Raw genomic sequence first — 56,625 nt, forward strand, 5'->3', positions numbered from 1 at the left:
CTGACCATCGGCGCCCGCACCGACAGCACGACCCTCTGGCTGGGGCCGGCCAAGCCCAGCGTGGAGAGCGCGCCGCGCGGCACCAACGCCCTGGGCGACAGCGACGACGCCGTGAGCAGCTTCCCGCCGCTGACCAGTGCCAACACCTACTACAACCTGAACCTCACCTGCAGCAACCTGACCGGAGTCACGGCCACCATCGCCGCCTGGTTCGACTTCAACGCCAACGGCACCTTCGAGTCCGGCGAGCGCGCCAGCTCCAGCTGCCCGGTGGGCGGCGGCACCTTCACCCTGTCCTGGCCGAGTGTGGGGAGCGTGCCGCTGGGCACCACCTACGCCCGCATCCGCATCTCCACCGACGTGCCCAGCACCAACTCCGCCACCGGCCCCGCGCCCGACGGCGAGGTCGAGGACTACGCCATCACGGTGACCGTGGGCGCCGACCTGCGCGCGGTGAAGGTCGGGCCGGCCTACGCCAGGCCGGGCGATACCCTGACCTACACCATCACGGTCACCAACCTCAGCGGCGCCACGCCGGCCACCACGACCGTGACCGATACCCTGCCCGCCGGCCTGAGCTACGTGAGCAGCACCCCCGCCGCCAGCGTGAGCGGCCAGACCCTGAGCTGGAGCGTCGCCAGCCTGGCCAGCGGCGCCAGCCGGACGTACACGGTCGTGGCAACCGCGCCCACGGCGGCGGCGCTGAGCAGCACCCCGGCGCTCAGAACCCAGACCAACTCGGTCGGTGTGAGCAGCCCGCTCACCGACCCCTTCCCGGTCGACAACACGGGCACGGCGACCACCGCGATGGTCTACGGCAATCTGGTCAAACGGGTACGCAACGTCACCCAGGGCGGCGCCTTCGGCACGTCGGGCAGCGGCCTGCCCGGTGAGGTGCTGGAATACTGCATCGACTACTCGAACCTGGGGGGCGCCGCCCTGCCGAACTTCGCCATTTCCGATCAGGTGCCCGGCAACACCACGCCGCTGCCCCTGGCCTACGACGCCGACGAACCCTCGGCCACCACGGGATTCGGAGTGAAGCTGCTGCGTGGGGCCGTCACCTCCTACCTGTCGAGTGTCACGGACGCCGATGCGGGTGCCCTGAGCCTGACCGGCGGTAGCTTCGGCCGGGGCGCCATGACGGCGACGCTGGGTACCCTAGCGGTCGGCGAAGCGGGCAGCGCCTGCTTCCAGGCCACCATCCGCTGAGCGCCTACACCCGGAGGAGCGGGCGGTTCGCTCAGCGGGGGCCTGGGGGCGGGCCCCCGCTTAGAATGGCCCGCGTGTCCCTGCACCTGCGCGGCGTCCTCCTGCTCATCCTCGTGACCGCCATCTGGGGCAGCACCTTCGCGGTCGTCAAGACGCTGGGCGAAGGGTTGAGCGCCCCGACCCTGATCACCTGGCGCTTCCTGATCGCCACCCTGGCGCTGCTGCCGGTGGTGTGGTGGGCGGGTCGGCGAACCCCGGCCATCCCGCAGGCCGTGGCCGCCTCACCCCTGTGGCGCGACGGCCTGATCCTGGGCGCCTGGCTGATCGCCGGCTACGGCACCCAGACGATCGCCCTGCAGACCACCACCGCCAACCGCGCGGCCTTCTTCACCGCCCTGAGCGTGGTGCTGGTGCCGCTGTGGCTGGTCTTCGCCCAGCGCCGCCGGATGCCGCTGGCGCTGTGGTGGGGCGTGCCCCTGGCGGTCGCGGGCCTGGCCCTGCTGTCCTGGGAGGGCGGCACGCTGGTGGTGGGCGACCTCTGGGCGCTGGCCTGCGCCGTGACCTACGCGGGCTTCATCGTGGCGCTGGAGCGGCTGGCGCACCGGCACGCCGCTCTGGGGTTCACGCTGGCGCAGGTGCTGGCCGTCAGTGCGCTGGCCCTGCTGTGGCTCTTTGTCAGCGGCGCGCCGCTGCTGCCGCCCCAGGAGGCCTGGGGGCCGCTGCTGTACCTGGGCGTGGTCGCCACCGCCCTGACCACCCTGCTGCAGACGGTCGGGCAGCGCGCGGTCAGCGCCGCCGAGGCCAGCCTGATCTACGCCCTGGAACCCGTGACCGCCACCGCCTTCAGCTTCCTGCTGATCGGCGAGCGGGTGGGCCTGCGCGGCGCGCTGGGGGGGCTGCTGGTGGTGGTCGCCACGGTGCTCAGCCAGCGCAGCGGCCCCGAGCCGCATCCGGAGACCCCGGCGCCGCAGGCCGAGTAGGCGGGGGCTTTCCACCGCTATTCTGGACTGAATACAACTTCAGATGGGGGTTCACTATGACGGCAGGCAACACGGCGCGGAGCCGGGTGGGACGGAGATCGCTGGGGCCCCGGGTGGCCTGGGGGCTGGGCTGGACGCTGCTGGCCCTGCTCACGCTGGCCCTGGGCGCCGTGCTGTGGCTGCGCGCGACCTCAGGGGCCCAGGTCTCGGGCGCCCTGACGCTGCCGGGGCTGCGGGGGCCGGTCACGGTCACGCGCGACCGCTGGGGCGTGCCGCACATCCGCGCCCAGGCGTCCGACGAGGACGCCCTGTTCGCGCTGGGCTTCGTGCACTGGCAGGATCGGGCGTGGCAGATGGAGTTCCAGCGCCGGGTGGCGCAGGGCCGGCTCTCGGAGGTGCTGGGCGCGGCGGCGCTGGAGCAGGACCGGTTCCTGCGCACCTGGGGCTTCCAGCGCGCGGCGCTCTCGGCGCTGCCGGCCCTGGCCCCGCGCACGCGGCGGCTGGTCTCGGCCTACACCGCCGGCGTGAACGCCGCCATGGCCCGGGGCCAGGTCGCCCCGGAATTCCGTGTCCTGGGCTTCACGCCCGCGCGCTGGACGGACGTGGACAGCCTGTCGTGGAGCAAGCTGATGGCCTACGACCTGGGCGGCAACATGGACGAGGAGGTGCTGGGCAGCCGGATCGTGAAGCGCCTGGGGGCCGCTGGCCTCGGGGCGGTCATGACGCCCTACCCGGCGGGCGCCCCGACCATCCTCAGCGCCGACGAGCTGGGGCGGGAGCGGCCGCTGCCGGCGCCGACCTCCACGCCCACCACTGTCCGGCCCGCCCCCAGCCGGCCCACTGCTGCCCTGCCCGATTCCGCTCTGCGCGGCCTGCAGGCGCACCTGGACGCCGCCCGCAGCCTGGGCCTGGAGCGCGTGCCCGGCAAGGGCAGCAACGACTGGGTGATCGCCGGGAGCCGCACCGCCAGCGGCAGGCCGATCCTGGCCGACGACCCGCACCTGGCGCTGACCAGCCCGATGCTGTGGTACCTGGCCGACCTGCAGGGGCCGGGGCTGCGGGCCATCGGGGCCAGCATCCCGGGCCTGCCGGGCATCGTGATCGGCCGCAACGACCGCGTGGCCTGGGGAGTCACCAACGTCAACCCGGACGTGCAGGATCTGTACATTGAGCCGCCGGGGGCGCCGCTCGTGCAGCGCACCGAGACGATCCGCGTCAAGGGCGCCCCGGACGTGCAGCTGACCGTGCAGGAAAGCGCCCACGGCCCCATCGTGAGCGGGGCGGGGGCCGCCGACGTGGGCCCGCGCGTGGCCCTGAAATGGACGGCCCTGCAGGGCGGCGACACCACCATGGACGCCTTTCTGGACATCAATTACGCGCAGAACTGGGGACAGTTCACGCAGGCCCTCTCGCGCTATGTGGCGCCCAGCCAGAACTTCGTGTACGCCGACGTGGACGGCAACACCGGCTACTACGCGCCGGGCCGCGTGCCGATCCGCCGGGGCTGGGACGGCGCCCTGCCGGTGCCCGGCGACGGCAGCCGCGAGTGGGCGGGGTTCATCCCCTTCGCGCAGCTCCCCCACACCCTGAACCCGCCCGACGGGCTGGTGGTCACGGCGAACAACAAGGTGGTGCCCGACTCGTCCCCGTTGTCGCTGGGCAACGAGCGCAACTGGGCCGAGCCCTACCGCGCCCAGCGCATCACCGAGCTGCTGGAGGCCCGTCCCCGGGGCCTGAGCGTGGCCGACGTGCGCCGGGTGCAGCTGGACACCACCAGCCTGGTCTGGCGCGACTTCCGGGAGGTGATGCTCGCCACCCGCCCGGACGGTGAGGCCAGCAGGGCGGCCCTGGAACGGCTGCGCGGCTGGGACGGCAACCAGACCGTCGACAGCGTGCCGTCCACCCTCTTCGAGGCCTGGCTGATGACCCTGCAGACCCTGGCGCAGGACGAACTGGGCACGCCCTCCGCCATGAACAGCCTGAGCGTGCTGAATCAGCTGCGCGGCGAGGGAGCGCTGTGCCGGAACCGGGGCGCGGGCGTCACGTCCTGCGCCGACCAGCTGAGCAGCAGCCTGCGCCGCGCCGTGGACGACCTGGGCACCCGCCTGGGCAGCGATCCGGCGGGCTGGACGTACGGCCGGCTGCACCGGGTCGCCAGCACCCACCGCGCCTTCGGGAAGGTGCCCGCGCTGGCCTGGCTGTTCAACCACTCGGCCCCCACGCCCGGCGGCACCAACACCGTGAACGTGGCCCGCCCGGAGGTGGGCACCTTCCGCCAGACCCACGGCGCGAGCTACCGCCAGATCGTCGACCTGAGCGACCCCGACGCCAGCCTGTATGTGGGCAGCCTGGGGCAGGGCGGCAACCCGCTGGGGAGTCACGTGGCCGACCAGCAACGCCTCTGGGTGGCCGGCGACTACCTGCCCATGAGCACGAAGCCCGCCGACTGGGGCCGCAGCACCGTGCTCACGCTGCGGCCCGGACGCTAGACAACCGGACGCCAGACCATCTGTCTGAAGGCACGGGCAGGAGGCACCGGGAATCTCACCCCGGTGCCTCCTTGTTCGGTCTCACCGCTGTGCCTGGTGGAAGAAGTCTCCATCCTTGTGCCCCAGGCCTGCGCCCAGACAGGCCCGCGCTAGACTCCGGGCATGGCTGACCTTGACCGCGTGCGCGAGGCCCTTCGCGCCAGCATGACCGCCTGGGCCACCCTGGAAGTGCGGGGCGACCAGGCCCGCGTGACCCCGGCCCCCGATCCGGATGGACTGGCCCTTCACCTCGAACGTCTCGACCCCCAGTGGAGCCTGACCTGGGCCTGCGACTCCGTGCAGCCGCCCGTGGTGCGGGCCCGGCTGACCCTGCTGGGCACCGTCCGCGAGGGGCTGGCCAGCGCCCACACCCTGCAGGACGCCAAACTGGCCGCCCTGGCCGACGCCGCCCGCACCTACGGCGTCGCGCCGGCCGGCGAGCCCACCTGGGTCGAATACGATGCCGACGACGGCCCCAACACGGCCGATCTGGAGGCGGACGCCCCGCCGCCGGCCCCCGGCGCGCGGCCCCTCCCGCCGGAGCCCCCCCGCGACCCGCAGATGGACAAGGCCCGCCGCCACATCGAGGATCTGCTGGAGCAGCTGAAGGTGGCCGGCCGGGGCGGCGACGCGGCCCGCGTCCTGATGCGCGGCTACGGCGAAACCCTGGAGGAGAGCCGCGCCATCTACAAGGAACTGCAGGCCCTCCTGAAGAGCTGACCGGGCCTGGGTGGGCCCCCTCTGGGGTGGCCGGGTTCTCAAACGCGGGGTCGGCCGCTACACTGGCACCCGAATGCACAAATTTCTGGCATTTGGCGATGTGCATGCCGACTTCGATACGCTGTGGGCCGCCCTGCGCGCCGCCAGCTGTGTCGACCCGGCCTTCGGGCCCACTCCCCCGGTGGTCGCCGGGCTGTATCAGGTCATTCTGGTGGGTGATCTGGTGCATCCCAAGAACGAGCGCGAATACGCCCGGCTGAGCGGCCTGCCGCGCTTCGATCCCAAAGATCCCGACCACCTGTTTCTGGCGGCGCGCGAGCAGGTCAAGCACCTGGAACGCCTGAAGGCCTATCAGGAGGCGGCGCCCCACGCGGTGCACATCATCCTGGGCAACCACGACGACGCCGTGCTGAACACCAGTTACGTCCTGGGCACCAGCGGCGGCATGGTGCACAGCGAGTTCGACCCCGAGCACGGCGGCCTGATGCTCCCGGATCACCTGAAAACCTGGATGCAGTCCTTCCCGCGCGAGATCCGCGTGGGCGGCGTGCAGTTCGCGCACGTCTCGCCGCTACCGGCCCACAGCCACTACGACGACCTGTTCTACGCCGACCACAGCCCCAAGCGCTGGTTCCGCGAGACGCCCGAATACGTGGAGATGGCCGGGCTGGCCTTCGGGATCTACGGCCACACCCAGATCGACGATGGCATCCTGCTGGACGAGGAACACCGGCTGGCGATGATCGACGCCCTGCACGCCCGCGAGTACCTGGAACTGCTGCTCGATCCCCAGGCGGGCGATCCGGACGCCAGCCCGATCCGCAGTGTCCGGGCCGTTCCGTTCTGAGCCCGGTTCCCGCCGCGCCCCGCCGGTCAAGTTGACAAGCCCAGGGGGCGCGGCTATCCTTAACCCCGCTGCTTTTTCGAGGGCGGCAATCACCAGAATGGTCCGGTAGTGTAGCGGTTAGCATATCTGCCTGTCACGCAGAAGGTCGCGGGTTCAAATCCCGTCCGGACCGCCAAGGCCTTCCTCAGGGGGGGCGCGGCTAGGTAGCTCAGCTGGTAGAGCAAACGACTGAAAATCGTTGGGTCGCCGGTTCAAGTCCGGCCCTGGCCACCACGAACAAGAAACCTCCGACTAGATCGGGGGTTTCTTGCTTTGTTGTACCTGAGTCTACCCTCAAAAACAGAGTGCATAACAGGCCGTATAACGCCTCAATCGCACGCTCGTACACAGGGCAAACACGGGGAAAAACGGGCACGGTAGGTTCAACGATTCGGCTCCGACGAAGGAGATATGCATGGAACACCTTCGTCAGTCCGTCACCGACTTCATCCGCGATGGAGAACGTCGGCTTTCACCCGCCACCATCCTGTACTACCGCTCTGCACTGGCGGCCTTCCTCGATTACTGCGAGACGCAGGGCGTCCAGCTGGTCTCGGGGGTCACGCGTCCCCTTATCCGGGCCTACGCGGCGCAGCTTGACGGCACGATGGCCCCAGGCGGGGCACACGCCCGGCTGCGCGCCCTGCGGGTCTTCGTGAACTGGCTGGTGCGCGAAGAGCTGTTGAGCGGGAACCCGCTGCCACACCACCTCTTCCCGAAGGTGCCGCAGCCGGAACTGGCCGTCATCACTGAAGGGGACATGGCCGCGCTGCTGACCCAGGCGGCCACCACACGCCGGCCCCTGCGTGACCGGGCCATGCTGCTCACCCTCTTCGACACCGGCCTGCGCGCCTCGGAGCTGTGCGGCCTGCACCTCGACCACCTGTTGCCGGACAGCACCCTGTACGTCCGGCTGGGCAAGGGGGCCAAGGATCGCCGCGTCCCCATCAGCAAGCCCACCCGCCGCGCCCTGCAGGCGTACATCCAGAAGGAGCGTCCCGACTCGGAGAGCACCCAGCTCTTCCTGTCCCGTGGCGCGCAGCCCCTGACGGCCAGCGGCCTGCTGCAGCACCTCGTCGACCTGTGCGCGGCCGCTGGCCTGCCCCACAAGACCCCGCACGCCTTCCGGCGCGGTTTCGCCGTGTCGTTCATCAAGCACGGCGCTGATCTGGTGCGCCTGCGGGACGTGCTCGGCCATACCAGCATCGCCATGTCGGCCCGCTACGCCGTCATGTCGTCCGAAGACCTCAAAGAGCTTCACCAGACCGCCTCGCCCGTGCAGCACATGGCCGGGCGCAAGAAAGGAGGCCGCTGATGGCCCAGATAGACAGCCACTTCGAGGCGTTCCTGGCCGAGCGCCGGCAGCAGCAGCTCAGCCCAGCTGGGGAGCGGTTGTTCCGCGACGCCTGGACAGTCTTCCGCCGCCTCCCCGGCTCATACAGGGCCGACCCTGCGGCCATCCGCGCCGTCCTCCGTCCCGACCGCCGCTGGGGGCGTCACGACCTCTACAGGCTCGCCCGTGGCCTGTCCCAGATCCTGACCTGGCTGCGAGACCGGCGGGTCATCCCGGCGTCCCTCGACCTGACCTCGCCCTCCCCACGGAGCGTCATGGGGCCTCAACTGCTTACCGATCCAAGCATCGCGCGGCTGCTCCGGAGGGTGGACGACCTGGGGGTGCGGACGCTCGCCTATCTCGTCTACCACACCGGCCTGCGCGCCCAGACGCTGATCACTATGAAGCGGGAGCACGTCAACCTCGCCACCCGCACGCTGACCGTGCCCGGACGGGACGGCGGGCCGGACGTGCAGGTTGGCTTTAGCCAGGCGGCCGGGGATGCCCTGCGCCTGTGGTTCCTCCGGCGCCGGAAGAACGCGCTCTACCTCTTCCACGACGCCACTGCCATGCCTCTGACCCTGCGCTATGCGTCCAGGGTTCTCCGACAGGCCGGGGCCACCGTGGGGCTGCCGGCCATCGGCTTCGGCGAATTGCAGTACAGCCACCTCCGGCTGCTGGCGCTGCGCTTCCCCGAGGTCGACGAGACCCTGATCGAAGCCCGGCTCCACCAGCCGTTCCGATTGCACTCCCTGCGCCTTCCCTACTTGCTGTACCTCGCTGGCGAGCCCCGCGGCGCCCACGACGTTCTCAGCATGACCAAAGGAGTTCCCCGATGAAGATTCGCCAGCCCAGTCACGTTCAGCCCACTTACAGCAACTTCACCGTTCTCGATTCCCGGCGCGGGGAGGTGATCCTCAACCTGTGCTTCGCCGAGGGCGACGCTCAGAGTTCATCGGCGACCGTCGTGCACAAAGTGGTGCTACAGACCGCCAATTTCGCCCGGCTCGTTCAGCTCGGTCAGGAACTCATCGAGGCCGACGCCGTGCGGTACGGTGACCTGCCCTAATGGGGCGAGATGGGGCCAGGTGTTGACCCGAAATCGCCTTTCCTGCAGCGCGACCTCCTAGCCTCACCAGGGTACCCTTCTCAAAAAGAAATACCCCCCGGCCCTAGATTGTGGGGCGAGCCACCAGACAGCCCCCCCGGCCTTGATCCGGCCAGGCTTCGAGCCCGCACCCACGCTCGAAGGTCGACCATCCGGAAGGGCGTCGTGCGCCTGAACGACAATATGCCCAGAGTGCTCCGTAGGATGGAGATAGCCGAGGTTCCGGACGCGGAACTGAGGCTCCGAGGATCAGCACCACCTGCAGACTTGCTCCGGCGTGCCGGCGCTGCCGCGCCGTAGAGACGAGGACGGTCGCGCCACATCACGACAGCTGTGCATCCAGCACCTGGCACCACCGACTTCCTCAACCCGCACAGGATCTGAGGTGGCATGGGGCTGGGCCCGACGGCTGGCTGCTGCCGCAGCCCAGATGTGAAGGTGCATTCCCTGTCAGGCACAGTGCCGGGCCAGGGAGGAGTCGGCACTCGGCGGTGTGGTACTCCGGTAGATGATCGGCGCTGCCGCGCCGTAGGGGAGGGGGTGCTGGGGTTCGGCACTGTCCGCTGTCCTCGCCCGACAGGGCGTGGGGGAGGTTCCCGTCAGGGAGCCGACCCCTGTGTTGCATCCCTGAGAGGTCTCCACCTGTCCTCGTCCAGCCCTCCACTCCGTTGCAGGCTGAACTCGGAGCGCTTCGCGCACGCCGGGTCAGTCCTCTAGTCTTTTCGCCGTCATGCCGTTTCAGCCAGCTGGACGCGCAGATCACACCATGCCAGCTGGTCGTCGTCATCCATACCAACCCAGCCAGGTTCTCGCTTAGGAGCCCATGTTCACAGCCCTCTCAGTACAAGTCCCATTCACCGTCAGCACCATCCTCCCCGTCTCTACGGCGCGGCAGCGCCTACGTGTCTCTCTAGGAGTTATCCCTGAGGGGGCCACAAGATGACCTCACCAATGGGCACCCTCGATTTCGACCTGCCGACCACCTATGAAGTCCAGGTTCTCCGCGCTCCGACTGGTTCCAAGAAGAGCCGCCTGAGCCGGGAAAAGATCGCCCAGGCCTTCAAGAGTGGGGCGTTGAAGCGCGTCATCTGGGCTGTTCACTCCACCCTGAAGAACGATTCGCTCGCCTTCGAGGCGAGCCAGCATTTCAAGGAGGTGGGCGTCGACGCCGTGACCCTGGCCGCCTGGGACGACACGAAGCCCCGGAAGTACCATGCCCAGCTGGCCTGGCCGCAGACGCCGCAGGTCAAGATTGTCAGCTTCGCGCATCTGCCGTTCATCTACGGCCGCAGCCAGACCCTTCGTAAGCTTGATGCGGAACTGCTGGTGATCGACGAGCTGCCCATGACCGGCCTGGTGCATCCAGCCAGAATGTCGATCAAGGAGATGGGCCAAATCGCGTCGTGCGGGGGTGGCCCCCTGGCGCTCCGGTTGATCGGCCTGATGTCCAAGCGGCTCGATCAGCCAGACTCTGCGTTCACAGAAGATCTCGCCGCCGATCCCCGGGGCATCACCCGTCGCCGGTATTTCACCGGGAAGGACTTCCTGCAGAGCGTCGGGAACGGCCTCACCGATGCCGACTGGGATGCCTTCGGGCAGGCGCTGGACGGGTTCAAGCCCTTTACAGATCAAATGTGGTTCACCTCCGAGTGGTTGGCGGCCTTCCGGGCAGACGTTGAGGCTGGACAGGACAGTGGCCGCTTCGGCTTGACCTGGGCCGTACGAAACGGCGTCCTGACTGAGCCGCCCGTGTTCTATTCCTCGACGCTGACCCCACTCGCTGATCTCCCGCCCACACTGGTGCTGGACGCTTACGCTGATCCTGGGCTGTATCAGGCTCTCTTCCCCAACCAGCAGGTCAGGCTGATCGATAGGGGCCGCAATCCGCCTCTGCAGATCGAGCTGGCTCCGGAGCTGAAGCTCTACCGGCTGCACATGGGCCGGGAAAGCGCGAACTGCCACCGGCGGCACATCGCGGAGGAGATCCTTCTGCTTCACCGCGACTCCGGCCTGAAGGTCGTGCTGCTGGTCGATAAGGCTTTCAGAAAGTCTGGGAGCCCGTGGCAGCTGGCCCTGACTGAAGCGTCACGGCACCTGGGCATTCCCGTGCCGCCGGCCCTGCACCATTTTGCAGGTCGCGGCAAGAACGAGTTCGATGGCCATCTGGTGGTGGCGCTGTCCCTGGCGGCGCTGCCCAATAGCCACCACGTCATCGACCTCGCCGCGCTCTACCCCTACTCTCCGGCCCGGCGCAAGGCCATGCACCGGGCCCTAATGAGGGCTGAGCGACTGCAGATGTACAACCGTGGCCGGCAGCCCACCAGCGGCCAGCGCATCATCAGCGCCTTCGATCCAGAACTTCCCAAACACCAGTGCATCACCAGCCTCTACAAACCGGCTCTGCCGTTCACCAAGCAGAGCGATAACCCCCGCTGGGAACACGCCATGCAGGTGGTCACTCGGGAGCTGGTCACGGCGCTGGGTGGTGTCCCACGGGCGTTTTTGGGGGTTCTCGGGCTGATCCGGGTGAACTTTGGAAAGGGAGAAAAGGCAGCGGCCCACAGCCAAGCGCTGCGCGCTGCTGTGCGGGCGTCCACGCTGCAGCCTGACTCACAGCTGGCCCAGTGGCTGCATCTCGACTACCTGCCGAGCTTCCGGGACGTCAAGCCGTACCGCAAGAAGGATGGTCGCGTCACTGACGTTCTGAACGGATTCCACCTGGCCACGTCCGGATATCAGCATGACTTCCCCTACCAGCAAGAGCGGATCAAGACCCAGATCTGGGTTCCAGCGGACGGCGATGAACTAGCTGTATTGCGCCGTGCTTACCCTGGATAGAAGCAACATGGCCTGAATCCGGTCACCCCGCTGCCAAATCGTGCGGCGGGGTGGTGTTTTATCAACTCGTTTCCGAATAGGTGAGTGCGAGGGTGGTCTTCCGGCCCCGAATTCGCCCTCCACCCTCTGCCGCCGCAAAAGGAGCCTGTCGTGCCCTTCTATCAACGTATTCGCGCCACCTTCTCGATCCGGGCGGCGAACCACCTCTTCCGCCAGACGATGGCCGAAGCTCTGCACGCCGCTGGCCTGGATGACCACCAGATCGCTGACACCCTCTCCGTGACCGTCCGGAGCGTCCGGAACTACCGCCGGGCGGCCGACCTGCCGGTGAACCGCAAACGCCGGAGCGTCAGGTGAGCCGAGGGCTGTCTTTGAGCGACCAGCAGCGCCTGGTCAACCTGCACCGTCAGGGCCTGCTCAACGCCGACCTGGCGAAGGAGCTGAACCTGTCGCTGGCCACGGTCAAGCGCTGGAAGAAGCGCCTGCAGCTGGGCGTGAACTGCCCGGATAACCTGCTGGGTCGGCAGGGCGAGCGCTTCGTGCTGGCCGAGGCTGGCCGCCTGAGTCTGCCGGCCAGCCATTCCGGCCCGCATCACCACCCCTACGACCTGATGATCGCCGGGCAGCGTGTCGACGTCAAAACGGCGTCCTACAGCCCGGCCTACTCGGGCTGGCGATTCCGGCTTCCCAGAGAGCGTTCCAGCTTCTACAGCAGCGCCCGGCGCACCCCGAAGGCCTACGAGCGCGACTGCGACTGGCTGGCCCTGGTCGGGCTGAGCCGCGTGGAGCGCGTGCCGGCCTTCCTGCACTTCGTCCGCCCGGCCGCCACCCTCACCAACGTCACGCTGCACCCGGCCGACTTCCCCGGTGGCTTTACGGCCAACTGGGGAGACACCGACCTCACCACGTCCCTCCGCCCGGCCGCCTGAGGGCGTGCCACCTTTCATCTCTTCCCGTCATCATGGCGGGGAGAGATCTCCGTAGTCCCGAGGAGTCCCCCATGATCACCCCCACACAGCAGCGCGCCATCGAGCAGGCCCACGCTGCCGGCCTGAACAACCCGGAGATCGCCGCCCAGACCGGCCTGTCGGTCTCCACCGTCAAGCGCTACCGCGCAAAATCGAACCTCGGCGGTAACGGCCTGGTGCAGCAGCTGGCCCGCTTCGGCGTGCAGCACGTCACGGACACCGCCCGCCAGCTCGGCCTGACGGTGGAGATGCCCGCGTCCGGTGCCCGGCATGACCTGCTGATCCAGGGCCGCCGCGTCGACGTGAAGGCGGCTGGCATGGTCTTGTCGCCGGCGCAGACGCCCTCGCCGCGCTGGCAGTTCTGGTTCAAGTCGTCGCGCAGAGAGGAGATGGAGGAGTACGACTACGCCCTCGATCAGTGGCGGGACGCCGAGGTCGTGATCTGCGTGTGCTGTCCACAGGTGCCGTACCGGCCGGTGGCCTACCTCTACGAGGCCTACCAGCTCCCCAAGACGCTGACCTTCGGCCGCCACGGCGTTCACGACTACGCCCATGAACGCTGGGGGCTGCTTGGGAGCGTGCGCGCGTAACGGGGTGACGGTGCCAGCTGGCTGTCGTTCCCCCCACTTCCTTCAGGCCACATCAAGCCGCGCTGTGCCGTAGTTGAGCCCGCTGCCGTAGCGAGGCGTTGCTAGACTTCCGGAACCGGCAGAGCGAACGATTTAGGGCTGCCTCGGAGGGGCATGACACCGGAACAACGCGCCAGGATGGAAATCGACCGGCAGCTGGTCGCTGCTGGATGGGTCATACAGGACTACCGCAGCGCCAACCTCTTCGCTCAGGATGGCGTGGCCCTGCGGGAAGTGCCCACGGCCGCTGGCCCCTGCGACTACATGCTGTTCTTCCAGCGCAAGGCCGTGGGCATCATCGAGGCCAAGCCCGAGGGCACCTCGCTTATCGGGGTCAGCGAGCAGACGGACAAGTACGCCACCGGCCTACCGCCCCAGTTAAAGAGGGTGGGCGACCCGCTGCCCTTCGCCTATGAAGCCAACGGCGTCGAGGTGCAGTTCCGCGACCGGCGCGACCCCGACAGCCGCTCCCGGCTGATTTTCGCTTTCCACCGGCCCGAGACCTTGGGAGCCTGGGCACGGGAACGAAGCACGCTGCGCGCCCGCCTTCGTGGCCTGCCCCCCCTGGCCCGCACCGGCTTCCGTGACGCCCAGTTCGAGGCCATCGGCAAGCTGGAAACGTCGATGGCCGCAGATCGTCCGCGCGCCCTGATCCAGATGACGATGGGCAGCGGCAAGAGTTATACGGCCGTGGCGAGCAGCTACCGGCTGCTGAAGTTCGGGGGTGCCCGCCGCATCCTCTTTCTGGTAGACCGCGGCAACCTGGGCGATCAGGCCATGGGCGAGTTCACCAACTTCACCACCCCGGACGATGGCCGCAAGTTCACCGAGCTGTATAACGTGCAGAATCTGAAGTCCAACCGCATCGACCCGGACGCGGCAGTGGTCATCACGACCATCCAGCGCCTGTATTCCATCCTGCGGGGCGAGGAGGAATTCGACCCCGGCAACGAGGAGCGCAGCGTGTTCGAGCTGGGAGGTGACAGCCCTGAGGAGCGCACGGTCGTCTACAACCCGCGGGTGCCGGTTGAGACCTTCGACTTCATGATCGCCGACGAGTGCCACCGCTCGATCTACGGCACGTGGCGGCAGGTGCTGGACTACTTCGACGCCTTCCTCACCGGTCTGACGGCCACGCCGGATGCCCGCACCATCGCCTTCTTCAACAGCAACCTGGTGATGGAATATGGGCACGAACGCGCGGTGGCCGACAAGGTGAACGTCAACTTCGACGTGTACCGCATCCGTACCCGCATCAGCGCCGAGGGGGCCCAGGTCGCCGCCGGGGAATACCTCGACTACAAGGATCGGCGCACGGGACGTAAGGAACTGCGCCAGCTGGCCGACGACTTCGAGTACGGCGCCGTTCAGCTCGACCGCAGCGTGGTCGCCACCGACCAGATCCGCACCATCCTCCGCGAATACAAGAACACGGTGCTGCCGCTGGTGTTCCCCGACCGCACCTACGTTCCCAAGACGCTGATCTTCGCCAAGAACGACCTGCACGCCGACGACATCGTGCGGATCGTGCGGGAAGAGTTCGGCCGGGGCAACGACTTCTGCAAGAAGATCACCTCGGGCGTCACGGGCGAGCGCACCGAGACCCTGATCCAGCAGTTCCGCAACGAGCACAACCCGCGCGTCGCCGTCACCGTGGACATGATCGCCACCGGCACGGACGTGAAGGCGCTGGAAGTGCTGCTGTTCATGCGGGACGTGAAGTCGCGCGGCTACTTCGACCAAATGAAGGGGCGCGGCACCCGCGTGATCTCCGACGACGAGCTGCGGAAGGTGAGCAGCGACGCCCGCGCCAAGGACTTCTTCCTGCTGGTGGACGCCGTGGGCGTGACTGAGCACGATCAGAGCGAGGCCCGGCCATTGGAACGCCAGCGCAGTGTGGCCTTGGACAAGCTGCTTCACAACGTTGGGCTGGGCGACACCAACGACGCCGCGCTGAGCAGCCTGGCCAGCCGGCTGGCACGCCTGGATCGGCATCTGAACCCTACCCAGCGTTCAGAGATCGAGACCCTGGCCGGGCAGCCTGTGGTCGCCCTGACCCGTGCCCTGCTGGACGCCACCAACCCCGACCTCGCCCGCCAGCAGGCCGAACAGCAGGCGGCGTCCAAAGGCCGCGCGGTAACTGAGGATGACGTGGAGGAGGCCAGTGAGGTGCTGCGCGACGCGGCGGCCCGGCCCTTTGCCGATCCCGCGCTGCGGAACCTGCTCACCGACACGGCCCGGCGCAACGAACTGGTGATCGACCAGCTCAGCCGCGACGAGGTGCTGCCCGGCGAGCACACGGTCCGAGAAGATGGCGAGGCCCTGGCCCGGCGCGTGGCCGAGGGGCGCGTGCAGAACTTCAGGGCCTTCATCGAGGCCCACAAGGACGACATTGACGCGCTGAGCATCCTCTACTCGCAGCCCTACGGGCGACGCCGGGTCACCTACCGTCAGATCCGGGAACTGAGCCGTGCCCTGGAACGCCACGACGCGCACCTGACCCCGGAACGGCTTTACGAGGACTACGCGACCCTGGACTCCGAGCACGTCCAGGGCCAGCTGGCCCGCCGGATGCTGGCCGATCTGGTGGCGCTGGTGCGCTTCGCCATCGGGCAGGCGCGGGTGCTAGAACCTTTCGGCCATACCGTCCAGCAGCGCTTCGACCGCTGGCTGGCTGATCAAGAGGAGGCCGGCCGGGCCTTTACCGACGAGCAGCGGCGCTGGCTGACCCTGATCCGTGACCGGGTGGGCACTGACCTGGCAGCGGGAGAGCGCGATCTGAACGACGTGCCCTTCAACGAGCTGGGCGGCCTGACCCGCGCCCGCCAGCTGTTCGGGGCCGAGGAGCTGGGCCGTCTGCTGGATGAACTGACGGACGTGCTGGCCGCCTAAGGATTGATGTCTGAGAGAATAGCGTGATGAGCGTAGTACAAGATCAGTCGCTAGATGATGTTCTGCCTGTCGGTTGGTGTATGGCCACTTTGGGCGACGTGGGCCAGTACATCAATGGACGGGGTTTCAAATCAAATGAGTGGGGGACTGTCGGGCGGCCCATTCTACGTATCCAGAATCTCACTGGAAGCCGATCAGCACTGAACAGGTTTGATGGTGAGGTGGAGCCCCGTCACGTCGTCCAAGATGGAACTTTGTTGATTTCCTGGGCAGCAACCCTCGGTGCATACATTTATAAAGGGGAAGAAGCTGCGCTGAACCAACATATATTCAAGGTCGTTCCCTTCATCGACAAGTGGTTTCTCTACTATGGCGTCCTGCATTACATTCAACTTCTGAAAGTTCAATCCAGAGGCAGCGGAATGCAGCATGTTACGAAGGGCGACTTTGAGGCTACACCCTTCCCTGTTCCCCCACCTCCCGAGCAGCACCGCATCGTCAACAAGATCGAGGAATTGTTCGGCAAGCTAGATGCCGGTGTGGCCGAGCTGAAGCGCACGCAGGGCCTGTTGAGACGCTACCGCCAAAGCCTGCTGCACGCGGCGGTCACGGGGGAACTGACACGGGAGTGGCGGGACGATCATGGGACTGACCATCCCGATGCTGAGTCTGCCGAACATTTGTTGGGACGTATCTTGGCCGAGCGACGTGACCGCTGGGTTGCCGAGGGGAAGAAGGGCGTGTACAAGGAGCCGGCTGCGCCGGACATCACTGGGTTGCCAGAGCTGCCGGCGGGGTGGGTCTGGGCCACTCTTCCGCAGATAGGAGAACTGGGCCGCGGAAAGTCAAAGCACCGCCCGAGAAATGCGCCTCATCTTTTCGATGGCACATACCCCTTTATTCAAACTGGCGAGGTCAGACTCTCGGGGGGGATCAATTAGGTCATACCATAAAACCTATAATGAATCGGGTTTAGAGCAAAGCAGATTATGGCCAGCCGGAACTTTGTGTATAACGATTGCGGCTAATATTGCAGAAACTGGCATTCTTACCTTCCCAGCCTGCTTTCCTGATAGTATAGTTGGATTTATACCAAGTTGTGAAAATATTAAAGCAGAATTTTATGAACACTTTATTCGCTCGCAGAAAGCGAAAATTGAGCGCTATGCCCCTGCAACTGCCCAACGGAATATCAACTTGGACATCCTAGGCAGTATTGCTGTTCCTGTTCCGCCTGCCGATGAGCAAACTTACCTCGTCGCTGAGGTTGAGCGCCGCCTCTCGATCCTCGATAACATGGGAATCACAGTCGCCGCCGAATTGAAGCGGGCCGAGGCCACGCGTCAGAGCATCCTGCACCGAGCCTTCACGGGCCAGCTGGTGCCCCAAGATCCGACCGATGAGCCAGCCAGTGTGCTGCTGGAACGAATCCAGGCCGAGAAGGTGAAGGCTGGCGCGCAGGCCATCCGGGATGGGGCAGGCCGGCGTGGTCGGCCCCGAAAGAACACGAATCAACCCGCACTCTTGGAGACCCCATGACTACCGTCAACCCTGCCCAACTCGTCGCCCGCGTATGGAGCCTGGCCCACGTCCTTCGCAACGATGGCGTGGGCTATGGCGACTACCTCGAACAGATCACCTTCCTGCTTTTCCTGAAGATGGCGGGCGAGATGAAGGGGCAGCCCGACGCTCCGGAGGTGCCCGAGGCGTACAGCTGGGGGCAGTTGAACGCCTTGACCGGCACCGACCTGGAAATCCAGTATCGCCGTACCCTGGAAGAGCTGGCGAGAGAGCCGGGTCTGCTGGGGGTCATCTTTCGCAAGGCTCAGAGCAAGATCAATGACCCGGCGACGCTGCGCCGGGTGGTCACCCTGATTGACCAGCAGCAGTGGTCGGGCCTGCCCTTCGACGTGAAGGGCGAAATCTATGAGGGCCTGCTGCAAAAGAATGCCGAGGACGTGAAAGGCGGAGCAGGGCAATACTTCACGCCTCGGCCCCTGATCGACGCCATGGTGGAGGTGATGCAGCCCAGGCCGGGTGAGACCATCGCCGATCCGGCCTGCGGGACAGCGGGCTTCCTGCTGGCTGCACGGGAGTACATCGTGCGGCACTACCAGCTCGATCCTGACGAACGCGAAGACCTGCGGGAACGCACCTTTTACGGCGCGGACATCGTGGACAGCGTGGTACGGCTGGCGGCCATGAACATGTTCCTGCACGGCATTGGTGGTCAGGCGACCCCGGTGGAGCGCGTGGACAGCCTGGCGCAGCCGCCGTCGCGTGCGGTAGATATCGTGCTGGCGAACCCACCGTTCGGCGTCAAGGGCGCGCTGGTGGATCTCGATGACGAGGGCAACGCCGTGCGCCAGCAGCAGACCTACAGCCGCACGGACTTTATTGCCAAGACCAGCAACAAGCAGCTGAACTTTTTGCAGCACATCCTGTCCATGGTAAAGGTAGGCGGCCGGGCAGCGGTTGTGGTGCCGGACGGCGTTCTATTTGAAGGGGGTGCGGGAGAGATGATCCGCCGCCGACTGCTGCGAGACTGCAATCTTCATACGATCCTGCGCCTGCCCACGGGCATCTTTTACAAACCCGGCGTCAAGGCCAATGTGCTGTTTTTCGAGCGAGGGCCGAGCGGCGAGGAGTTTCGCACCTCGGCTGTGTGGGTCTACGACCTCCGCACCAATAAGCACTTCACGTTGAAGACCAGACCACTGCGCGCCGACGACCTGCGCGACTTCGTGGCCGCCTACAGTGCCGATAACCCGAGTGCCCGCAAAGAGGGGGAGCGGTTCAAGAAGTTCACCCTCAACGAATTGCTAGCCCGCGACAAGCTCAGCCTCGACATCTTCTGGCTTAGAGACGACAGCCTGGAAGAAGGCAGCGACCTGCCCGCACCGGGCATCCTGGCCGCCGAGATTGTCGAGAGCCTGGAAGCGGCACTCGAAGAGTTCCGGGAAGTTGCGAGCGAGTTGGAGCAGCCTGCAGCGATCGCCTGAGTATTAGCGCAGCAATCCGAAAATGGCTAGACCTAGGGCCAGAACGAGCAGAATCTGTAGTGTCTTCAACTGGGCCTGCAGTCGTTTGTGGGCAGCGTCCTGTGAATGCAACTGCTTTTTGAGGCTGGCGATGACGGCCACTTGTTCATCGAGCTGATCAAGACGGTTTGTATTCCCCTTCACCTGCTCGCCGAGCGTAGTTAGGGCGGTGTGTGAAGCAGCCTGCGTAAGGCGCGTCTGCTGAGAAAGTTCAGCAAGCCGTGCTCCTTGTTCCTCTGTCTTTGTCCGTGTTTCGGTCAGGGCCACGCCATGTTCCTGGGTCACTTGGCGTAATCTGTTCACAGTCAATTCCTGATGTTGAATGGAGCGGCGAAAGTCACCATGTAAGGTGCGACCCTCAGTGATGACTTCACCCAGCTGCACCTGCTCTTTGGTCATGGCTTCGTATTGCTGCGCCATGTCCTCGAAGCGGGAGCGGACAGCAACTAGGTGCTGGATCTGCTCAGCCGTGCCCCGGATCATATCCAGCGCGGCTTGCGCCTCGGCAGCGATCTCGTCGACGTCGGTTACTTTTCTGCTTCGGGTGTTGATTTGGGTCATGCCGTTACTCCGAACGATTCAGCCAGCTGCTGCAGGGGGGCGATGGTTTCTTGTAGGGCTTCATGCACGGTTTGAACTTGGCGCAGGCGGCGGACAGTCTTGATGAGGGTGTGTTGCTGGGACTGCTCACCGAAGAGGGTGAGCGCTTCTGTCTCTATCCAGCGGAGACCTGCAGGCGTGTCGTACTTACCGCCCCTTTCTGTGATCCATCCGAAGGCCTCTTCGGGCTGCACCCGCTTGGCGGTGTCGTAAAACAGTCGCTGCGCGTCCTCGCCAGCGCCGGTGCGAACGGCCTCGGTGTATCCCATCGCCAACTGGTTAAACGCTGCGTCCTCAGAGCCGTGACGCTTGGCCCGGAGTGCCCCTGCCAGGAAAAGAGCGGAGAGATTCGAGGGATCATGTTCCAGCTGGTGGGAGGCTCGGGCGCTCAATCCAATGACGGCACCGTGCCGATCGGCCAGGTCGACGAGGCTTACCAGAGCTAAAGGGTCAAAATGTTCCATGACCTCCGGCAGAAGCCGGGTGATCTCGTCCAGATTGGCATCCTTCGGCGCAACGACAGCGTTCTTCCGCTGGAAGTTGAGATCGGGCACACAGACGTCGCAAAACCCGCAGTTATAGTCGTCTGGCAGATGATCAACCGAGTCGAAAATCGAGCGGATGATGACGCGGCGGCAAACGCGCTTCTTGGCCTCTGGCGGCCGCGCGTATTCCAGCTCGTTGGTCAGCATCTGGTAGCGCATCCGCTGGATGCGGTCATACACCACGTTCACTAGAACGATCAGCGCACGGTGCAATGTGGATTCTGCGGTGCTCTGCGAACCGCCAGTCTGGTGATCGGGAGAGGTATCAAGGCCAGCACGCTGGCAGAGATACTGAACCGCCTGGTATGGCAGGTCGAGGTCACGCTGCAAATGCTCCGTCAAGCGATGGAGCACAATCGATTTCGTCCACGGCAGGCGCTCAACCTCGAAACTCACCGTCCGGCGCGCCTTATATTCGAGGGTGTAGGAGCCGACCACGCAGAGCTGCTGCAGGCGGAACAATGCCATCTGCGCGGTCTTGACTTCCTCGTCCTTCCACAGTTGGAACACAGGGCCCTCCGCCAGCTTGGGCAGCAAACCTGTAGCGGCGGCCACGTCCTGCTCTACGCCTGGATAGCTGCTTTTAACGAAGTGGGCCTGACGGCCATAGTCGCACAACGGCTTCAGCCCGAAAGGGCACTTGTGAAATTTGAGGTTGCCGGCGTCGGAGACGCATGGAGGTTCTTCTGCGGCTTTCAGGTGGCGTTGGTAGCACTCTTCAGCAGGCGGCTGGTAGATCAGGGCGGCGTGCGAATGCTCACCGTCACGTCCGGCCCGACCAGCTTCCTGATAGAAGCCTTCAAGGCCGCTGGACAGAGCGTGGTGAACGACAAAGCGGATGTTTCGCTTGTCGATGCCCATGCCGTAGCCCTTGGTGGCGACCAGCAAGGGGAATTGACTGTCCTGAAATGCGTCCTGCCGGGCGAGCAGCTTGGTCTCCCAGTCTTTGTCTGTAACGATGTCGCGATCTGAAAACATCGCGCCACAGTCAAGGCAGCGTCCGCCGTAGCGTGCCATCACCCCAGCAGCCTCTAACTCCTTGGCGCTGGCCGAGACGTATACGGCTGACCCACAGTCCGGGCAGCTGGTCGGGGCTGTGCTGGCGTGCACACTGATCAGATCCGGGTCGTGAACAATACGCCTCTGCAACTGCTTGGAGATGGCATGTACCCCCTCTTCCAGAGTGGTCTTGCCATGGGTGTTTGCGTAGACTGCAAAGATTACCCCGGCGTGTGGGTAAGTATTGCGCGGCTGCAAAGGCATGAATTCACGAAACGGAATGTGCAGGGCAGCTGGAATAACTTTCTCGATGACGTGCGCCAGAAGATCAGCCTTGTTCGAGTGCGTCGCTCCCAGCGGGTGAACGGAGAGACTAATGTTCGTACGGTCGCTGCTGGCCAGCTGCTCAACGTTCTGTTCCGAAAGCCCCAGGACTCGTAGCACGTCCTTACGCACAGGCTCTGAAGCAGTCGCTGTCAGGCCGATGATAGGAACAGGTCGCCCCGACGCTTCCTGAAGCATCTCCCTCAATCTCCGGATCTGCAGGTAAGCAGGTCTGAAGTCGTGGCCCCATTCGGAGACACAGTGCGCCTCGTCAATGATCAGCGCGCCGACTGGGGTGCGATTCATGGACGCACGTAACTCTTCGGCGAATCCCTTGATCTGCAGTCGCTCGGGCGACACGTACAAGAGGCGAAAAGCGTGGGTGCGGAAGCCTTCGAGCTTCTGACTCTTCGCCGCCGTCGAGTCGGTGCTGGTGATCGCCTCAACGCTCACCAAGCCCTGACGATGCAGGCTGTGCACCTGATCGCGGATGAGTGCCTTCAGGGGACTGATAACCAGCGAGGTGCGTGGAATCAGCATGGCGAACAGCTGGAACACCAGTGATTTCCCAAAGCCAGTGGGCAGCAGTCCTAGGCCAGATTCCTGGCGTAAAGCGCGTTGAATGAGTTTGACCTGCTCGGGTTTAAGTTCTGGGACGTTGAAAAAGCGCCGGGTGAAGTAATCGAGCAGATCCCGGTCGACGTGAATAGGCTGAGCATCTAGCGGTGGGTTCGCGCCGTATCTGGCACGGGACATATTTGCCAGAGCAGTCATCTGCCGCGGCAGCATGACATCCCCTTCAACAGTGGCCTGCCGAGGCAATACGATGATCGCGTCTTCAGGCATGGTCTCGCTTTCGAGCCAGCTGAGATCGAGCCTCGACCGTAGTGGATCGGGCTCTATGGCGTGGGGATCGAGGGCATCGCCTAGGTATTCCGTCAATAGTGTGCGGTACAGTGTGGGATCTGTGGGCTTCCGAATGGCAATCGTCAAGCGCGGCAGCCGCAAGGGCAAGTCGTACATCGCAGCCACACGCTCGGCTGCGCTAATCAGATCCAGTAGAGCCAGTGGCAGGGTAGACAACTGGGCTCCATGGTCGACTAGCGTGACGTCTGTTCGATTCTCTTCCTCCCACAGGTGGAAGAGTTCGAGGAGTGCCAGTTGGCTTTCTTGGAATGCTGACGGGAAGGTGTCCAGCAGCGCGTCGATTCGACGCAGATTGATCGATCCCGCCTGGGGTGAGTGGGCATAGCGGTTGTGGCAGACCTTGCTCAGCACGTCATCGTGAAGTGCCAGGTTATTGAGTACGGCTTCAGCGCGCCCTGAGCGGATGTCGGCAACTGAGAAGGGAAGATATGTAAACCCAGCTGCACTCAGATTCCGCTGGCGACCCTTCTCGTCGTCGAACGTTTCACTGGAAATGAAATTTTGGCCGTGGTAGCGCTGCCCCTCGACTTCCAGGGCGTATCTCCGACTGCCCCGGAGTACGAAGTCAACTCTTCGCCTCTTGTTCTCGGAATCCTTAAACGGCTCTTGGGGCGTCAGCAACGACAACCCATCAAGTCCCAAGGAAGGCATGAATGCCTCTTCCAAGAAGAGCCGCTCGGCATAGTGTTCATCCTGGCCATACTCAGGCTTCCCAAGGTCATGACGCTCAATAAAGTCCGACAGGCTGGTGTAGTCACCGGCATCCTTCCGGGCTGTGCGATCCCGCAATTGGTTTGGACGGTCAATGAGGAGCTTCCAGTCCGTCACTCTTTCAAAAGCCCCTTCTGCATAGAGCAGGGGCGTCTGCTGCGTTTGGACAGAGATGAGATCGGGAGCAAGCTTGTGCGCTGTCCGGAGCACTGCTGAACGAAGTGGGGCAGGGAGTGCCCCCAGAGGTTGCTGGGTGGTGGTTCCCAATGTGGTCATGCCCCCGACGGCATGAACCAGAGACCACAAGGAGGACGAAGACATGTAGGGGCCAACGTAGCAATGCAGGGCGCCCTCCTATGGCGCAAAACTCCATCCCGACCATTTAGGTTCCCTGAAGTTTACGGAGGTGGTGATCCCTCCACCGCCCTCAGCCATCGAACGTTTTGGCGGCCATGATCTCAGCCCACGTCAAGCCGTTTGAGGTACCCGACCGTAACATGTGGTCTGAATTCCCCAGCTTGGGCTTGAACTGGCCAAACTCACCCCGTACACTCGTAACGTCGGAGCAGAAAATCGTGCGTTGGCAAAAACCAGAACCGAGAAAACACCGTCCCAGACGGTGTTAAGCTCAGCTGGTAGAGCAAACGACTGAAAATCGTTGGGTCGCCGGTTCAAGTCCGGCCCTGGCCACCACGTACAGAACATCCCCCGACTCACTCGGGGGATGTTCCTTTGGCTTCGCGCTCGCCCGCGACCAGCGCCCTCCTGCCTCACCTTCCGGGGCCTCAGCTTCCGGGCACGGCCCGGGGCTCTGGCGCCAGCACCGCCAGCACGAGTTCGGCGAAGAGGCCGTTGGCCCAGCCGAACCACTCGCGCGTGAAGGTCGCGGGGTCGTCGGGGTGGAAACTCTCGTGCATCAGGCGGGTGCCGGCGGTGGTCGAGACCAGCATGTCCAGCGCAGCGCGGCGCTCGGCGGCGTCGGTGGCGGTCAGGCCGGCCATGGCGAGGCCGATCGGCCAGACGTGCCCGGCCGGCGTGTGGGGGCTACCGACCCCCTGGGCGAAGGCCCCGCGCGCGAAGTAGGGATTGGCGGGGCTCAGGACGAAGCGCCGGGTGGCCCGGTAGGTGGGGTCGTCCGCGCTCAGGTAGCCCAGGTACGGCGCGGAGAGCAGGCTGGGCACGTTGGCGTCGTCCATCAGGACGTGGTGGCCCCGCCCGTCGGTCTCGTAGGCGTACAGGCGGCCGAAGTCCGGGTGCGAGACCACCGCGTGCTCCTCGATCGCCGCGCGGATCTCGTGGCCCAGGGCGCGGCACACGGCGGCCAGTTCCGGGTCGTCCAGCCGCCCGGCCAGCTCCGCCGCGTGCGCGAGTTCCACAGCGGCCATCATGTTGCCGGGCACGTGGTAGTTGAGTTCGCAGGCGTCGTCGCTGGGCCGGAAGGCGCTCCAGATCAGGCCGCAGGGCGCGGTCGGGTGGCCCCGGCCCCCGGCGGGCAGGTTGTCGGTCGCCGGCACCTCGCCGGGGCGCCAGAAGCGGTAGGCGCTGCGTTCGTCGTGGCGCTGCTCGGTGTGCATCACCTCCAGGATCACCCGCAGGGCGCTCAGGAAGTCGCCGCGCAGCGGCTCCAGGTCGCCCGTGTGCCGCCAGTAGCCGTGCGCGAGCCGGATGGGGTAGCACAGCGAGTCGAGTTCGAACTTGCGCTCCCACACCAGCGGGTGGCGCGGCGGCTGGTCGCCGGCGTGGCCCGCCCCGCTGGGGGCGGCGTTGAAGGCGTTGGCGTAGGGATCGGTGAGCAGCTGCCGCGCCTGCTGCCGGATCACGCCGGCCAGCAGCTCGCGCAGCGGCGGGTCGCCGGCGCACAGCGGCAGGTAGGGCCAGACCTGCGCGGCGGCGTCGCGCAGCCACATGGCGGGGATATCTCCGGTGATCACGAAGGTGCCGCCGGGCCCCGGCTGCAGGGCGGTCTCCAGGCTGTTGGGCAGGCAGCGGGCGAAGGTGAGGGCGACCTCGGGCTGCTGGGCGAAGGCCTGCTCGACCTCGCGGATCAGGGCGTGGACGCTGTGCATGGGGTTCCTCTCGGGGGCGGCTATTTGCTGCCGGTGAAGGCGATGGACGAGGTGAAGTAGCGCTGGGCGAACACGAAGACCGCCAGCACCGGCAGCGAGACCACCACCGAGGCGGCCATGAGGGGGCCGTAGTCGGTGGTGTGGTTGAAGCTGAAGGCCTGCAGGCCCATCTGCACGGTCGCCATGTTGGGGTCGTTGAAGACGATCAGCGGCCACAGGAACAGGTTCCAGCCGGCCTGGAAGGTGAAGATGCCCAGGGTCGCCAGGGCCGGGCGGCACAGCGGCAGGTACAGGCTCCAGAAGATCCGCCACTCCGAGGCGCCGTCCACCCGCCCGGCGTCCATCAGGTCGTCCGGCAGGGTGCGGAAGAACTGGCGCATGAAGAACACCGCGAAGGCCCCCGAGGCGCCGGGCAGCACCACCGCCCAGTAGGTGTTCAGCAGCCCGAAGCCGCCGCGCCCGAACAGGTCGTTGCCGCCCGCGAGCGGAAAGCCCCGCAGGATCAGGAAGCTGGGGATCAGGGTGATGATGCCCGGCACCAGCAGCGAGGCGAGCTTCACGCGGAAGAGCCACTCGCGCCCCGGAAACCTCAGGCGCGCGAAGGCGTAGCCCGCCAGCGACCCCAGCAGCAGGTTGGCCGCCACCCCGAGCGTGGCCATCGAGAAGGAGTTCAGGAAATAGCGGCCGAAGGGCACGGTGGTGAAGGCCCGCGCGTAGTGCTCCAGCGTGACGCGCTGCGGCCACCACTGTACGGGGTCGCGGAAGATGTCGGCGTCGGGCTTGAGCGAGGTGACCAGCATCCAGTAGAAGGGCAGCGCCATCACGAGCGCCACCAGCGTCAGGCCGCCGTAGAAGAGCAGGTCGCCCAGCACGGCCAGCGGGCGGGGGCGGCGCCGTCTCAGGCCCGCTGCGCTCATGAGAGCCCCGAGTCGCGGTTCAGGCGCAGGTTCGCCACGCTGACCACCAGGATCGCCAGCGCCAGCACGAAGGCCTGCGCGCTGGCGTAGCCCATCTGCAGCTGCGTGAAGCCGTTCTGGTAGATCTGGTACACGGCGGTGGTGGTCGCGTAGCCCGGCCCCCCCTGGGTCATGACGTAGGCCTGGTCGAACAGCTGGAAGGCGCCGATCAGGGACATGAAGGTCACGAAGAAGGTCGTGGTGGCCAGCAGCGGCACGGTCAGGTAGCGGAACTGCTGCCAGGGCGAGGCGCCGTCGAGCGCGGCGGCCTCGTACAGCTCGCGCGGGATGCCCGAGAGCCCCGCGAGGTAGATGATGATGTTGCCGCCCAGCCCCTGCCAGAGGGTCACGAAGACGATGGCGTACAGGGCGGTGTCGGAGTTCGCCAGCCAGGCCGGGCCGCGGAGGCCCACCGCCGCGAGCAGCTGGTTGACCACCCCGTAGTCGCGCTGCAGCATCCACGACCAGACGGTCGCGCCGGCCACGCTGGAGGTCACCGACGGCAGGTAGAAGAGCGTGCGGAACACCACCATGCCGGGCTTGGGACGCCGCAGCGCCAGCGCCAGCCCCAGCGCGCACAGCACCATGCTGGGCAGGTACAGCAGCGCGTAGACCCCCACGTTGCGCACGCCCCGCCAGAACAGCGCGTCGCTCAGCAGCCGCTCGTAGTTCGCCAGCCCCACCCAGCGGATCGGCGTCAGGATGTCGTAGCGCGAGAAGCTCAGCACGAAGGCGGCGAACACCGGCAGCACGGTAAACACCAGGAACAGCAGCATGGTCGGCGTGATGAACAGCGCGGCGGCCCGGCCCTCGGCCCGCAGCAGCCGGGAGCGGCGCCGGGGCGCGCGGGCGAGCGGCGAACCCAGCGGCGTGTGCTGCGGTGTGTGCTGGACGGTCATGGTGGGGAACCTCCGGGGGTGGGGGCGCTGGGGGCCGGGGGGCGGGCGGCGGGGGGCGGGGCCGTGGAGGCGCCCGGCACCAGCGCGTACGGCACGTACTCGCGCTGCGGCGTGGGCTGGCCGTCCAGGCGGGCCAGCGCCAGCGCCACCGCCCGGCGCCCGATGGCGTTCTCGCCCTGGCGGATGTGCGTGAAGTCGGGCCCGCCCAGCGGGCTGCCCGCCGCGTCGAAACAGGACACCGACACGTCCTGCGGCACCTGCAGGCCCAGCCCTCGCAGGACGTGGGTCACGGTCAGGGCGAGGTTGTATTCGGCCACCACGAAGGCCGTGACCCCCGGCGCGCGGGCGATGAACTCCCGCAGCCGCAGCACGTCGTCCTGCACGTTGCCGGGTTCCAGGTGCAGCGGCAGGGTGCTCTGCAGCGCGTGCAGGACGAGTTCCTGGCGCAGCCCCAGCCCGGCGGCCGCCAGCGCCGCGCCGTAGCCGGCGAAGCGGTCTTCCAGCGAGGTCGTGTGCTCGATGGGCGGCGACACGAAGGCGACGTCGCGGTGCCCCAGCGAGAGCAGGTGCGCGGTCAGTTCCTGCGCGGCGGCCACGTTGTCGGTCACCACGCTGGGGGCCGGGATGCCGCGCAGGTAGCGGTCGACCAGCACCAGCGGGTAGCCGTCCAGCACCGCCTGCAGCAGCGCCGGGTTGTAGTGCTCGCCGTGCACCGGAAAGACGATCAGCGCGCCCGCCCCGGCACGCCGCAGGGCGGCGACCCCGGCTTCCTCGGCCTGGCGCTCGCCGTAGCTGCGGCGCAGCAGCAGGTGGTGGCCGCGGGCGGTGCATTCCTCCTCGACCCCGCGCACGAGTTCCAGGCCGTAGGCGTCCGCGAAGTCCGGCAGCAGCAGCCCGATGGTCGCCAGCGTGACGCCCCCGCTGGAGGCTGGCAGCCCCAGCTCGGCGCGTGCCCGCTCCAGATCCGGCAGCGCGCTGCGCACGAAGGTGCCGCGCCCCCGCGCCCGCTCCACGATGCCCGCCTGCGCCAGCAGGTCGAGCGCCCGGCGGGTCGTGACCCGGCTGACCGAGAAGCGGCGGGCCAGCTCGACCTCGCCGGGCACCCGGCTGCCGGCCCGCAGCTGTCCGGCGCGGACTTCCTCCAGAAGCTGGGCCATCACGTGGGCGTAGCGCAGGCCGGTCATGAGCCAGTGTGCTCCGCCGGGGCACCGGGGCGCAGCGTCCCGGCCGGGGAGCCGGCCTCCAGGGCGGCCAGGCTGCCCAGCAGCGTCACCCCGCTGAGCGCCGCGCCGAGTTCCAGCGCACCCGCCGGCGCTGCCCCCCAGTCGGGGCCCGACAGGCCGCCGGGGGAGAGGTGGCGCAGGGCCGCCCCGGCGCCCGCCTCCAGTAGCGCCCGCACCTCCGGGGCCAGGGCCGGGTCGTGGCGGGCGAGCAGGCTCAGGTACCGCGCCAGGATGCCCTTGAACAGGCCGCCGTCGCCCGGGCCCTCGGCGGGGAAGACCGGCCCGTAGCGCCCGGCGGCGGCGCGGGCGGTGCGGCGGGCCTGCTCCAGAAAGGGAGTCTCGCCGGTCGCCCGCCACAGCTCGGTTCCCGCCCCGATCACCGTGCCCTCGTTGTAGGTGTAGGCCCAGTCGAGGTCCGTGGCGCCGTCGCCCCGGCGGTTCACGCCGTCCCAGACCACGCCGCTGTGGGGGTCGACCAGCGTGTCCAGCAGCCAGTCCCAGACCCGGCGGGCGAAGGCCAGATCCGCCGGGTCGCCGTGCCGGCGGAAGAGCCGCGCCCCGAGCAGCGCGGCCGGCGCGTTGGCGGGCGTGTTCTTGTACTCCGGCTGCGTCCGCCGCCAGGCCACGCCGCCGCCCTGGGCGGGGTTCCAGCCCTGGCGGATGTCGGTCCACAGCGCCCGGCACCCGTCCAGCCAGACCCCCTCGCCGGTGGCCGCGTGCAGGCGCTCCAGGGCCAGCGCCATCCACAGCATGTCGTCGTAGAACTCGTTGTGCAGCGTGCCGCCCTGGGCACGCCGGACGCCGGCCACCAGGGTGCGGGCCCGCCGCAGGTGGGTGTCGCCGCCCCGCGCGTGGGCGTCGAGCAGGGCGTCCAGCGCGTGCGCCTGCCACCAGTAGTGCAGGGGATCGCCGGCGGGCCGCCCCTCGTGCGTGCGGTACAGACCGGCGGCCTCGTCCCAGAACGTCCGGTCGAGGGCCGCCTGGGCCTGAGCCGCCTGAACCCGCCAGCTCACAGGGCTCCCGGTCTCACAGCGGCTCCAGCACCACGGCGTCGAGGTTGAGCCAGCCGGCGTCCTGCGGGCCGAAGAGCACCTGCACGGTGGAGGCCCCGGCCGGCAGGGTCAGGGGCACGCTCACGCTGGCCCAGGTCTGCCAGTCGGGGGTGGCGGGCAGCTTGAGCAGCGCCTTGCTTCCGTTGACGTCCAGGCGCCGCGAGGCCCAGCCCCCGCCCGCCGAGTAGCGCACCCGCGCCCGGTACCGCCCGGCCCTGGGCGCGTTCACCGTGAAGGCCACCCCCTGCCCGAGCGTGTGGAAGTCGTTCACGTAGCCGCGCCCGGAGTGGCCCGGCGCCCGGTCGCTGCTCTCCACGCCCAGGCGGCGGGCGTTCTCGGCCTCGTAGCGGCCGTCGGCCCAGGGCACCCCGGCGGGCTGCGGGCCGGCCGCCAGCACCGCCGCCACCGCCGAGCCGGCGCTCAGGCTCTCCAGAGCGCCCGGTTCCAGCGGATCTGGGCCCGCCCCCTGGCCGGGGGGCGTGTCCCAGGCGGTGCCGGTCAGGCCGTCGGCGCGGCGGGCGTTCCAGGCGGCCTGGGCCTGCCGCGCCAGCGCCCGGGCGTAGGCCTCGCCACCGCTCTGAGCTGCCAGCTCCCGCAGCGCCCGCACGAAGACCCCCTTGAAGCCGCCGCCGTCGCCGGCACCCTCGTCGAGCAGCACGCCGTTCTGGGTCAGGTTGCGCAGCGCCCAGTCGGCGGCGTCCCGGGCGACCTGCAGGGCGGCCGGGTCGCCGCCGGTCTGCGCCATCGCCAGCCCGGCGTCCATCACGGCGCCGAAGTTGTAGGTGAAGTCCCAGCGGGTCACGGCGCCGCTGCCCTCGCCGCTCACGTGGTCGTACACGCGCGGGCCGTCGATCAGCCGCGAGCGCAGCCAGACCCAGCCCAGGCGGGCGCGCTGCAGGTACTCGGCCTCGCCGGTCGCGCGGTAGAGGCCCAGGTGGGTGGCGACCAGCGGGGCGTTGGTCGCCACGTTCTTCTGATCCTTCACGGAGCGGCGCCACCACACGCCGCCCCCGTAGGCCGAGTCCCAGCCCTGCCAGATGCGGTCGGCCAGCGCGCGGGCCCGCTCCAGGGCGGCCGGGTCGCCGCTCTGCTCGTGGGCCCGCAGCTCGGCCTGGGCCAGCCAGCCCAGGTCGTCGTTGTAGTCGTTGCCCGCCGGGTCGTAGTTCCGCAGGAACCCCGCCTGCACCTGCGCGGCGCTGGGGCCGGCCGGAGGGGTGGCCCCGGTACCGACCAGCCCCTCGGCCGCGTCCAGCGTCAGGCTGTAGAGCTGCGCCGCCCACCAGAAGTCGCTGTAGCGGCCGCCCTCGGGCCCGGAGCTGCGCTGCTCGCGCACCCGGCAGTCGCTGAAGGTGCAGAAGGCCCCCGCCTCGGCCCGCCAGTAGGCCCGGCTGAAGTCCCGCCACATGTCGGCCGGCTGAACCGGGGTCGGGGTTGCCGGGGTCTGGGCCGGCGCCGCCCCGGTCGCCGTGACCAGCAGCGCGCCGGTCACCGCCAGCTGCAGGGCCGCGCGCATCTCAGGGGGCCGCGTTCTCGCGCAGGATGCGGTCGCCGGCCTCCTGGGCCTTTTGCAGGGTGGTGCGGGCGTCCTGCTTGCCCTCCAGGAAGAGCTGCAGGTTGGGCACCACGGCGTTGCCCTCCATGGGCGGGTAGCCCGCCACGGTGGGGCGGATGCGCGCGAATTTCAGGGTCTCGGTCATGGGCTTCCAGAAGGGGTCGTTCTGGAAGTAGGGGTCGTTCACGGCGCGCAGGTTGCCGGGGATGTTGTTGCTGGTCTTGGCCCACAGCAGGGCGTTCTTCGGGTCGTTCAGCCACCACTTGATGAACGTCCAGGCGGCGTCTTTTTGCTTCGAGGCCTGCGGGATCGCCAGCCCGAACCCGCCCATCACGCTGCCGCGCGCCCCGGTCGGGCCGGCGGGCGGCGGGATGATCCCGAACTCCAGATCCTTGCCGTATTTGCGGTAGCCGTCGATGCTCCAGGGGCCGGTGTAGATCATGGCGGCCTTGCCGGTCACGAAGGGATCCTGCGCGTTCGCCTCGCCCTGGCCGAAGCCCAGCTCATAGACCTTGTTCTGGTTGATCATGCGGTTCCAGAAGTCCAGCACGCGCAGCCCCGCTTCCGAGTTGAAGGCGGTCTTGGTGCCGTCGGCGGTGAGCATGCTGCCGCCCGCCTGCTGCAGGTACATGTTGAAGAGCCCCGCGTCGTTCATCAGGAAACCCGTGCGGGTCAGCTTGCCACTGGCGTCGCGCTGGCTGAGCTTGATGGCCGCCTGCTCCAGCTGCGCCCAGGTGCGCGGCGGCTGCAGCCCGGCTTCCCGGAAGAGCTTCTTGTTGTAGAAGATCGCGCGGGCGTCCACCGTCAGGGGCAGGCCGTAGATGTTCTGGCCCGAGGACAGCTCCTTGACGGCTTCCGGATAGAAGTCGGCCAGCCGGATCTTGTCGCGGGTCAGGTAGGTGTTGATGGGCGCCAGCACGTTCTTCGGCGCGTACAGGGCGGTGCGGAAGCGGTCCCACACGATCACGTCGGGCACCTGTCCGGTGGTGGCGGCGGTCAGGAACTTGGTGATGATGTCCTGCTGCGGCACGTAGCGTACCCGCACCTGCGACTGCGAGGCGTTGAAGGCGTTCACCATGGTGTTGATCTGCTTCTCGCCGTCGCCCGTCCAGTCGCCCCAGAGCGTGATGGACGTCTGGGCGCCGGCCCACGACAGGCTGGCCCCGCACAGGGCGAGGGCAGCGCTGAGCGCGGCGCAGCGGGGCAGTGCCCGGGAAAGCAGCGCCTGGGGAAACGGTGACGAAGGAGCAAGGGAACGCTTCATGTCAGAACCACCGCTCATGCCAGAACCTCCGATCATGTCAGAACCTCCGCGAGGCGTGGCAGACGTCACCCGGGCACGCCCCCCGTGCGTGGGACGCCCTGACGGGACGCTCTTCGTCCGCCTGGATTGTTCGCTCTCGATGGCCGGAGTGTACGGTTGCCCTGACCTGACATGTCAACAGGACAACTCCGGGTCAGCTGTGGGCCAGGGGCGGCCCTGCGGCTGGGGCGGCGTCCGCTGACGGGGGCGGGGCGAGGTCGGTTGACTTTGCTTTCCGGGCGGGAGTATACCTGACCGGTACATCATCACAATTGCCCGACCAGTGCCCTAGAAGTGCCCGCCAGACCGCGCTTTCTCTGCTTCTCCCGCAGGAGGTACGCCCATGAACCGGACGCTGATTCCGCTCTCGTTGCTGCTGCTCGCCCCTCTGGCCGGTGCCCAGACGACCACCCTGACCATCGAGAGCTGGCGCAACGACGACCTCAAGGTCTGGCGCGACTCGATCATCCCGGCCTTCGAGAAACAGAACCCGGACATCCGGGTGGTCTTCTCGCCCAGCGCCCCGGCCGAGTATAACGCCGTGCTGGACGCCAAGCTCAAGGCGGGCACGGCCGGCGACCTGATCACCTGCCGGCCCTTCGACAAGAGCCTGGAGCTGTTCAACGCCAAGCGCCTGAGCAGCCTGAACGGGCTCGCGGGCCTGAACAACTTCGACGCGGTGGCGAAGGCCGCCTGGTCGACCGACGACGGCAAGACGACCTTCTGTATCCCCATGGCCTCGGTGATCCACGGCTTCCTGTACAACAAGGCGGCCTTCAAGGAACTGGGCCTGAGCGAGCCCACCACCGAGGCGCAGTTCCTGGCGGCCATGACCAAGATCAAGGCGAGCGGCAAGTACGAGCCGCTGGTCATGGGCACCAAGGATCAGTGGGAGTCCGCGACCATGGGCTACCAGAACATCGGCCCGACGCTGTGGAACGGGGAGACCGGCCGCAAGGGCCTCATCTCCGGCAGCGCCCAGTACAACAAGGGCGGCTTCCTGCAGGCCTTCCAGGCGCTGGAACGCTGGAAGCCCTTCCTGCCGCGCGGCTATCAGGCGCTGGCGTACCCCGACGCGCAGAACCTCTTCGCGCAGGGGCGCGGCGCCGTCTACCCGGCCGGCAGCTGGGACATCGGCACCTTCCGCCAGATGAACCCCAAGCTGGAGCTGGGGGCCTTCGCGCCCTACTCGATCTCCGGCAAGAAGTGCGTCATCGACGACCATCCCGACATCGGCCTGGGCATCAACGCCGCCAGCAAGAACCAGGCGGCGGCCCGCACCTTCCTGACCTGGGTCGCCTCGGACGCCTTCGCCACGCTGTACGCCAACGCGCTGCCGGGCTTCTTTCCGCTGGCGAACGTGAAGTACACGGTGACCGACCCCGTGGCGCAGGAGTTCCTGCAGTGGAGAGCGCAGTGCGGCAAGAGCTTCCGCTCCTCGTACCAGATCCTCTCGCGCAACGCCAACCCGAACAACGAGAACGACCTGTGGAACGTCTCGTCGCAGCTCCTGAACGGCGCCATGACCCCGCAGGCGGCCGGCGACCTGGTGCAGAAGAACCTGGCGAGCTGGTACGCGCCGCAGAAAGGCAAGTAGGCCCGGCCCCTGTCAGGCCCTGTCCGGTTCGCGCCGGGCCGGGCCTGAGTCTCATTCCCCGAGCTTCCGAGGTGTCCTGAATGCTCCAGCCCCCGCGCCGCGCCCGCCGGCCCTTTCCGTGGCACATCGTGGTGTTCCTGGCCCCGGCCGTGCTGATCTACACGGCGGTGATGATCTACCCGATCCTGGCGTCGCTGTGGCTCTCGCTGCAGACCCAGGTCGAGGGGGGCGCCGAGCGCTTCGCCGGGCTCGCCAACTACCGGCGGCTGCTGGGCAGCGAGCTGTACGCCCAGCCGCTGTGGAACGCGGTGCGGAACAACCTGGTGTTCTTCGCCATCCACATGCTGGTACAGAACCCGGTGGGGCTGCTGCTGGCGGTGCTGCTCAGTTTCCGGCTGCGCGGCGCGGCCCTGTACCGCACGCTGCTGTTCACGCCCACGGTGCTCTCGGTGGTGATCATCGGCTTCGCCTGGAAGCTGATCCTGAACCCCGCCTGGGGCGTGCAGCGCGGCCTGCTCGAACCGCTGGGCCTGCAGGCCCTCGACCAGCCGTGGCTGGGGCTGCCGGGCAGCGCGCTGCCCACGCTGTCCTTGATCTCGGTGTGGCAGAACATCGGCATTCCCATGCTGCTGTTCCTGGCGGCCCTGGTGCGGATTCCCGACGAGCTGTACGAGGCCGCCCGGCTCGACGGCGCCGGCGGCTGGCGGATCTTCCGCTCGATCCAGTTGCCGCTGATCCTGCCCACGGTGGGCATCGTGAGCGTGCTGACCTTCGTGGGCAACTTCAACGCCTTCGACCTGATCTATTCGGTGCAGGGCGCGCTGGCCGGGCCGAACTTCGCCTCGGACATCCTGGGCACGCTGTTCTACCGCACCTTCTTCGGGTATCAGCTGCAGTCCGGCGACGAGTACATGGGCGCGGCGGTGGCCGGCGTGATGCTGGGCATCATCCTGACCGGGCTGCTGCTGTACCTGGCCGCCGTGCAGCGCCGCCTGACGGAGGTGGAGCTGTGACGCTGGGCGAGGCGCGGCCCGCTCCGGTGCGCGAGAAGCCCGTGGTGGGACGCGGCACCCAGGTCTTCGCGCACCTGGGCCTGATCCTCTTCAGCCTGCTGGCGACGCTGCCCACCGGGCTGATCATCATGAATTCCTTCAAAGACCGCATCAGCATCTTCGCGCGGCCCTTCGCCCTGCCGACCCCGACGACCTTCACGCTGGAGGGCTATCAGACGGTGGCGACCTCGGCCAACTTCGCGCTGTTCTTCCTGAACAGCCTGCTGGTCACGCTGGGCTCGCTGGCGCTGATCCTGCTGTGCAGCTCGATGGCCGCCTTCGCGCTCAGCGAGTACCGCTTCCGCCTGAACACCCTGACCGGCCTGTACCTGTCGCTGGGCATCATGGTGCCGATCCGCCTGGGCACCGTGGGCATCCTGAACCTGATGGTCGACTTGCACCTCGTGAATACCCTCTGGGCGCTGATCCTGGTGTACACGGCGCAGGGCATCCCGCTGGCGGTGTTCGTGCTGACCTCGTTCATGCGCGGCGTGCCCCGCGACCTGAAGGAGGCCGCGCGCATCGACGGCGCGGGCGAATACCGCATCTACGGCCTGATCCTGCCGCTGATCCGCCCGGCGCTGGGCGCGGTCACGGCGATCTCGATGATCCCCATCTGGAACGACCTGTGGTTCCCGCTGATCCTGGCCCCCGGCGAGAAGACCAAAACGGTCGTGCTGGGCGCCAGCGCCTTCCTGGGCCAGTTCGTGAACGACTACAACGCGGTGCTGGCCGCCCTGACCCTGGCGATCGTGCCGGTGGTCGTGCTGTATGTGATCTTCTCGCGCCAGCTGGTGAGCGGCATCACGGGCGGGGCGCTGAAGTGAGGCGGGTGGGCCTGATCGGCACCGGGCTGATGGGCAGGGTTCACGCGCAGGGATGGGCGCAGCGTTCCGGGGTGTTGCGCGCCGTGTACGCCCCGGACGAGAACGCGAGGCATTTTGCCGCCCGCTTCGGCCTGCTCCCCTGCGCCACCCTGGACGAGCTGTGGCCGGAGGTGGACGTGGTGGACATCTGCACGCCGACCCCCAGCCACGCCGGGTACGCCGTGCAGGCGGCGCGGGCCGGCAAACACGTGATCTGCGAGAAACCGCTGGCGCTGACACTCGACGAGGCCGACCGGATCATCTCCGCCTGTGACGAGGCCGGCGTACGCCTCTTCGTCGCCCACGTCCTGCGCTTCTTTCCGCAGTACGCCGCCGCGCAGGCCCAGGTCGCCCTCGGCGCCGTCGGGGAGCCGCGCACGCTGCGCCTGAGCCGGCTGTCCTCGCCGCCTGCCCCCGGAAGCTGGCTGTTGGACGAGGCCCAGAGCGGTGGCGTGCCCCTCGACCTGATGATCCACGACCTCGATTACGCACGCTGGATCGCGGGCGAGGTGGGCCGCGTATACGCCGCGCAGGCCCGGCGGGGTGACCGCGTGAGCGTCCACGCCACCCTCTCGCATACGGGCGGAGCGATCTCACTGGTCGAAGGCGGCTGGGCGGCTCCTCCCGGCGTGTTCCGCACCGCGCTGGACATCGCGGGCACGGGCGGAGTCATCGAATGGACGTCGGACGCGGCGCCGCCCCTGCAGGCGCACGGTGTTGTCCCGGCCACCGCCGAACAGGACGGCGCCGCCCTGCCGGAGCTGGGCGAGGGCGACCCCTATGCCGCCGAGCTGTGGCACGCCTACGACGCCCTGGAGACTGGCCAGCCCCTGCGTATCGAGCCCGCCGACGCGCGGGCGGCGCTGGCCCTCGCGCTGGCCGTGCGCCGCAGCCTGGAGTCGGGCCAGCCCGTGGAGGTGGAGGCATGACAGCGCGGCGGATCGCCCTGCTGGGCGTCGCTCACGTCCACGCCGAGGGGTACGCCGCGTGGCTGAGTGTTCAGGCGGATGTGGAGGTGATCGGCTTCGCGGAGGATGACCCGGAAGTGGCGCAGGACTTTGAAGCTACGACTGGACTTCAGTGGCGTCCTCTTCCCGGTCTCCTTGCCGCCCGGCCCCACGGCGTCATCGTGTGTGGCGAGACCGTTCAGCACCGCACCCACGTCGAGGGCGCGGCCCGTGCCGGTGCCCACGTCCTGTGCGAGAAACCCCTGGCGACCACCCTGGAGGATGCCCAGGCCCTGCTGGACGCCTGCACGCGGGCGGGAGTGACGCTCCATACAGCGTTTCCCGTCCGGTACTCGCCGGCCGTGCGGCAACTGCGTGCTCATATTCAGGGCGGTGACCTGGGCGACCTGCTGGCCTACAGCGGCGTGAACCACTCGGTCAGCCCGGATCACGAACGCGCGTGGTTCAGCGACCTGGCACTGGCGGGCGGCGGGGCGGGCATGGATCACATCATCCATCTGGCCGATCTGCTCCACCACCTCGGGGAACGCGTGCAGAGCATCCACGCCCGCCTGATCCCGGTGCCCGCCTGGACGATCCCCGGCCATGAACAGACCGACGCCGCCGGGCTCGTCACCCTGAAACTGGCCTCGGGCGCCGTCGCCACGGTCGACTGTTCGTGGAGCCGCCCGCGCGCCTACCCGCGCTGGGGCCACCTGAAGCTGGACGTGACGGGCACGGCCGGGATGCGCTCGCTGGACGCCTTCGCGGAGCACCTGAGCGTCACCACGGGGCAGGGTCGTCGCTGGGCTGGCTATGGCGCGGATCTGAACGCCGCCATGCTGCGCGACTTTCTGACCGTGTGCGGTGGGGGAGAGGCGGGGCTCCTCGCCAGCGGGCAGGACGGCCTGGAGGCGTTGAGGGTCGTGCTGGCGGCCTACGAGTCGGAGCGGGCGGGGCGGGTGGTCGAGCTGAGTGCAGATGCCGATGCTGCGGCCCGATAGACGCGCCCAGGTTGCTACACTCGCCGCACATGCCCAGCGCACAGGAACGGATTCGGGAGGCGGTTGGCGCCATTCAGGGCTGGCTCGCACACCTCCCCAATCCTGGTGAAGCGGTGGTTCGGCAGGCCATCGTGCTGCGCCTGCTGCACGCTGCTGGCTTTGACATCTGGAACCCGGCTGAGGTCGTGCCTGAGGAGACCAACGCCACCGGTAACCGCTCGGACTTTCTCATCCGGGTTGGTGAGGGCAAATGCGCGCTGGAACTCAAGGGCATGAACGTGACGCTGGGCGCTGCACATTACCAGCAGGCCGCCACCTACGCCGTCAACGAAGGCACCCGCTGGGCCATCATTACCAACGGCCGCGTCTGGGTCGCGCTCGACGAGCATCTGCCCGGCAGGTGGGAGGATCGCGTGGCCCTGAAACTCGAGCTGGGCCAGGAGGGGCATACCTTCGCCGACGATCTGGCCGCCCTGCTTGACGTGGAGACCTGGCGGGCCGACGCTTTTGCCGACGCGGTGCAGACCATCAAGAGCCGCCAGCAGCAGCGGCTCGACGAAGCGCGTATCCGCCGCGAGAAGACGGCTGTGGTCGAGGGCGTGATGGCCCAATTCAAAATCCCTACTTTCGCCCTGGCTGTCGCTGCCGCCTTGGAGATGAACAAGCTGACGGAAGCTGAGCGGGATGTGCTGTTAGGTCGTCCCGTCGCATTGACTCGTGAGTCTCCGCCTGCGTCACGGCAGCGAAAACGCCACAAGCCGGAAGTGCCGCCCCAGCGTATTCAAGAGGAATCATCAGGAAAGATCCGTTTCACGTACTCCATCAAGGAGGCCCTGGCCCATGCCGTCTATGAGCCGGAAAAGGGGACGTGGACAGTATTGGCCGGAAGCACGGCAATCGCCGAGATAAAACTCTATGCCGGTGCTGTAAGTAAGCGCCGCGAGCTTGGACTGGCGGAGGGAATGCTCATTCAAGAATCCAGCGGACTGCTGCGATATGTGAAGGACGTTGAATATCCGACTCCGAGTCAGGCCGCTGACGACATCTCCGGGGCATCGAAAAATGGCTGGACGGTCTGGAAAGACACTCAGGGCCGCACGGCACAGCATTACCGCCCTGCTAAGAACCGAGTTTCTCCCGCCGGCTCACCGTCCCCGTGAACAGCGCGATCACCTCGCCCTCCTCGCCGCGCCGCACCTCCACGCGGTAGGTGGCGAGGGTGCGGCCCACGCGTTCGGGGGTCGCCACCGCCACCAGCCGGTCGCCCTCGCGTGCGGCGCGGAAGAAGCTCAGGTGGGTCTCGACCGCGACCGCCTGGGCCTGCTGGTTGGAGATGAGCGCGAAGGCCTCGTCCGCGAGGCTGAAGATCAGGCCGCCGTGCGCGCTGCCGTGCATGTTCAGGCCCGCGCCGTCCACCATGAGGGCGACGCGGGTTCGTTCGGCAGACGCCTCCAGCACGGTCATGCCCAGGCGGGCGGCGTAGGTCATGCGGGCAGGGTAGCGCCCGGGCGTCCAGCGCGCGTGCTCAGCCGCCCACCGGGGCGGGGGCGTAGGGACAGGCCACCTCGCCGGCCGGATCTTCGGGGCCCGCGGCGTCCCAGTCGTAGGGGTAGACCTCGCGGCAGGACAGGCCGATGTGGGCGCCATGCTGCCGGGCATACCGGTCGACGGCGGCGTAGGCGGACATCAGCTCGTGATACTCGAAGTTCTTCTTGAGCACGGTCACGTAGGCCTCGGCGTGGGCGCCCTCCTCGCGCAGCGTGATTTCGGCGCCAGGACGCAGGGTGCCGGTGTAGGGCACGCAGACCTCGACCGGGCCGTCGGAGTCGGCGTTCACCTCGCCGTGGTAGATCACCACCGGGGGGCCGGCGGCCTCGGCGCCCTGGGCGCGCAGCTCGGCGTGCAGGCGCTCCATGGCCGAGCCGATGAAGGGGCTGAGGTCGGGCAGGTACAGGCGGCGCTGGATGGTCGCCACCGTCTGGGCCGGTACGTCTCGGGTCTGAACTTCGTAGGACTGGGTCATGGTGTCTCCTCTCAGGGTGTGGATCAGGTGGCGGGCCACCCCGGCGCGCTCGGCATGGAGGGCCTGGGCGCCCGCCCAGTAGGTCTCGATCAGCCGCGCCTGCTCGGCGCGAGGCGCGTCCAGCAGCGTGCGGATCTCCTGCAGCGGCATCTCGATGGCGCGCAGCAGGCCGATCAGCCCGGCAGCTTCCAGCTGGGACGGCGAATACAGTCGGTAGCCGCTCTGCTCGTCCACGCGCCCTGGGGTCAGCAGGCCCAGGGCGTCGTACAGGCGCAGCGCTTTCACGCTCAGGCGACTGGCGCGCGAGAAGGCGCCGATGGTCAGGAGGGCGGACGTGGCTGGGGTCATGGGGGGGCCTCCGGAGGTGAGTCCAGGGTGCGCCCTGCCCCTGGGGCCGAGTCAAGAGGCGGGTCGAGCAGGGCGCTACCCTGAAGGCCATGAGTCCTTTGCTGCTCGGCCACCGGGGCACGCCCAAAACCCACCGCGAGAACACCCTGGCCGGATTCCAGGCCGCCCTGGACGCCGGACTGGACGGTGTGGAGCTGGACGTGCGCCGCATGGAGGACGGAGCACTGGTCGTCCACCACGACGCCCACCTGCCGGACGGCCGCCTGCTGCCCGGCCTGCACTCCGACGGGCTGCCGGACTACGTGCCCACGCTGGATCAGGCGCTCGCCTGGGCCGCCGACACGGGCGCGTACGTGAACGTGGAGATCAAGTACGAGGTGGCCCGCCCCGACGACCGCGTGGGGCGCACGCTGGACGCCATCCGCGCCCACGGGCTGACAGAGCGGGTGATCGTCAGCTCCTTCAATCCCTGGGTGCTCGCCGCGGCCCGCCGCCTGGCCCCCGGGATCGAGCGCGGTCTGCTGATCCACCGCCGCTACGGGATCGGCTCGGTCAATCTGGTGCCGCTGGCGATGCGCTGGACGGGCGCGGCGGCCCTGCACCCCCACCACTCGCTGATCGACGAGGAGCTGATGGATAGCGCGAAGGAGCGCGGCTGGCGCGTGAACACCTGGACGGTCAACGCCCCGGCCGAGGTCAGGCGCCTGTGTGCCCTGGGGGTGGACGCCCTGATCGGAGACGAGCCGGAGGTGCTGCTGCGGGCCCGCCTGAACTGACGGTTGGCGCCATCACAATCACTTGACAAGCCCCTGATCGGGGGCGCCTACTTTAAGTCCATGAGAAAACTGACCTTGATGTTGGCGCTGTTCGGCACGGCTTCGGCTCAGACCACCGTGGAATTCTGGCACTCCTTCGGGGACGCCAAACGCACCGGCTGGATCCAGGCCCGCGCCGACGAGTTCAACAAGGCGAATCCCGGGATCAAGGTGGTGCCCAGCTACAAGGGCAGCTACAACGACTCGCTGCAGGCCACCATCCTGGCGGCGCGGCAGAACAAGCCGCCGGCCATGGTGCAGATCTTCGAGGTCGGCAGCCAGCTCGCGCTGGACTCGGGCGCCTTCCAGCCGGTCAGTGCGGTCAAGAACGTGGATTTCAGCGACTACATCAAGCCGGTCATCAACTACTACACCATCGGCGGCAAGGTCAATTCGCTCCCCTTCAACTCCAGTTCTCCGGTGCTGTACTACAACCAGGATCTCATGAAGAAGGCGGGGCTGAACCCCAAACAGCCGCCCACCACCTACGGCGGGCTCCTGAAGGCCTGCCAGAAGATCGAGGCCGCCAAGCTCGGCGCCACCTGCTTCGGCATGAGCCTGAACGGCTGGTTCATCGAGCAGTGGATGGCGCAGCAGGGCGCCCCGCTGCTGAACAACGGCAACGGCCGCTCGGGCCGCGCCACCGCCACTGCGCTCGATTCGGCCGCCGCGAAGAACATCTTCACCTTCTTCAAGACGCTGCAGGACAACAAGTACTACACCTACACCGGCAAGCTGGAGGACTGGGACGGCTCCGACGCCATCTTCACCAACCAGAAGACGGTGTTCCACATCACCTCGACGGCCGACATCGGCAACATCCGCGACGCGGCCAAGACCAGCGGCTTCACGGTGGGCGTGGGCGTGCTGCCCATTCCCGACGGCAGCAAGCGCAACGGCGTGGTCATCGGCGGCGCGAGCCTGTGGATCTCCAAGGGCATTCCCAAGCCCCAGGCGGAAGCCGCGCTGGATTTCGCGCTGTACATGACCAACACCAAGAACATGGCCGACTGGCACAAGCTGACCGGCTACTACCCGGTGCGCCAGAGCTCCATCGACCTGCTGCGCAAGCAGGGCTGGTTCACCCAGACCCCGCTGCAGCTGGTGGCCTTCAACCAGCTGACCCGCACCGTGCCCAGCCCCGCCACCGCCGGCGGCCTGAACGGGGCGGCCATCCAGACCCGCAAGATCATGGAAGAGGGCGTACAGAAGGTGCTGGCCGGGCAGAGCGTGGACGCCGCCCTGAAGGAAACCAAGGCCCGCGCCGACGCCGCGCTGGCCGAGTACAACGCCAACTTCAAGTAAGCCAGCTCCAGGTCAGATAGGGGGCCGGAGTTCTGCTCACGAGTACCTCCGCGTCGTTCCCAGCATCCGCACCCTGTCTCCGGGTGCGGATGCTGGGTTTGGGCAGGAAAGAGGGCCGCAGGGCAGCGCGCGCCGGGTGACACCATTCCAGGCTGACACCGTGACCATGTGCGGCTGGACAGCATCCCCGGCCTTCCCACCCCGGACGTACCCAGCCCTTTCACCAGAGGTGTTCCCTTGCTGAAACCCACCCCCGCTCCCGCCGCCGAGGTCGAGGAACGCGCCGTCTTCGGGGGCCGCGCGCTGCCCTGGCTGTTCCTGCTGCCCAGCCTGGCCATCCTGGCGGTGTTCATCTACCTGCCGGCGCTGCAGACCCTGCGGCTGGCCGCCTACAGGGCCAACGTGATCCTGGGCACCGAGCGCTTCGTGGGGCTGGCGAACTTCGCCGAACTGCTGTCCAGCCCGACCTACCTGCAGGTGGTGGCCCAGACGCTGGTGTTCACCGTGCTCACCGTGTCGCTGGGCCTGCTGTGCTCGCTCGCGCTGGCGTGGCTCGCCAGCCGGCCCGTGCGCGGCGCCAAGACCTACCGCCTGCTGCTGATCTACCCCTACGCCCTGAGCCCCGCCATCGCCGGCACGCTGTGGCTCTTCCTCTTCAACCCCGAGATCGGGGTGGTCAACCAGCTGCTGGGCGCCGCCTTCCAGATCAAGCCGCGCTGGCTGGACACGCCGCTGCTGGCCTTCGGGCTGGTCACGCTGGCCGCCATCTGGAAGGGGCTGGCGTACAACATCGTGTTCTACCTCGCCTCGATCCAGAACCTGCCGGGCGACGTGATGGAGGCCGCGCAGATCGACGGCGCCACGCCCGCGCAGGTCTTCTGGCGGGTGGCCTTCCCGCTGCTCACCCCCATCACGTTTTTCCTGGTGTTCACGAACATCATCGCCGCGCTCTTCGATTCCTTCGCGCTGACCGACATCCTCACGCGCGGGGGGCCGTACACCGGCAACGCGGGGGCCACGACTTTTCTCGTGTACCAGCTCTACCAGGACGGCTTCGTGAACTTCAAGACGGGTGCGGCCGCCGCACAGGCCGCGCTGATGCTGGTGCTGGTGGCCTTCATCACCTTCATGCAGTTCCGGGTGGGCGAGCGGCGGGTGCACTATGGGGGCTGAGACGTCCGCCCGGCGCCGCCGCGAGTGGCCCACGCACCTGGCGCTGATCCTGTCCGTGCTGATCATCAGCGCGCCGCTGCTGTTCGCGCTGATCAAGGCGACGCAGGTGTCCAGCCGGGTGCTGAGCCCCAGCCTGCTGCCGGGCGGCGCCTTCTTCCAGAACCTGGCGTCCATCTGGGAGGGCGCCAACCTGGGCCGCTACATGCTCAATTCGCTGATCGTGGCGGTCAGTGTGACGGTCGGCAAGACCATCCTGGCGCTGCTGGCGGCGCTGGCCTTCGTGTATTTCCGCTTTCCCTTCAAGGGCGCGGCCTTCACGCTGGTCTTGCTCTCGCTCATGCTGCCCACCGAGGTGCTCATCATCGCGCTGTTCGATTTCGTCAGCCGCGACCTGAAGTGGGCGAACACCTACGCGGCCATCATCGTGCCCTTCCTGGCAAGCGCCACCGGCACCTTCCTGTTCCGCCAGCACTTCATGAACATCCCCGTCTCGCTGGCCGACGCCGCGCGCATCGACGGCTGCGGGCCGCTGACCTACCTGACCCGCATCCTGGTGCCGATGAGCTGGAACACCATCGGGGCGCTGGCGGTGATCCAGTTCGTGTACGGCTGGGATCAGTACATCTGGCCGCTGGTGATCATGCAGCAGGACGACAAGCAGGTCGTGCAGGTGGGCCTGCGCAAGCTGATCGAGGTCGGCGGCCAGACCGACTGGGGCGCCGTGATGGCCGGCGCGATCATCACGGCGCTGCCGCCGCTGCTGGTCTTCACGCTGCTGCAGGAGCAGTTCAGCCGCGGCTTCGCCCTCAGTGAGGACAAGTAGGAGAGAAGGAGCGCCGCCGGTCTTCGTCAGATTGCCGTCAGCCCGCCCTGGCACCCTGTCGTCCTCCCGACAGACGAGAATGCCGATCCCGCCTTCCCGTCCTCACCGTATTTTCCCTGCAGGCCGCGCCCCGGTGTTCCCCCGAAGGCGCGGCCTGCTGCCGGGTCGGGCCTTCAGGCGAGACGGGCGACCCGGCGCCCGGCCACCGCCGCCAGCAGCTCCCTCACCACCCGCTCGCCGCTCTCCACGCCGCCCTCCATGTAGCCCTGCGCGTCAATGGACGTGTGCTCGCCGCAGAAGTGCAGACCGCCGACCGCCTCGGCCTCGGCGCCCGAGATCTGGATCCACTGGCCGGGGCGGTAGCAGGCATACGAGGCGCGCACGTAGGGATTGCCCGGCCAGAAGGCACGCACGGGGGCCGCCGCGCTGCGGGCCGCGTTCAGGCCGGGGAAGACCCGCTCCATCTCGCCCAGCCAGCGATCCGTCTGGGTCTGGGCCGTGCCGGCGCCGATGTCCAGGCCGGGCTGCCCGCCCAGGTAGTTGGTCAGGGCGCCGCCCGCGCCCGGCGCGCCCCGGCTGCTCTCCCAGGTGTTCTGCCAGAACTGATCCGTGAAGACCTCGCCGCTGGAGCCGTACGTGTCGCGCCAGACGCGCCGGGTGAAGCCCGCGATCAGCTTGGCGTTGGTGCCGTAGCCCAGCTCCGCGATGGCCCGGCGCTTGACCGGCGGCAGCGCCAGGCCGCGCAGATCGACAGTCCGCAGCGTCGTGAAGGGCAGGGCGAACACGACGCGCGGGGCCACGACGTCCGTGCGGCGACCGCCCGCGTTCAGGGTCAGGGTGTAGCGGCCGTCGCGGCGCCCCGAGACGGCCTCCAGCCATGTTCCGTACTGGATGCCCCCGCCCACCACGCTCGCCAGTGCGGCGGGCACGCGGTCGTTGCCGCCCACGACGGCGTAGCGCTCGTCGCTCAGGCCGAACAGCTCGAACTGGCCGGGGCGCGTGCCCACGAGGTACAGGAAGTTCAGCGGGCTCTGCTCGCGGGTGTCCAGGCCGTACTCGATGGTGTAGGCCACGTCCAGCAGTTCCAGCAGCCAGCCGCTGGCCCCGATGTCCAGAAAGTACTGGTGCAGCGAGATGGTGTCCAGGCGCCGTCCGGCGTCCGGGTTGAGATAGCTGACCGTCTCGGCGCCCAGCGAGGCGAGGTCGTCGTCGATGCGCTTCACGAGCGGCCGGAAGGCGTCGACCGCTTCCCGTTCGCTGTAGCGGCGCCCGCCGAAGTCGTACCACTGCGCGATCACGCCGGTATCGGTCTGCGCGAGGTCGACCAGACCCAGCCCGAGTTCGCCCGCCAGCCGCCGGATGTGCTTGTGCCCGGTGTCGATGAACTCGCCGCCCAGTTCGACCGGTTTCGTGAACCCCCCGCGCAGCGTCTGCATCCGCCCGCCGGCGCGCTGGGAGGCTTCGTAGATGCGGTAAGGGATGCCCGCCTGGTGCAGCCGGTAGGCGACCGTCAGGCCCGCGACCCCCGCCCCGATGATCGCCACGGGCGAGCCGTCGGCCGGCGGCTTTCCCTGCCCGCCCAGCGCGCTGGCGAGCGGCGGGGCCGTCTGCCCGCAGGCCGCCAGCGCCAGGCCCGCCGCCGCCCCGGCCGAGGCGCGCAGCACCGCGCGGCGGGAGACGGCGGCCTCCTGCTGGCCCAGGACGTCGGCGCTCTCCACCCCAGCGCGCTCGGCCCGGCGCGCCAGTCCCAGGGCCTGGCCCAGGGCGCGGGCCAGCGGCGTGCGGGTCATGGGCGCCCCGCAGGAACGGATGCGGCGCGGATCGGCAGGCGGAAGGGGCACTCGTTCCTGATCGTCATACGAACCTCGCTGAACTCGGATAGGGGAGGGAGTCGGGAGGGCCGACGCGCGGATTGTGGGTGGTCAGGCTCATCCTAGCGCCCGCCCGCCTGGGGGACTTGTGGCCGGGCGACAAGGATCGCGGGGGCGGCTTGAGGCGGCCACACAGGACAGCGGCGGTTCACCGAAGACAGGACGGAACAGGCCCCCGGAGAGATCGGTTCCGGGGGCCTGTTCGGGGTGACGTGGATTCTGGGCTCCAGTCCGCTGGGGTTCAGCCCGTCTGTGGCCGCAGCGCCTCGGCCAGCCGCGTGAGCACTTCCTCGGCGCGTTCGTAGCCGGGGCGGATGAAGACCAGCGCGGCGCTCGACCAGTCCTGCACGGCGGCCACCTCCATGCCGCCCTCGTTCAGCTTGAGGTGCGGGTAGGCGCCGTATTCCACGAAGCAGCCGAACTCGGCCGCCACCCCCTCCAGCGCGGCCACGTTGTCGGGCGTCCAGCGCAGCAGGTAGGGCAGCGCAAAGGCGGGCTTGCCGCAGCTGCCGCCCAGGCCGACCAGTTCCAGGCCCGCCACCCGCGGCACCTGATCGCGCAGGCGGGCGCGTTCGAGAAAGGCCGCAGCGTCGCGCACCTGTCCCGGCGTGGTCTTGAGGCTCGCCACGTAGGGGCCGACGCTCAGTTTGCCCATGTGCCCACGATCCTTGTGCTGTTTTCGCGCTTTCTCACCATGCGGGCGATTGTGCCACAGCGGCTCTATTCCTGGACGTCGATGACCATCGTCAGGCCGCCGGCGCCCTGTTCCTCGACATTGTTGTTGGTCGTGTGGTGGGGGATATGGCAGTGCAGGAGCCAGCGGCCGGGCCGGCGGGCGGCCCAGACCACGTCGTAGCGCTGGCCCGGCCCCACGTTCACCGTGTCGGCCAGAAAGCGGGCGCCGGCCGGCAGCGTCTCGCCGTCGCGGGCGACCACCGTGAACGGCCCGCCGTGGACGTGCATGGGGTGGATCGAGATGTTGTTGGAGCCGATGAAGCGCAGCTTGAGCGTCTCGCCCACGCGCATCCTCACCGTGTCGGTGGCCGGATACGCCTTGCCGTTGATGGTGAAATAGTTGGGCAGCCCGCCTTCCATGGGCATGGCGGGGTAGGTCAGGCCGTCGCGCAGCAGCCATTCCTGGAGCTGCACGGTGTACTCGTGGTCAGCCCTGTCCTGGCCCACGGGCTCGGGCGCGGTGGCGGGGTCGCCCGGCCGGGTCAGGGCACGCACGCGGGCCAGCTTCGTGGGGTCAGCGGTGGGGCGGATCAGGAGAGCGCCGTACAGCCCCAGCGCCTGCTGCCGATCCACGTGGTCGTGCGAGTGGTAGAAGTACGTGCCGACCTGCAGCGCCGTGAAGGTGTACGTGTAGCTGCCCCCCGGCTCGATGGGCCTCTGCGTGATCTCGGCCGGGCCGTCCATGGCGTTGTCGAGGATCAGGCCATGCCAGTGCAGCGTGGTGGACTCCGGCAGCGCGTTGGTGACCTCGATTCTCACGCGGTCGCCCTGCTCCAGCTCCAGACGGGGGCCGGGCACCGTGCCATTTATCGCATAGGCCGTGACCGTGCGCCCCGGCAGGATCGTCCAGCCGCTCACGCCCACGCTCAGGCGGTACCGCTTCACGCCGCCCACAAGGTGCGGGGCCAGTACCTGATCCCCCCTCGCCGTCAGCGGCGCGCTGGCCCGCACCAGGCGCGGGTCGGCGGCGGCCATGTCGCGCATGGCGGCGGCGGGCGTCTCGGGGGTCATGATCATCCCCGGCGGCATGATGATGCCCCCCACGTCGTGCGCGCTCAGGCGCATGTTCACGAAGGCCCAGGGCAGGGTCAGTCCGAACAGCAGCATGAGCGTGGTCAAGCCCCCGACCGCGACCAGTTGAGGTTGGGTGACGCGGAACACCGGATCGCTGCCGCCCATGCCGTGCATGTCATGAGCGTCTGAGTGTGCGGTGTCTCCCTGTGTCTGATGCTCCGCGTGGGCGCCGTGAGCCACCGCGTGTCCGCCGTGCCCTGCGGCCCTCTTCTCCGGCCGAACCGTCATCAGGCCGTGTTTCAGGCCGCGCGAGACCAGCCACACGTTCACCGGGTAGGCGACCGCGAAGCCCACCGTCACGCCCAGGCTCATGACCGCCCAGAACAGGGGTTCGCTGGGCGACATGGCGCGCATGTCACGGCCCATCATCAGCAGCGCCATGACCGGGGCCATGCCCGCCATCATGGCGTTCATCGAGATGAATTCGGGGACGAAGGAGCGGCGCACGTTCTGGACGTAACTGCCGCCCATCACACCGCGCATGAAGAGGGCCTGGAAGATCAGCAGGCCGAAGGTGAAGCCCGCCGCGTACTCGACCAGCAGATCGGCCCACATGGGCAGGCCGAGCATCGCCACGATGACGGCGGCGGTGATGATGCCGGTGGCGTCGCCTGCCACGCAGTGCACCGTGCTGCCCACGCCCTGTTTCCAGAGTGGCGCCGTGAAGGCCTCGTGGGTGCCGGCGCGCGGCTCCTTGTCGGCCAGCACGTACAGCAGCAGGCCGACCGGCCCCATGTAGAGCGTGACCAGCACGAAGCCCCATTTCATGACCGCCGGCTCCGGGTTGCCCCGGAACTGATCCCAGGCCACGTAGGCGGCGCTCAGCACGCACAGGATCAGCCACGCCCACACGAACACGTCGATGGGCTGGAGGATCACGCCGGAACTTCCTGCCTCATGGCAGCCATCTCGCCGTCCTGATGGGCGTTGGGCGCCAGCGGGGGCCGGAAGCCGCGCAGTCTCAGGGCGTTGGTGAGCACGAAGACGGAACTCAGGCCCATCGCGGCTGCCGCCAGGACGGGCGAGAGGTTCAGGTTCCAGGCGCTCAGCACGCCCGCCGCCACCGGGATCAGCACGATGTTGTAGGCGAAGGCCCAGAACAGGTTCACGCGGATGTTCCGCAGCGTGGCGCGGCTCAGGGCCACCGCGTTCGGCACGCCGCGCAGGTCGCCGGACATCAGGATCACGTCGGCGGTTTCCACGGCCACGTCGGTGCCGGTGCCGATGGCCACGCCCACATCGGCGCGGGCCAGGGCGGGCGCGTCGTTGATGCCGTCGCCGACGAAGGCCACAGTGCGTCCCCCGGCCTGCAACTCAGCTACAGCGTCGGCTTTCCCTTCGGGCAGCACCTCGGCCAGCACACGGGACACGCCGACCTCGGCGGCCACGGCCTGGGCAGTGGCGCGGGCGTCGCCGGTGATCAGGGCGACTTCGGCCCCCTGAGATTGCAGGGTGCGGATTGCCTGGGCGCTGCCCGCGCGCACCGGGTCGGCCACGCCGATCAGACCCGACAGCACACCGTCCACGGCCACGAACACGGGGGTGCGGCTGCGTTCGGCCAGGGCATTCGCCTGTGTTTCCAGGGCTCCCAGCGACAGGCCGAGCTGGGCCATGAAGCGGGCGGCGCCGACCTCGAGGCGCCGTCCCTCCACCGTGGCGCGCAGGCCGTAGCCGGGGATGGCCTGGAAGTCGGTGGCGGCGAAGGATTGGGCGGGGTCGTCGCTGACCTTCCCCCTCACCCCAGCCCTCTCCCGCGAGGGGAGAGGGAGCAATAAGGCCGCCCGCTCGATGGCCCTCGCCAGCGGGTGCTCCGAAGAACTCTCGGCGGCGGCGGTCAGGCGCAGCAGCTCATCCCTGTCCAGCGGCGAACCTTCGGCCAGTACCACGTCGGTGACCTCGGGGCGGCCCTGGGTCACGGTGCCGGTCTTGTCGAGGGCGATCACGTTCGCGCGGCCCAGGCCCTCCAGCGCGGCGCCGGTGCGGAACAGCACGCCGAGCTGCGCTGCCTTGCCGCTCCCCACCATGATGCTCACGGGGGTCGCCAGGCCCATCGCGCAGGGGCAGGCGATGATCAGCACGGCGACGGTGTGGATCAGGGCGTTCGCCAGGGCGCCCTCGCCGCCCAGCAGCAGCCAGCTCAGGAAGGTCAGCGCGGCGATCACCAGCACCACCGGCACGAACACGGCCACCACGCGGTCGGCGAGGCCCTGGATGGGCGGGCGGCTGGCCTGCGCGTCCTCGACCATGCGGATGATGCGCGACAGGGCGGTGTCGGCGCCGACCCCGGTGGCGCGGAAGCTCAGGGCGCCCGTGCCGTTCACGGTGCCGCCGGTCACGCGCGAGCCGGCCGATTTCTCCACCGGCACGCTCTCGCCGGTCAGCATGGACTCGTCCACGTAGCTGCGGCCCTCCGTGACCTCGCCGTCCACCGGCAGGCGTTCGCCCGCGCGCACCAGCACGAGGTCGCCTACCCGCACGTCGTCGGAAGCAACTTCCACCACCTCGGCCCCACGCTGCACGCGGGCCACGTTGGGCTGCAGGGCCAGCAGGGTTCGCATGGCCTCGCTGGAGCGGCCCTTGGCGATGGCCTCGAACAGCTTGCCCAGCAGGATCAGCGTGATGACCACGCCGGACGCCTCGTAGTACACGTGCGCGCTGCCGGGCGGGAAGAGGCCGGGGGCCAGCGTGACCAGCAGCGAGTACCCGAAGGCCGCCGAGGTACCCAGCATGACCAGCGTGTTCATGTCCGGGCTGCGGTGGCGCAGCGCGGCCCAGCCCGTGCGGTAGAAGCGCCGTCCGGGGCCGAACTGCACCGGGGCCGCCAGCGCCAGCATGATGACGTTCAGGGTCCGCATCCCCACGCTGTCCATGAGCCACATGTCCAGCGCCGGCCACAGCATCGGCAGCATGGCGATCAGCAGCAGGGGCACGCTGAAGGCCGCCGAGAAGGTCACCGCGCGGCGCAGGGCGGCGATCTCCCCGGCCTTGCGGGCGCGCTCGGTCTCCAGCCGCGACAGTGCTTCTTTCCCCTGGGCCTGCGCGGCCTCGTCGGGCACCCCGTAGCCGGCGCCGCGTACGGCCTCTTTCAGGGCGGCGGGCGAGGTCGCCCCGGGCAGATAGGTCACGCTGGCCCGCTCGGTCGCCAGGTTCACGCTGGCCTCCAGCACGCCGTCCGTCTTCTTCAGGGCCCGCTCGACCCGGCCCACGCAGGCCGCGCAGGTCATGCCCTCCACCGGGAAGGACAGGTCGGCGGTGCGCGCCTCGTAGCCGGTGTCGGTCACGCGCTGCACCAGTTCGGCGGCCGAGGTCAGGGCCGGGTCGAAGGTCACGCTGGCGCGCTCGGTCGCCAAGTTCACGGAGGCGTCCTGCACGCCGTCGACCTTCTTCAGCCCGCGCTCCACCCGCCCCACGCAGGCGGCACAGGTCATGCCCCCGATGTCCAGATCCAGAGTCGTGGTCGTCATGCAGTCAGTCTATACCCTGGGGGGGAGGGTAGGGAAGAGGGTGGGCTGGTCGTCCTAGGGCCTTTCATGGTTCCGACGCGTTCATGGTGCATTTACCAAGGTCTCTGTCGCTGTTCCCCTCCGTGTTCCGCTTGACACCCCCCTGGGGAGGGTCTACCCTGGAGCCATGAAGACCGAACTGTCGATTTCCGGAATGACCTGTGGCCACTGCGTGAAAGCCGTCGAGGGCGCCCTGAAGGGGATTCCCGGCGTGCAGGACGTGACCGTCGATCTGGCGGGTGGGAAGGCCACCGTGCAGGGCGACGCCGACCAGGGGGCCATGATCGCCGCCATCACCGAGGAAGGCTACGGGGCGCAGGTGACCTCGGCCCAGGTGGGCGCTTGATCCGCGCCCTGCTGGGCACGCTGGCCCTGACCGGCAGCGCCCTGGCCGCCATGCCCGGCATGGATCACGGGCAGATGGGGCCAGCGCCGGCCACCATGCCCGGCATGGCCACCGGCAGCACGCCCGCCATGATGAAGAGCATGGGCGACCAGATGGTGCGGGAACTGACGCCCCTCAGGGGCCGCGCCTTCGACGTCCGCTTCGCCCAGCGCATGGCCGACCACCACCAGATGGCGATTGATATGGCCCGCATGGAAGTCAGGGGTGGCAAGGACGCTCGAGTGAAGGCGTCGGCGCAGAAGGTGATCGCCGACCAGCAGCGGGAAATCGCGCTGATGAAGGGCTGGATCAAGACCTGGACGGGTCAGAGCTACACGCCCAAGTCCATGGCGATGGCCCACGGCGGCAGCGCGGATCGCTGGTTCCTGGAGGGCATGATCCCGCATCATGTCGGCGCCATCGCGATGGCGAAGCTGGTGCCCACGCGCACGCAGAGCGCCCCGGTACGCGCCCTCGCCACGGCCATCATCAAGGCCCAGCAGGCGGAGATCGACCAGTACACCGGCTGGCTCAGGGCCATGAAATGACGACCCCTGTCGCGCCGGACACCGCCCCCCACTGCCACGCCGAGGGCAAGCTCTGTATGCCCGAGGACGCCCGCAAACGCGCCGCCCGGCGCCTGAGCATCGCGCGCGGGCACCTCGACTCCATCGTGAAGATGCTGGACGATCCGAATGTCTACTGCGTGGACGTCCTGCGCCAGATCAAGGCGGTGCAGGGGGCCCTGAGCGGCGCGGGCGACGTGGTGCTGCGCGGCCACCTGGAGGCGCATGTGGCGACCGCCGGGCAGCGCGGCGACACGCTGGAGATGGTCGAGGAAGTCATGGAAGCGCTGCGCTACCGGTAATAGCAGCCGACCAGAGGAGGGTTCATCCCATGAGCGACATCCTGACCTGCGCCGCGTGCGGCGCGAAGAACCGCGTCCAGACCGTTCCGGACGCCCAGGTGCCCGTCTGTGCCCGCTGCGGCGCCAACCTGCCCTGGCTGCACGACGGCACCGACGCCTCGTTCGCCCAGGACATCAGGGCCGGCGTGCCCGTGCTGGTGGACTTCTGGGCGCCCTGGTGCGGCCCCTGCCGGGTGGTCGGCCCGGTGCTGGAGGAGATCGCCCGCGAGCAGGCCGGGAAGGTGCGCGTGGTGAAGGTGAACGTGGACGAGAACCCGCTCACGCCCGGCTCGTTCCAGGTACAGGGCATCCCCACCATGATCCTCTTCAAGGACGGGCAGCCGGTCGACCGGATCGTGGGCGCGATGGCCAAGGCGGGGCTGGTGCAGCGGCTGGCGGCCGTGCAGGGCTGAGCGCTGGCCCCCGAGTCCGCCCCCACAGGCTCAAGCCGGGGGCGGGCTTTTTACAGCTTCCCGTCAGCTTTGCCCGCTACGGTGGAGCCATGTCCAGACGCCTGCTGTCCGCCCTGCTGCTCGGCCTCTCCCTGGGGGCTGCCCGGGCCGCCGACCTGCGCTTCTACCCGTCCTTTGGCGAGGTCAGCCAGACGGTGAAGGCGGGGGCCGCCCCGGAACTGACCTTCACGCGCCCGGCGTGGGCGCTGGTGCAGCCGGGCAGCCTGCGCTGGACGGGCTCGGCGCTGCGGAGGCTGCGGAGCGTGCCGGTGGACAACGCCTGGCTCTCGGCGCAGGAGGGCCAGGCCGTGACCGTCCTGCGCGCCGGCCTGCCGCCCCTGCCGGGCACGCTGATCCGCGCCGCCGACCTGCTGGTGAAGCTCGATTCCGGTAACGCCCTGAACGTGCGGCCCGACGAACTGGTCTTCGCGGGCACCCCGCCGCGTGGCTGGGCGCAGCCGGGCGTGCGCGTGACCTTCGATGTGGAGGCCGCGCCGACCGGCCAGATCAGCTACCGCACGAACGCCCTGTCGTGGCAGCCCCGCTATGAACTCTCGGCGTCCGGGTCGGCGGCGAAACTCTCCGCCCTGGCCGATCTCCGCAACGGGGGAGAGGGGGCGTTCCAGGGAGAGAAGGTGGAACTGTTCGCGGGCCAGATCCTGAACGTGCAGCCCATGCCGGCGCCGATGCCGGTGTCCCCGACCCAGGCCCAGACCGACAGCGTGGCGATGAACGCCATGCTGGGCTCAGGCGGCGGCCTCGCCCCCCTGGGCGAGCTGCGCGGCCTGCAGCGCTACGCCCTGAAGGGGGGCCTGACCCTGGGTGCGGGCGAGACGCTGACCCTGCCCTTCCTGCAGCCGAAGGTCTCCGCCTTCACGCGCTACGAGCGCATCACCTCGTATTTCGACCGCTCGGAACGTTCCGGCTCGGCCAACCGGCACTACAAGTTCACGCCCGACCTGTCGCTGCCCGCTGGCCCGCTGTCGGTGCTGGAAGACGGCGCTCTGGTTGGCACTGTGACCCTGCCGGCGGCGCAGGCCGGGCGCCCGATCGACCTCGATCTGGGCAGCGACCCCGAACTGCGGTACCTCCGTACGGTGCGTCAGCTCTCGCTGGAGAAGTCGCCCGACGGCAAGGTGCTGAGCACCACGCTGCAGGTCACCTACGCCCTGACCAGCACGAAGGCGCTGCCCATCCGCGTGCAGCTCCGCGAGCAGGTGTACGCCCGCACGGTGGTCGTGGACGGCCAGCCGCAGACGAGTCAGCAGGTCAATGTCGAGCGCGGCGTGGACGTGCCGGCGGGAGGAAAAGCCAGCGTCTCGTTCAGGGTGAAGATCGCGAACTGAGGCGGGTGTCGCCAGGGCCGTGTCGGTGTGCCCTTGTCCGTCCTGAAAGAATTCGCTCGCTCCGAACCCGGAATTCCGACACCCGCTCCAGCCTGGAGAGCCCACGAACGTGGTCGGAAACGCAGGGTTAGACCGCTCCCGCCCTGCCCCGTCTAGCCCCGCAGCAGTTTCACGGCCCGCACCACGTCCTGCGGGGTGACCTTCTCGCCGGGGTGGGCGCGGCAGCCCGAGGCGTACTGCTCCAGCACCTGCTCACCGGCGGCGTCCAGTGCGCTGCGAACCCCGGAAAACTGGATCAGGATGTCGTGGCACTCGCGCCCTTCCTCGATCATGCGCTGCAGACCGCGCACCTGACCCTCGATGCGGCGCAGCCGCTTGAGCACCTTCTCGTCGGTCTCGCTCAGGGGTGGGGGCGTGGGCACAGTGGTCATGGGCGTCCTTTCAGTGTAGAGCCTGGCGCGCGGATGCGGGGGAGTGGCATGAAGGCCACCCGATCCCTTCGGTCGCCCTGTTGACACTATACCCCCTGGGGGTTTAGCTTCGAGTCAACTGGAGCCCGCGTGGTTTCCCTGGAGGCAGCATGTACCTCGAACGGTTCTACGATCCGGATCTGGCCCAGGCGTCCTACATGGTCGGCTGCCAGCAGACCGGCGAGTGTCTGGTCGTCGATCCCGCGCGTGACGTCGGGCGCTATCTGGAAGCGGCCACCGCTCAGGGCCTGCGGATCACGGCGGTCACGGAGACCCATATCCACGCCGATTTCCTCAGCGGCAGCCGCGAACTGGCGCACGCCACCGGCGCGGCCCTGCGGCTCTCCGGCGAGGGCGGCCCCGACTGGAGCTACGGCTTCGGCGACCGCTTCCTGCGCCACGGCGAGACCTTCATGGTCGGGAACATCAGGATTGAGGTGCGCCATACCCCCGGCCACACGCCCGAGAGCCTGTCGTTCCTGGTGACCGATACCCCCCGGGGTGAGCTGCCGAGCCTGCTGCTCACGGGCGATTTCGTGTTCGTGGGCGACGTGGGCCGCCCGGATCTGCTCGACGAGGCGGCGGGCGGCGTCGACACCCGCTTCGAGGGTGCCCGGCAACTGTTCGCCAGTCTGCGGAACGAGTTCCTGACGCTGCCGGACTTCGTGCAGGTCTGGCCGGGACACGGGGCGGGCAGCGCCTGTGGCAAGGCCCTGGGCGCGGTGCCGGTCACGACCGTGGGCTACGAGCGGGCCCTGAGCTGGTGGGCGCCCTTCGTTCAGTCGGGCGACGAGGGGGGCTTCACGGCCGAACTGCTCACCGGGCAGCCGGACGCACCGGCCTACTACGCCCGCATGAAGGCCCAGAACAGGGCCGGCCCGGCCCTGCTGGGCGACCTTCCGCCCCTGCCCCGCCTGGAGGCCGAGGACGTGCGGGCCCGCCTGGAGTCCGGCGCCCGCCTGCTCGACACCCGCAAGAGGGCGCTGTACCACGCCGACGCCCCGCTGCACAGCGTCCATCTGCCCGAAGGCGACACCCTGGAGACCTGGGCGGGCTGGCTCCTTGACCCGGCCGCCCACGACTTCATCCTGCTGGCGCCTGCGAGCCGGGCCGAAGCGATCCGCCGCCGCCTGTGGATGGTCGGGCTAGACCGTGTGGCAGGCTTCATCGAGAGTGCCGCCCTGCTTCCGACCCAGCCCGTGCAGCCCGTGGCCGCCGCCGCCCTGCCCCGGGACGCCCTGCTGCTGGACGTCCGCAAGGCGAGCGAGTTCGCGGCCGGACACCTGCCGGGCGCCCGCCACCTCTTCGCCGGACGCCTGCCCGGGGTGCTGGACACCCTGCCGCGTGATCGGGAGATCGTCGTGTACTGCCAGGGGGGGGCCCGCAGCGCCGCCGCTGCCAGCCTCCTGCGCGCCGAGGGCTTCCGGGTCAGCGAACTGGCCGGCGGCTACGACGCCTGGGAGGGCGTCCGGAACGCGCAGCCGGCCTGAGCGCCTGCGTGCTCACGCGGCCACGTGCTCACCCGGCCTCTTTCGGCCCCCGGAGCCCCGTTCTGCCCTCACGGGCCTGCAGCACCGCCGCCACCTCGGCCGGCGAGACCCCGACCTCGGCCAGGGCGAACAGGGTGTGGAACAGCA

The 56,625-nt window shown here is 68.3% G+C and carries 49 protein-coding genes and 3 tRNA genes (2 of these 52 running past the window's edge); 35 read left to right on the forward strand and 17 right to left on the reverse strand.

What is annotated here, in order from left to right; all coding sequences use genetic code 11:
* The 18 genes from CVO96_RS09920 to CVO96_RS10000 all read left to right on the forward strand — a co-directional run.
* Window positions 1-1,212 carry the end of a DUF7933 domain-containing protein gene (locus CVO96_RS09920; protein ID WP_133161780.1) on the forward strand. The gene continues 2,796 nt to the left of window position 1, outside the view, so only the last 1,212 of its 4,008 coding nucleotides appear in the window; its start codon lies beyond the left edge, outside the window; its stop codon occupies window positions 1,210-1,212.
* Window positions 1,213-1,277: 65 nt separating this feature from the next.
* Window positions 1,278-2,192, forward strand: a complete 915-nt coding sequence (locus tag CVO96_RS09925; protein ID WP_165795266.1) for a DMT family transporter — start codon at window positions 1,278-1,280, stop codon at window positions 2,190-2,192.
* Window positions 2,193-2,248: 56 nt separating this feature from the next.
* Window positions 2,249-4,681 carry a penicillin acylase family protein gene (locus CVO96_RS09930; RefSeq protein ID WP_103312090.1) on the forward strand — a complete coding sequence of 811 codons (2,433 nt, stop codon included), beginning with the start codon at window positions 2,249-2,251 and terminating at the stop codon, window positions 4,679-4,681.
* Window positions 4,682-4,843: 162 nt separating this feature from the next.
* The gene (locus tag CVO96_RS09935) at window positions 4,844-5,440 is read left to right on the forward strand and encodes a single-stranded DNA-binding protein (RefSeq protein ID WP_103312091.1); all 597 of its coding nucleotides are present in this window, start codon (window positions 4,844-4,846) and stop codon (window positions 5,438-5,440) included.
* 73 nt (window positions 5,441-5,513) lie between these two features.
* Window positions 5,514-6,287 (forward strand): metallophosphoesterase, encoded by a 774-nt coding sequence (locus CVO96_RS09940; protein ID WP_103312092.1) that lies wholly within the window; start codon window positions 5,514-5,516, stop codon window positions 6,285-6,287.
* Between the two features lie 99 nt (window positions 6,288-6,386).
* A tRNA-Asp gene (locus CVO96_RS09945) sits at window positions 6,387-6,462 on the forward strand.
* Window positions 6,463-6,484: 22 nt separating this feature from the next.
* Window positions 6,485-6,560: transfer RNA gene (locus tag CVO96_RS09950), tRNA-Phe, on the forward strand.
* A gap of 181 nt (window positions 6,561-6,741) precedes the next feature.
* A complete protein-coding gene (locus tag CVO96_RS09955; protein ID WP_103312093.1) occupies window positions 6,742-7,641 on the forward strand; it encodes a tyrosine-type recombinase/integrase in 900 nt (299 codons plus the stop codon).
* On the forward strand, window positions 7,641-8,498 hold the full coding sequence (locus CVO96_RS09960; protein WP_103312094.1) for a tyrosine-type recombinase/integrase: 858 nt from the start codon (window positions 7,641-7,643) through the stop codon (window positions 8,496-8,498). Before CVO96_RS09955 ends, CVO96_RS09960 begins: the two co-directional genes overlap by 1 nt.
* Complete coding sequence (locus CVO96_RS09965; protein WP_103312095.1) at window positions 8,495-8,728, forward strand: hypothetical protein; 234 nt, start codon at window positions 8,495-8,497, stop codon at window positions 8,726-8,728. The genes CVO96_RS09960 and CVO96_RS09965 overlap by 4 nt, the downstream gene beginning before the upstream one ends.
* A 978-nt stretch (window positions 8,729-9,706) precedes the next feature.
* Complete coding sequence (locus CVO96_RS09970) at window positions 9,707-11,605, forward strand: hypothetical protein (RefSeq protein WP_133161781.1); 1,899 nt, start codon at window positions 9,707-9,709, stop codon at window positions 11,603-11,605.
* Window positions 11,606-11,755: 150 nt separating this feature from the next.
* Window positions 11,756-11,962, forward strand: coding sequence for a hypothetical protein (locus tag CVO96_RS09975; protein WP_103312097.1), 207 nt, complete (start codon window positions 11,756-11,758; stop codon window positions 11,960-11,962).
* 14 nt (window positions 11,963-11,976) lie between these two features.
* Window positions 11,977-12,534, forward strand: a complete 558-nt coding sequence (locus tag CVO96_RS09980) for a hypothetical protein (RefSeq protein ID WP_103312098.1) — start codon at window positions 11,977-11,979, stop codon at window positions 12,532-12,534.
* 71 nt (window positions 12,535-12,605) lie between these two features.
* Entirely contained in the window at window positions 12,606-13,163 is a 558-nt protein-coding gene (locus tag CVO96_RS09985) for a sigma-70 region 4 domain-containing protein (RefSeq protein ID WP_103312099.1), read from the forward strand.
* A 153-nt stretch (window positions 13,164-13,316) separates the two neighbouring features.
* Window positions 13,317-16,094, forward strand: a complete 2,778-nt coding sequence (locus CVO96_RS09990) for a type I restriction endonuclease subunit R (protein WP_103312100.1) — start codon at window positions 13,317-13,319, stop codon at window positions 16,092-16,094.
* Between the two features lie 26 nt (window positions 16,095-16,120).
* Entirely contained in the window at window positions 16,121-17,035 is a 915-nt protein-coding gene (locus tag CVO96_RS20750) for a restriction endonuclease subunit S (RefSeq protein WP_133161782.1), read from the forward strand.
* Window positions 16,977-17,633 (forward strand): restriction endonuclease subunit S, encoded by a 657-nt coding sequence (locus CVO96_RS20755; RefSeq protein ID WP_133161783.1) that lies wholly within the window; start codon window positions 16,977-16,979, stop codon window positions 17,631-17,633. Before CVO96_RS20750 ends, CVO96_RS20755 begins: the two co-directional genes overlap by 59 nt.
* Window positions 17,630-19,096 carry a class I SAM-dependent DNA methyltransferase gene (locus CVO96_RS10000; RefSeq protein ID WP_103312101.1) on the forward strand — a complete coding sequence of 489 codons (1,467 nt, stop codon included), beginning with the start codon at window positions 17,630-17,632 and terminating at the stop codon, window positions 19,094-19,096. The genes CVO96_RS20755 and CVO96_RS10000 overlap by 4 nt, the downstream gene beginning before the upstream one ends.
* Before the next feature lie 3 nt (window positions 19,097-19,099).
* On the opposite strand, the gene CVO96_RS10005 is transcribed toward CVO96_RS10000, so the two are convergent.
* Window positions 19,100-19,696: a hypothetical protein gene (locus CVO96_RS10005; RefSeq protein WP_103312102.1), complete on the reverse strand. Its 597-nt coding sequence runs from the start codon at window positions 19,694-19,696 to the stop codon at window positions 19,100-19,102.
* Entirely contained in the window at window positions 19,693-23,517 is a 3,825-nt protein-coding gene (locus CVO96_RS10010) for a DEAD/DEAH box helicase (protein ID WP_165795267.1), read from the reverse strand. Before CVO96_RS10010 ends, CVO96_RS10005 begins: the two co-directional genes overlap by 4 nt.
* Before the next feature lie 349 nt (window positions 23,518-23,866).
* Between CVO96_RS10010 and CVO96_RS10015 the strand changes: the two genes are divergently transcribed.
* A tRNA-Phe gene (locus tag CVO96_RS10015) sits at window positions 23,867-23,934 on the forward strand.
* A 92-nt stretch (window positions 23,935-24,026) separates the two neighbouring features.
* Here CVO96_RS10015 and CVO96_RS10020 read toward each other — a convergent pair.
* The 7 genes from CVO96_RS10020 to CVO96_RS10050 are packed head-to-tail and all read right to left on the reverse strand — an operon-like array spanning window position 24,027 to window position 32,253.
* Complete coding sequence (locus tag CVO96_RS10020) at window positions 24,027-25,307, reverse strand: glycoside hydrolase family 125 protein (protein WP_103312104.1); 1,281 nt, start codon at window positions 25,305-25,307, stop codon at window positions 24,027-24,029.
* 20 nt (window positions 25,308-25,327) lie between these two features.
* Window positions 25,328-26,224, reverse strand: coding sequence for a carbohydrate ABC transporter permease (locus CVO96_RS10025; protein WP_103312105.1), 897 nt, complete (start codon window positions 26,222-26,224; stop codon window positions 25,328-25,330).
* Window positions 26,221-27,162, reverse strand: a complete 942-nt coding sequence (locus tag CVO96_RS10030) for a carbohydrate ABC transporter permease (protein ID WP_103312106.1) — start codon at window positions 27,160-27,162, stop codon at window positions 26,221-26,223. The genes CVO96_RS10025 and CVO96_RS10030 overlap by 4 nt, the downstream gene beginning before the upstream one ends.
* Window positions 27,159-28,346 (reverse strand): GntR family transcriptional regulator, encoded by a 1,188-nt coding sequence (locus tag CVO96_RS10035; protein WP_103312107.1) that lies wholly within the window; start codon window positions 28,344-28,346, stop codon window positions 27,159-27,161. Before CVO96_RS10035 ends, CVO96_RS10030 begins: the two co-directional genes overlap by 4 nt.
* Entirely contained in the window at window positions 28,343-29,398 is a 1,056-nt protein-coding gene (locus tag CVO96_RS10040) for a glycoside hydrolase family 76 protein (protein WP_103312108.1), read from the reverse strand. Before CVO96_RS10040 ends, CVO96_RS10035 begins: the two co-directional genes overlap by 4 nt.
* A 13-nt stretch (window positions 29,399-29,411) precedes the next feature.
* Window positions 29,412-30,950, reverse strand: a complete 1,539-nt coding sequence (locus CVO96_RS10045) for a glycoside hydrolase family 76 protein (protein WP_103312109.1) — start codon at window positions 30,948-30,950, stop codon at window positions 29,412-29,414.
* A 1-nt stretch (window position 30,951) separates the two neighbouring features.
* Window positions 30,952-32,253 carry an ABC transporter substrate-binding protein gene (locus tag CVO96_RS10050; protein ID WP_103312110.1) on the reverse strand — a complete coding sequence of 434 codons (1,302 nt, stop codon included), beginning with the start codon at window positions 32,251-32,253 and terminating at the stop codon, window positions 30,952-30,954.
* A 382-nt stretch (window positions 32,254-32,635) separates the two neighbouring features.
* Here CVO96_RS10050 and CVO96_RS10055 point away from each other — a divergent pair, with 382 nt between their 5' ends.
* From CVO96_RS10055 to CVO96_RS10080, 6 genes are all read left to right on the forward strand, one after another.
* Complete coding sequence (locus CVO96_RS10055) at window positions 32,636-33,889, forward strand: ABC transporter substrate-binding protein (RefSeq protein ID WP_103312111.1); 1,254 nt, start codon at window positions 32,636-32,638, stop codon at window positions 33,887-33,889.
* Between the two features lie 80 nt (window positions 33,890-33,969).
* A complete protein-coding gene (locus CVO96_RS10060) occupies window positions 33,970-34,902 on the forward strand; it encodes a carbohydrate ABC transporter permease (RefSeq protein ID WP_103312112.1) in 933 nt (310 codons plus the stop codon).
* Window positions 34,899-35,768 carry a carbohydrate ABC transporter permease gene (locus CVO96_RS10065; protein WP_243398276.1) on the forward strand — a complete coding sequence of 290 codons (870 nt, stop codon included), beginning with the start codon at window positions 34,899-34,901 and terminating at the stop codon, window positions 35,766-35,768. The genes CVO96_RS10060 and CVO96_RS10065 overlap by 4 nt, the downstream gene beginning before the upstream one ends.
* Window positions 35,765-36,736, forward strand: a complete 972-nt coding sequence (locus CVO96_RS10070; protein WP_243398278.1) for a Gfo/Idh/MocA family protein — start codon at window positions 35,765-35,767, stop codon at window positions 36,734-36,736. The genes CVO96_RS10065 and CVO96_RS10070 overlap by 4 nt, the downstream gene beginning before the upstream one ends.
* Window positions 36,733-37,758 carry a Gfo/Idh/MocA family protein gene (locus tag CVO96_RS10075; protein WP_103312113.1) on the forward strand — a complete coding sequence of 342 codons (1,026 nt, stop codon included), beginning with the start codon at window positions 36,733-36,735 and terminating at the stop codon, window positions 37,756-37,758. The genes CVO96_RS10070 and CVO96_RS10075 overlap by 4 nt, the downstream gene beginning before the upstream one ends.
* Before the next feature lie 29 nt (window positions 37,759-37,787).
* The gene (locus CVO96_RS10080) at window positions 37,788-38,918 is read left to right on the forward strand and encodes a DUF4357 domain-containing protein (protein WP_103312114.1); all 1,131 of its coding nucleotides are present in this window, start codon (window positions 37,788-37,790) and stop codon (window positions 38,916-38,918) included.
* On the opposite strand, the gene paaI is transcribed toward CVO96_RS10080, so the two are convergent.
* Window positions 38,878-39,246, reverse strand: a complete 369-nt coding sequence (gene paaI, locus CVO96_RS10085) for a hydroxyphenylacetyl-CoA thioesterase PaaI (RefSeq protein WP_165795268.1) — start codon at window positions 39,244-39,246, stop codon at window positions 38,878-38,880. The two genes, CVO96_RS10080 and paaI, sit on opposite strands and share 41 nt — an antisense overlap.
* A gap of 37 nt (window positions 39,247-39,283) precedes the next feature.
* Entirely contained in the window at window positions 39,284-40,129 is an 846-nt protein-coding gene (locus tag CVO96_RS10090) for a MerR family transcriptional regulator (RefSeq protein WP_103312116.1), read from the reverse strand.
* Between the two features lie 89 nt (window positions 40,130-40,218).
* On the opposite strand from CVO96_RS10090, the gene CVO96_RS10095 reads away from it, so the two are divergent.
* From CVO96_RS10095 to CVO96_RS10110, 4 genes are all read left to right on the forward strand, one after another.
* Window positions 40,219-40,905 (forward strand): glycerophosphodiester phosphodiesterase, encoded by a 687-nt coding sequence (locus tag CVO96_RS10095; protein ID WP_103312117.1) that lies wholly within the window; start codon window positions 40,219-40,221, stop codon window positions 40,903-40,905.
* Window positions 40,906-40,965: 60 nt separating this feature from the next.
* Window positions 40,966-42,249 carry an ABC transporter substrate-binding protein gene (locus CVO96_RS10100; protein ID WP_103312118.1) on the forward strand — a complete coding sequence of 428 codons (1,284 nt, stop codon included), beginning with the start codon at window positions 40,966-40,968 and terminating at the stop codon, window positions 42,247-42,249.
* A gap of 237 nt (window positions 42,250-42,486) precedes the next feature.
* Complete coding sequence (locus CVO96_RS10105) at window positions 42,487-43,422, forward strand: carbohydrate ABC transporter permease (protein WP_103312119.1); 936 nt, start codon at window positions 42,487-42,489, stop codon at window positions 43,420-43,422.
* Entirely contained in the window at window positions 43,412-44,245 is an 834-nt protein-coding gene (locus tag CVO96_RS10110; protein WP_103312120.1) for a carbohydrate ABC transporter permease, read from the forward strand. Before CVO96_RS10105 ends, CVO96_RS10110 begins: the two co-directional genes overlap by 11 nt.
* 173 nt (window positions 44,246-44,418) lie before the next feature.
* On the opposite strand, the gene CVO96_RS10115 is transcribed toward CVO96_RS10110, so the two are convergent.
* The 4 genes from CVO96_RS10115 to CVO96_RS10130 all read right to left on the reverse strand — a co-directional run bounded on the left by CVO96_RS10115 (window position 44,419) and on the right by CVO96_RS10130 (window position 51,389).
* The gene (locus CVO96_RS10115; RefSeq protein WP_133161784.1) at window positions 44,419-46,086 is read right to left on the reverse strand and encodes a flavin monoamine oxidase family protein; all 1,668 of its coding nucleotides are present in this window, start codon (window positions 46,084-46,086) and stop codon (window positions 44,419-44,421) included.
* A gap of 271 nt (window positions 46,087-46,357) precedes the next feature.
* Window positions 46,358-46,771, reverse strand: coding sequence for a hypothetical protein (locus tag CVO96_RS10120; RefSeq protein WP_103312122.1), 414 nt, complete (start codon window positions 46,769-46,771; stop codon window positions 46,358-46,360).
* A 65-nt stretch (window positions 46,772-46,836) separates the two neighbouring features.
* Window positions 46,837-48,804 carry a DUF4396 domain-containing protein gene (locus CVO96_RS10125; protein ID WP_103312123.1) on the reverse strand — a complete coding sequence of 656 codons (1,968 nt, stop codon included), beginning with the start codon at window positions 48,802-48,804 and terminating at the stop codon, window positions 46,837-46,839.
* Entirely contained in the window at window positions 48,801-51,389 is a 2,589-nt protein-coding gene (locus CVO96_RS10130) for a heavy metal translocating P-type ATPase (RefSeq protein ID WP_103312124.1), read from the reverse strand. Before CVO96_RS10130 ends, CVO96_RS10125 begins: the two co-directional genes overlap by 4 nt.
* Window positions 51,390-51,555: 166 nt before the next feature.
* On the opposite strand from CVO96_RS10130, the gene CVO96_RS10135 reads away from it, so the two are divergent.
* The 5 genes from CVO96_RS10135 to CVO96_RS10155 all read left to right on the forward strand — a co-directional run bounded on the left by CVO96_RS10135 (window position 51,556) and on the right by CVO96_RS10155 (window position 54,518).
* The gene (locus CVO96_RS10135; RefSeq protein ID WP_103312125.1) at window positions 51,556-51,774 is read left to right on the forward strand and encodes a CopZ family metallochaperone; all 219 of its coding nucleotides are present in this window, start codon (window positions 51,556-51,558) and stop codon (window positions 51,772-51,774) included.
* The gene (locus CVO96_RS10140) at window positions 51,771-52,361 is read left to right on the forward strand and encodes a DUF305 domain-containing protein (protein ID WP_103312126.1); all 591 of its coding nucleotides are present in this window, start codon (window positions 51,771-51,773) and stop codon (window positions 52,359-52,361) included. The genes CVO96_RS10135 and CVO96_RS10140 overlap by 4 nt, the downstream gene beginning before the upstream one ends.
* Complete coding sequence (locus CVO96_RS10145) at window positions 52,358-52,681, forward strand: metal-sensitive transcriptional regulator (RefSeq protein WP_103312127.1); 324 nt, start codon at window positions 52,358-52,360, stop codon at window positions 52,679-52,681. The genes CVO96_RS10140 and CVO96_RS10145 overlap by 4 nt, the downstream gene beginning before the upstream one ends.
* A 29-nt stretch (window positions 52,682-52,710) precedes the next feature.
* Window positions 52,711-53,133: a thioredoxin gene (gene trxA, locus CVO96_RS10150; protein ID WP_103312128.1), complete on the forward strand. Its 423-nt coding sequence runs from the start codon at window positions 52,711-52,713 to the stop codon at window positions 53,131-53,133.
* Between the two features lie 89 nt (window positions 53,134-53,222).
* Complete coding sequence (locus tag CVO96_RS10155; protein ID WP_103312129.1) at window positions 53,223-54,518, forward strand: DUF4139 domain-containing protein; 1,296 nt, start codon at window positions 53,223-53,225, stop codon at window positions 54,516-54,518.
* A 152-nt stretch (window positions 54,519-54,670) separates the two neighbouring features.
* Here the strand turns inward: CVO96_RS10155 and CVO96_RS10160 are convergent, their stop codons facing one another.
* Window positions 54,671-54,949 carry a metal-sensitive transcriptional regulator gene (locus CVO96_RS10160; protein WP_103312130.1) on the reverse strand — a complete coding sequence of 93 codons (279 nt, stop codon included), beginning with the start codon at window positions 54,947-54,949 and terminating at the stop codon, window positions 54,671-54,673.
* 149 nt (window positions 54,950-55,098) lie between these two features.
* On the opposite strand from CVO96_RS10160, the gene CVO96_RS10165 reads away from it, so the two are divergent.
* On the forward strand, window positions 55,099-56,478 hold the full coding sequence (locus CVO96_RS10165) for an MBL fold metallo-hydrolase (RefSeq protein ID WP_103312131.1): 1,380 nt from the start codon (window positions 55,099-55,101) through the stop codon (window positions 56,476-56,478).
* Between the two features lie 28 nt (window positions 56,479-56,506).
* Here CVO96_RS10165 and hisIE read toward each other — a convergent pair whose 3' ends face one another.
* On the reverse strand, window positions 56,507-56,625 hold the 3' portion of the coding sequence (hisIE, locus tag CVO96_RS10170) for a bifunctional phosphoribosyl-AMP cyclohydrolase/phosphoribosyl-ATP diphosphatase HisIE (RefSeq protein ID WP_165795269.1). The gene runs 550 nt beyond the window's last position; only the last 119 of its 669 coding nucleotides appear in the window; the start codon falls outside the window, past its right edge — the gene reads right to left on this strand; it ends in the stop codon at window positions 56,507-56,509.

This window comes from Deinococcus koreensis (assembly GCF_002901445.1).
GTDB lineage: Bacteria > Deinococcota > Deinococci > Deinococcales > Deinococcaceae > Deinococcus > Deinococcus koreensis.

Bases quoted from the DNA above. Each gene is read 5' to 3' on its own strand.
- CVO96_RS10130 (WP_103312124.1), bottom strand. From the start codon at position 51,389: ATGACGACCACGACTCTGGATCTGGACATCGGGGGCATGACCTGTGCC.
- CVO96_RS09960 (WP_103312094.1), top strand. From the start codon at position 7,641: ATGGCCCAGATAGACAGCCACTTCGAGGCGTTCCTGGCCGAGCGCCGG.
- CVO96_RS10075 (WP_103312113.1), top strand. From the start codon at position 36,733: ATGACAGCGCGGCGGATCGCCCTGCTGGGCGTCGCTCACGTCCACGCC.
- CVO96_RS10035 (WP_103312107.1), bottom strand. From the start codon at position 28,346: ATGACCGGCCTGCGCTACGCCCACGTGATGGCCCAGCTTCTGGAGGAA.
- CVO96_RS10100 (WP_103312118.1), top strand. From the start codon at position 40,966: ATGAGAAAACTGACCTTGATGTTGGCGCTGTTCGGCACGGCTTCGGCT.
- CVO96_RS10025 (WP_103312105.1), bottom strand. From the start codon at position 26,224: ATGAGCGCAGCGGGCCTGAGACGGCGCCGCCCCCGCCCGCTGGCCGTG.
- CVO96_RS10005 (WP_103312102.1), bottom strand. From the start codon at position 19,696: ATGACCCAAATCAACACCCGAAGCAGAAAAGTAACCGACGTCGACGAG.
- CVO96_RS09970 (WP_133161781.1), top strand. From the start codon at position 9,707: ATGACCTCACCAATGGGCACCCTCGATTTCGACCTGCCGACCACCTAT.
- CVO96_RS10055 (WP_103312111.1), top strand. From the start codon at position 32,636: ATGAACCGGACGCTGATTCCGCTCTCGTTGCTGCTGCTCGCCCCTCTG.
- CVO96_RS09935 (WP_103312091.1), top strand. From the start codon at position 4,844: ATGGCTGACCTTGACCGCGTGCGCGAGGCCCTTCGCGCCAGCATGACC.
- CVO96_RS10110 (WP_103312120.1), top strand. From the start codon at position 43,412: ATGGGGGCTGAGACGTCCGCCCGGCGCCGCCGCGAGTGGCCCACGCAC.
- CVO96_RS09990 (WP_103312100.1), top strand. From the start codon at position 13,317: ATGACACCGGAACAACGCGCCAGGATGGAAATCGACCGGCAGCTGGTC.
- CVO96_RS10045 (WP_103312109.1), bottom strand. From the start codon at position 30,950: ATGCGCGCGGCCCTGCAGCTGGCGGTGACCGGCGCGCTGCTGGTCACG.
- CVO96_RS10165 (WP_103312131.1), top strand. From the start codon at position 55,099: ATGTACCTCGAACGGTTCTACGATCCGGATCTGGCCCAGGCGTCCTAC.
- CVO96_RS10090 (WP_103312116.1), bottom strand. From the start codon at position 40,129: ATGACCCCAGCCACGTCCGCCCTCCTGACCATCGGCGCCTTCTCGCGC.
- CVO96_RS09955 (WP_103312093.1), top strand. From the start codon at position 6,742: ATGGAACACCTTCGTCAGTCCGTCACCGACTTCATCCGCGATGGAGAA.
- CVO96_RS10080 (WP_103312114.1), top strand. From the start codon at position 37,788: ATGCCCAGCGCACAGGAACGGATTCGGGAGGCGGTTGGCGCCATTCAG.
- CVO96_RS20750 (WP_133161782.1), top strand. From the start codon at position 16,121: ATGAGCGTAGTACAAGATCAGTCGCTAGATGATGTTCTGCCTGTCGGT.
- CVO96_RS09965 (WP_103312095.1), top strand. From the start codon at position 8,495: ATGAAGATTCGCCAGCCCAGTCACGTTCAGCCCACTTACAGCAACTTC.
- CVO96_RS09985 (WP_103312099.1), top strand. From the start codon at position 12,606: ATGATCACCCCCACACAGCAGCGCGCCATCGAGCAGGCCCACGCTGCC.
- CVO96_RS10160 (WP_103312130.1), bottom strand. From the start codon at position 54,949: ATGACCACTGTGCCCACGCCCCCACCCCTGAGCGAGACCGACGAGAAG.
- CVO96_RS10145 (WP_103312127.1), top strand. From the start codon at position 52,358: ATGACGACCCCTGTCGCGCCGGACACCGCCCCCCACTGCCACGCCGAG.
- CVO96_RS10050 (WP_103312110.1), bottom strand. From the start codon at position 32,253: ATGAAGCGTTCCCTTGCTCCTTCGTCACCGTTTCCCCAGGCGCTGCTT.
- CVO96_RS10060 (WP_103312112.1), top strand. From the start codon at position 33,970: ATGCTCCAGCCCCCGCGCCGCGCCCGCCGGCCCTTTCCGTGGCACATC.
- CVO96_RS09940 (WP_103312092.1), top strand. From the start codon at position 5,514: ATGCACAAATTTCTGGCATTTGGCGATGTGCATGCCGACTTCGATACG.
- CVO96_RS09925 (WP_165795266.1), top strand. From the start codon at position 1,278: ATGGCCCGCGTGTCCCTGCACCTGCGCGGCGTCCTCCTGCTCATCCTC.
- CVO96_RS10010 (WP_165795267.1), bottom strand. From the start codon at position 23,517: ATGACCACATTGGGAACCACCACCCAGCAACCTCTGGGGGCACTCCCT.
- CVO96_RS10155 (WP_103312129.1), top strand. From the start codon at position 53,223: ATGTCCAGACGCCTGCTGTCCGCCCTGCTGCTCGGCCTCTCCCTGGGG.
- CVO96_RS20755 (WP_133161783.1), top strand. From the start codon at position 16,977: ATGGCACATACCCCTTTATTCAAACTGGCGAGGTCAGACTCTCGGGGG.
- CVO96_RS10000 (WP_103312101.1), top strand. From the start codon at position 17,630: ATGACTACCGTCAACCCTGCCCAACTCGTCGCCCGCGTATGGAGCCTG.
- CVO96_RS09930 (WP_103312090.1), top strand. From the start codon at position 2,249: ATGACGGCAGGCAACACGGCGCGGAGCCGGGTGGGACGGAGATCGCTG.
- CVO96_RS10120 (WP_103312122.1), bottom strand. From the start codon at position 46,771: ATGGGCAAACTGAGCGTCGGCCCCTACGTGGCGAGCCTCAAGACCACG.
- CVO96_RS10135 (WP_103312125.1), top strand. From the start codon at position 51,556: ATGAAGACCGAACTGTCGATTTCCGGAATGACCTGTGGCCACTGCGTG.
- CVO96_RS10095 (WP_103312117.1), top strand. From the start codon at position 40,219: ATGAGTCCTTTGCTGCTCGGCCACCGGGGCACGCCCAAAACCCACCGC.
- paaI (WP_165795268.1), bottom strand. From the start codon at position 39,246: ATGACCTACGCCGCCCGCCTGGGCATGACCGTGCTGGAGGCGTCTGCC.
- trxA (WP_103312128.1), top strand. From the start codon at position 52,711: ATGAGCGACATCCTGACCTGCGCCGCGTGCGGCGCGAAGAACCGCGTC.
- CVO96_RS10030 (WP_103312106.1), bottom strand. From the start codon at position 27,162: ATGACCGTCCAGCACACACCGCAGCACACGCCGCTGGGTTCGCCGCTC.
- CVO96_RS10020 (WP_103312104.1), bottom strand. From the start codon at position 25,307: ATGCACAGCGTCCACGCCCTGATCCGCGAGGTCGAGCAGGCCTTCGCC.